The sequence below is a fragment of the Pseudoalteromonas sp. 0303 genome, assembly GCF_013349995.1.
Lineage (GTDB): Bacteria > Pseudomonadota > Gammaproteobacteria > Enterobacterales > Alteromonadaceae > Pseudoalteromonas.
This window is the reverse complement of record NZ_JABVXF010000011.1, coordinates 1-55,096: the sequence shown is the minus strand read 5'-3', so window position 1 is coordinate 55,096 and position 55,096 is coordinate 1. Positions and strand designations below refer to the sequence as shown.

At 38.2% G+C, this 55,096-nt stretch carries 65 protein-coding genes; 31 read left to right on the top strand and 34 right to left on the bottom strand.

The window, feature by feature from the left end; translation table 11 throughout:
- From HUS62_RS09510 to HUS62_RS09415, 20 genes are all read left to right on the top strand, one after another.
- Nucleotides 1-2,295, top strand: a 2,295-nt coding sequence (locus tag HUS62_RS09510) for a DotG/IcmE/VirB10 family protein (protein WP_175079320.1), incomplete at its 5' end; no start/stop codon positions are given.
- A gap of 78 nt (nt 2,296-2,373) precedes the next feature.
- On the top strand, nt 2,374-3,420 hold the full coding sequence (locus tag HUS62_RS09505; protein WP_175079319.1) for a hypothetical protein: 1,047 nt from the start codon (nt 2,374-2,376) through the stop codon (nt 3,418-3,420).
- Nucleotides 3,421-3,423: 3 nt separating this feature from the next.
- The gene (locus HUS62_RS09500) at nt 3,424-3,966 is read left to right on the top strand and encodes a hypothetical protein (RefSeq protein WP_175079318.1); all 543 of its coding nucleotides are present in this window, start codon (nt 3,424-3,426) and stop codon (nt 3,964-3,966) included.
- A 39-nt stretch (nt 3,967-4,005) separates the two neighbouring features.
- Nucleotides 4,006-4,380 (top strand): hypothetical protein, encoded by a 375-nt coding sequence (locus tag HUS62_RS09495; protein WP_175079317.1) that lies wholly within the window; start codon nt 4,006-4,008, stop codon nt 4,378-4,380.
- A gap of 77 nt (nt 4,381-4,457) precedes the next feature.
- Nucleotides 4,458-5,096 carry a hypothetical protein gene (locus tag HUS62_RS09490; RefSeq protein WP_175079316.1) on the top strand — a complete coding sequence of 213 codons (639 nt, stop codon included), beginning with the start codon at nt 4,458-4,460 and terminating at the stop codon, nt 5,094-5,096.
- 155 nt (nt 5,097-5,251) lie between these two features.
- Nucleotides 5,252-8,179 (top strand): hypothetical protein, encoded by a 2,928-nt coding sequence (locus HUS62_RS09485; protein ID WP_175079315.1) that lies wholly within the window; start codon nt 5,252-5,254, stop codon nt 8,177-8,179.
- Nucleotides 8,180-8,429: 250 nt separating this feature from the next.
- Complete coding sequence (locus HUS62_RS09480) at nt 8,430-8,966, top strand: hypothetical protein (protein ID WP_175079314.1); 537 nt, start codon at nt 8,430-8,432, stop codon at nt 8,964-8,966.
- Nucleotides 8,966-10,756: a hypothetical protein gene (locus HUS62_RS09475; protein WP_175079313.1), complete on the top strand. Its 1,791-nt coding sequence runs from the start codon at nt 8,966-8,968 to the stop codon at nt 10,754-10,756. The genes HUS62_RS09480 and HUS62_RS09475 overlap by 1 nt, the downstream gene beginning before the upstream one ends.
- Nucleotide 10,757: 1 nt before the next feature.
- Nucleotides 10,758-11,762 carry a prepilin-type N-terminal cleavage/methylation domain-containing protein gene (locus tag HUS62_RS09470; RefSeq protein WP_175079312.1) on the top strand — a complete coding sequence of 335 codons (1,005 nt, stop codon included), beginning with the start codon at nt 10,758-10,760 and terminating at the stop codon, nt 11,760-11,762.
- Between the two features lie 18 nt (nt 11,763-11,780).
- Entirely contained in the window at nt 11,781-12,395 is a 615-nt protein-coding gene (locus tag HUS62_RS09465) for a type II secretion system protein (RefSeq protein WP_175079311.1), read from the top strand.
- Nucleotides 12,396-12,413: 18 nt separating this feature from the next.
- Nucleotides 12,414-13,202: a hypothetical protein gene (locus HUS62_RS09460; protein WP_175079310.1), complete on the top strand. Its 789-nt coding sequence runs from the start codon at nt 12,414-12,416 to the stop codon at nt 13,200-13,202.
- A 3-nt stretch (nt 13,203-13,205) separates the two neighbouring features.
- Nucleotides 13,206-15,191 carry an ATPase, T2SS/T4P/T4SS family gene (locus HUS62_RS09455; protein WP_175079309.1) on the top strand — a complete coding sequence of 662 codons (1,986 nt, stop codon included), beginning with the start codon at nt 13,206-13,208 and terminating at the stop codon, nt 15,189-15,191.
- 4 nt (nt 15,192-15,195) lie between these two features.
- Nucleotides 15,196-16,227 carry a type II secretion system F family protein gene (locus HUS62_RS09450; RefSeq protein WP_175079308.1) on the top strand — a complete coding sequence of 344 codons (1,032 nt, stop codon included), beginning with the start codon at nt 15,196-15,198 and terminating at the stop codon, nt 16,225-16,227.
- Nucleotides 16,217-17,533: a hypothetical protein gene (locus HUS62_RS09445; protein ID WP_175079307.1), complete on the top strand. Its 1,317-nt coding sequence runs from the start codon at nt 16,217-16,219 to the stop codon at nt 17,531-17,533. The genes HUS62_RS09450 and HUS62_RS09445 overlap by 11 nt, the downstream gene beginning before the upstream one ends.
- Before the next feature lie 34 nt (nt 17,534-17,567).
- A complete protein-coding gene (locus HUS62_RS09440; protein WP_175079306.1) occupies nt 17,568-18,077 on the top strand; it encodes a hypothetical protein in 510 nt (169 codons plus the stop codon).
- The gene (locus HUS62_RS09435; protein WP_175079305.1) at nt 18,074-18,643 is read left to right on the top strand and encodes a hypothetical protein; all 570 of its coding nucleotides are present in this window, start codon (nt 18,074-18,076) and stop codon (nt 18,641-18,643) included. The genes HUS62_RS09440 and HUS62_RS09435 overlap by 4 nt, the downstream gene beginning before the upstream one ends.
- 98 nt (nt 18,644-18,741) lie before the next feature.
- Nucleotides 18,742-19,251 (top strand): hypothetical protein, encoded by a 510-nt coding sequence (locus tag HUS62_RS09430; RefSeq protein WP_175079304.1) that lies wholly within the window; start codon nt 18,742-18,744, stop codon nt 19,249-19,251.
- Entirely contained in the window at nt 19,238-20,359 is a 1,122-nt protein-coding gene (locus tag HUS62_RS09425; RefSeq protein WP_175079303.1) for a hypothetical protein, read from the top strand. Before HUS62_RS09430 ends, HUS62_RS09425 begins: the two co-directional genes overlap by 14 nt.
- Before the next feature lie 148 nt (nt 20,360-20,507).
- A complete protein-coding gene (locus HUS62_RS09420; protein ID WP_175079302.1) occupies nt 20,508-21,767 on the top strand; it encodes a hypothetical protein in 1,260 nt (419 codons plus the stop codon).
- Between the two features lie 197 nt (nt 21,768-21,964).
- Nucleotides 21,965-22,195 (top strand): hypothetical protein, encoded by a 231-nt coding sequence (locus HUS62_RS09415; RefSeq protein ID WP_175079301.1) that lies wholly within the window; start codon nt 21,965-21,967, stop codon nt 22,193-22,195.
- A gap of 226 nt (nt 22,196-22,421) precedes the next feature.
- Here HUS62_RS09415 and lepB read toward each other — a convergent pair whose 3' ends face one another.
- From lepB to HUS62_RS09395, 4 genes are all read right to left on the bottom strand, one after another.
- Nucleotides 22,422-23,024, bottom strand: coding sequence for a signal peptidase I (lepB, locus tag HUS62_RS09410; RefSeq protein ID WP_175079300.1), 603 nt, complete (start codon nt 23,022-23,024; stop codon nt 22,422-22,424).
- Complete coding sequence (locus HUS62_RS09405; RefSeq protein ID WP_175079299.1) at nt 23,011-23,670, bottom strand: hypothetical protein; 660 nt, start codon at nt 23,668-23,670, stop codon at nt 23,011-23,013. The genes lepB and HUS62_RS09405 overlap by 14 nt, the downstream gene beginning before the upstream one ends.
- 151 nt (nt 23,671-23,821) lie before the next feature.
- A complete protein-coding gene (locus tag HUS62_RS09400; RefSeq protein ID WP_175079298.1) occupies nt 23,822-24,349 on the bottom strand; it encodes a hypothetical protein in 528 nt (175 codons plus the stop codon).
- Nucleotides 24,350-24,354: 5 nt separating this feature from the next.
- Nucleotides 24,355-24,720: a hypothetical protein gene (locus HUS62_RS09395; protein WP_175079297.1), complete on the bottom strand. Its 366-nt coding sequence runs from the start codon at nt 24,718-24,720 to the stop codon at nt 24,355-24,357.
- Nucleotides 24,721-24,874: 154 nt separating this feature from the next.
- Between HUS62_RS09395 and HUS62_RS09390 the strand changes: the two genes are divergently transcribed.
- The 6 genes from HUS62_RS09390 (at nt 24,875) to HUS62_RS09365 (ending at nt 29,243) form a co-directional block, all read left to right on the top strand.
- Complete coding sequence (locus HUS62_RS09390) at nt 24,875-25,243, top strand: LexA family transcriptional regulator (RefSeq protein ID WP_282658470.1); 369 nt, start codon at nt 24,875-24,877, stop codon at nt 25,241-25,243.
- Nucleotides 25,244-25,549: 306 nt separating this feature from the next.
- Nucleotides 25,550-26,116, top strand: a complete 567-nt coding sequence (locus HUS62_RS09385; RefSeq protein WP_175079296.1) for a hypothetical protein — start codon at nt 25,550-25,552, stop codon at nt 26,114-26,116.
- A gap of 58 nt (nt 26,117-26,174) precedes the next feature.
- Entirely contained in the window at nt 26,175-26,669 is a 495-nt protein-coding gene (locus tag HUS62_RS09380; protein WP_175079295.1) for a hypothetical protein, read from the top strand.
- A gap of 10 nt (nt 26,670-26,679) precedes the next feature.
- A complete protein-coding gene (locus tag HUS62_RS09375; RefSeq protein WP_175079294.1) occupies nt 26,680-27,153 on the top strand; it encodes a hypothetical protein in 474 nt (157 codons plus the stop codon).
- A 470-nt stretch (nt 27,154-27,623) separates the two neighbouring features.
- Nucleotides 27,624-28,397 (top strand): hypothetical protein, encoded by a 774-nt coding sequence (locus HUS62_RS09370; protein ID WP_175079293.1) that lies wholly within the window; start codon nt 27,624-27,626, stop codon nt 28,395-28,397.
- 108 nt (nt 28,398-28,505) lie between these two features.
- Nucleotides 28,506-29,243: a DNA/RNA non-specific endonuclease gene (locus tag HUS62_RS09365; protein ID WP_175079292.1), complete on the top strand. Its 738-nt coding sequence runs from the start codon at nt 28,506-28,508 to the stop codon at nt 29,241-29,243.
- A 132-nt stretch (nt 29,244-29,375) separates the two neighbouring features.
- On the opposite strand, the gene HUS62_RS09360 is transcribed toward HUS62_RS09365, so the two are convergent.
- Nucleotides 29,376-30,392: a hypothetical protein gene (locus HUS62_RS09360; protein WP_175079291.1), complete on the bottom strand. Its 1,017-nt coding sequence runs from the start codon at nt 30,390-30,392 to the stop codon at nt 29,376-29,378.
- 153 nt (nt 30,393-30,545) lie between these two features.
- Here HUS62_RS09360 and HUS62_RS09355 point away from each other — a divergent pair, with 153 nt between their 5' ends.
- The gene (locus HUS62_RS09355) at nt 30,546-30,995 is read left to right on the top strand and encodes a hypothetical protein (RefSeq protein ID WP_175079290.1); all 450 of its coding nucleotides are present in this window, start codon (nt 30,546-30,548) and stop codon (nt 30,993-30,995) included.
- On the opposite strand, the gene HUS62_RS09350 is transcribed toward HUS62_RS09355, so the two are convergent.
- The 20 genes from HUS62_RS09350 to HUS62_RS09255 all read right to left on the bottom strand — a co-directional run bounded on the left by HUS62_RS09350 (nt 30,976) and on the right by HUS62_RS09255 (nt 48,387).
- The gene (locus HUS62_RS09350) at nt 30,976-31,353 is read right to left on the bottom strand and encodes a hypothetical protein (RefSeq protein WP_175079289.1); all 378 of its coding nucleotides are present in this window, start codon (nt 31,351-31,353) and stop codon (nt 30,976-30,978) included. The two genes, HUS62_RS09355 and HUS62_RS09350, sit on opposite strands and share 20 nt — an antisense overlap.
- A 402-nt stretch (nt 31,354-31,755) precedes the next feature.
- Nucleotides 31,756-33,330, bottom strand: coding sequence for a hypothetical protein (locus tag HUS62_RS09345; RefSeq protein ID WP_175079288.1), 1,575 nt, complete (start codon nt 33,328-33,330; stop codon nt 31,756-31,758).
- Nucleotides 33,331-33,507: 177 nt separating this feature from the next.
- Nucleotides 33,508-34,545, bottom strand: a complete 1,038-nt coding sequence (locus HUS62_RS09340; protein ID WP_175079287.1) for a tyrosine-type recombinase/integrase — start codon at nt 34,543-34,545, stop codon at nt 33,508-33,510.
- The gene (locus tag HUS62_RS09335; RefSeq protein WP_175079286.1) at nt 34,532-34,750 is read right to left on the bottom strand and encodes a hypothetical protein; all 219 of its coding nucleotides are present in this window, start codon (nt 34,748-34,750) and stop codon (nt 34,532-34,534) included. The genes HUS62_RS09340 and HUS62_RS09335 overlap by 14 nt, the downstream gene beginning before the upstream one ends.
- A 125-nt stretch (nt 34,751-34,875) precedes the next feature.
- The gene (locus HUS62_RS09330; RefSeq protein WP_175079285.1) at nt 34,876-35,331 is read right to left on the bottom strand and encodes a hypothetical protein; all 456 of its coding nucleotides are present in this window, start codon (nt 35,329-35,331) and stop codon (nt 34,876-34,878) included.
- A 1,371-nt stretch (nt 35,332-36,702) separates the two neighbouring features.
- A complete protein-coding gene (locus tag HUS62_RS09325; protein WP_175079284.1) occupies nt 36,703-37,752 on the bottom strand; it encodes a hypothetical protein in 1,050 nt (349 codons plus the stop codon).
- Between the two features lie 178 nt (nt 37,753-37,930).
- Nucleotides 37,931-38,389, bottom strand: a complete 459-nt coding sequence (locus HUS62_RS09320) for a hypothetical protein (RefSeq protein WP_175079283.1) — start codon at nt 38,387-38,389, stop codon at nt 37,931-37,933.
- On the bottom strand, nt 38,386-39,699 hold the full coding sequence (locus tag HUS62_RS09315; protein WP_175079282.1) for a hypothetical protein: 1,314 nt from the start codon (nt 39,697-39,699) through the stop codon (nt 38,386-38,388). Before HUS62_RS09315 ends, HUS62_RS09320 begins: the two co-directional genes overlap by 4 nt.
- Nucleotides 39,696-40,112, bottom strand: a complete 417-nt coding sequence (locus HUS62_RS09310; RefSeq protein ID WP_175079281.1) for a hypothetical protein — start codon at nt 40,110-40,112, stop codon at nt 39,696-39,698. Before HUS62_RS09310 ends, HUS62_RS09315 begins: the two co-directional genes overlap by 4 nt.
- Before the next feature lie 3 nt (nt 40,113-40,115).
- Nucleotides 40,116-40,397: a hypothetical protein gene (locus HUS62_RS09305; protein ID WP_175079280.1), complete on the bottom strand. Its 282-nt coding sequence runs from the start codon at nt 40,395-40,397 to the stop codon at nt 40,116-40,118.
- Nucleotides 40,398-40,418: 21 nt separating this feature from the next.
- Nucleotides 40,419-40,910, bottom strand: coding sequence for a thermonuclease family protein (locus HUS62_RS09300; RefSeq protein WP_175079279.1), 492 nt, complete (start codon nt 40,908-40,910; stop codon nt 40,419-40,421).
- The gene (locus HUS62_RS09295; RefSeq protein ID WP_175079278.1) at nt 40,901-41,632 is read right to left on the bottom strand and encodes a hypothetical protein; all 732 of its coding nucleotides are present in this window, start codon (nt 41,630-41,632) and stop codon (nt 40,901-40,903) included. The genes HUS62_RS09300 and HUS62_RS09295 overlap by 10 nt, the downstream gene beginning before the upstream one ends.
- A 43-nt stretch (nt 41,633-41,675) precedes the next feature.
- Entirely contained in the window at nt 41,676-42,068 is a 393-nt protein-coding gene (locus HUS62_RS09290; protein WP_175079277.1) for a hypothetical protein, read from the bottom strand.
- A 78-nt stretch (nt 42,069-42,146) separates the two neighbouring features.
- On the bottom strand, nt 42,147-42,566 hold the full coding sequence (locus HUS62_RS09285; protein ID WP_175079276.1) for a hypothetical protein: 420 nt from the start codon (nt 42,564-42,566) through the stop codon (nt 42,147-42,149).
- Between the two features lie 307 nt (nt 42,567-42,873).
- A complete protein-coding gene (locus HUS62_RS09280) occupies nt 42,874-43,065 on the bottom strand; it encodes a hypothetical protein (RefSeq protein ID WP_175079275.1) in 192 nt (63 codons plus the stop codon).
- A 95-nt stretch (nt 43,066-43,160) separates the two neighbouring features.
- Nucleotides 43,161-46,454 (bottom strand): exodeoxyribonuclease V subunit beta, encoded by a 3,294-nt coding sequence (locus HUS62_RS09275; protein WP_175079274.1) that lies wholly within the window; start codon nt 46,452-46,454, stop codon nt 43,161-43,163.
- 206 nt (nt 46,455-46,660) lie between these two features.
- The gene (locus HUS62_RS09270; RefSeq protein WP_175079273.1) at nt 46,661-47,281 is read right to left on the bottom strand and encodes a hypothetical protein; all 621 of its coding nucleotides are present in this window, start codon (nt 47,279-47,281) and stop codon (nt 46,661-46,663) included.
- A gap of 72 nt (nt 47,282-47,353) precedes the next feature.
- Nucleotides 47,354-47,560: a hypothetical protein gene (locus HUS62_RS09265; RefSeq protein WP_175079272.1), complete on the bottom strand. Its 207-nt coding sequence runs from the start codon at nt 47,558-47,560 to the stop codon at nt 47,354-47,356.
- A gap of 18 nt (nt 47,561-47,578) precedes the next feature.
- On the bottom strand, nt 47,579-47,815 hold the full coding sequence (locus HUS62_RS09260; RefSeq protein WP_175079271.1) for a hypothetical protein: 237 nt from the start codon (nt 47,813-47,815) through the stop codon (nt 47,579-47,581).
- A gap of 86 nt (nt 47,816-47,901) precedes the next feature.
- Entirely contained in the window at nt 47,902-48,387 is a 486-nt protein-coding gene (locus HUS62_RS09255; protein ID WP_175079270.1) for a hypothetical protein, read from the bottom strand.
- Nucleotides 48,388-48,462: 75 nt separating this feature from the next.
- Here HUS62_RS09255 and HUS62_RS09250 point away from each other — a divergent pair, with 75 nt between their 5' ends.
- From HUS62_RS09250 to HUS62_RS09235, 4 genes are all read left to right on the top strand, one after another.
- Nucleotides 48,463-50,565, top strand: coding sequence for an ATP-dependent helicase (locus tag HUS62_RS09250; RefSeq protein ID WP_175079269.1), 2,103 nt, complete (start codon nt 48,463-48,465; stop codon nt 50,563-50,565).
- A complete protein-coding gene (locus tag HUS62_RS09245; protein ID WP_175079268.1) occupies nt 50,562-50,897 on the top strand; it encodes a hypothetical protein in 336 nt (111 codons plus the stop codon). The genes HUS62_RS09250 and HUS62_RS09245 overlap by 4 nt, the downstream gene beginning before the upstream one ends.
- 13 nt (nt 50,898-50,910) lie before the next feature.
- Nucleotides 50,911-51,216, top strand: a complete 306-nt coding sequence (locus HUS62_RS09240) for a hypothetical protein (RefSeq protein WP_175079267.1) — start codon at nt 50,911-50,913, stop codon at nt 51,214-51,216.
- 328 nt (nt 51,217-51,544) lie between these two features.
- Entirely contained in the window at nt 51,545-51,874 is a 330-nt protein-coding gene (locus tag HUS62_RS09235; RefSeq protein WP_175079266.1) for a hypothetical protein, read from the top strand.
- Here the strand turns inward: HUS62_RS09235 and HUS62_RS09230 are convergent.
- The 9 genes from HUS62_RS09230 to HUS62_RS09195 all read right to left on the bottom strand — a co-directional run bounded on the left by HUS62_RS09230 (nt 51,864) and on the right by HUS62_RS09195 (nt 54,772).
- A complete protein-coding gene (locus HUS62_RS09230; RefSeq protein ID WP_175079265.1) occupies nt 51,864-52,271 on the bottom strand; it encodes a hypothetical protein in 408 nt (135 codons plus the stop codon). The genes HUS62_RS09235 and HUS62_RS09230 overlap by 11 nt on opposite strands.
- A 293-nt stretch (nt 52,272-52,564) precedes the next feature.
- The gene (locus tag HUS62_RS09225; RefSeq protein WP_175079264.1) at nt 52,565-52,750 is read right to left on the bottom strand and encodes a hypothetical protein; all 186 of its coding nucleotides are present in this window, start codon (nt 52,748-52,750) and stop codon (nt 52,565-52,567) included.
- A 212-nt stretch (nt 52,751-52,962) separates the two neighbouring features.
- Complete coding sequence (locus HUS62_RS09220) at nt 52,963-53,268, bottom strand: hypothetical protein (RefSeq protein WP_175079263.1); 306 nt, start codon at nt 53,266-53,268, stop codon at nt 52,963-52,965.
- Nucleotides 53,258-53,515 carry a hypothetical protein gene (locus HUS62_RS09215; RefSeq protein ID WP_175079262.1) on the bottom strand — a complete coding sequence of 86 codons (258 nt, stop codon included), beginning with the start codon at nt 53,513-53,515 and terminating at the stop codon, nt 53,258-53,260. Before HUS62_RS09215 ends, HUS62_RS09220 begins: the two co-directional genes overlap by 11 nt.
- A gap of 12 nt (nt 53,516-53,527) precedes the next feature.
- Nucleotides 53,528-53,773 carry a hypothetical protein gene (locus HUS62_RS09210; protein WP_175079261.1) on the bottom strand — a complete coding sequence of 82 codons (246 nt, stop codon included), beginning with the start codon at nt 53,771-53,773 and terminating at the stop codon, nt 53,528-53,530.
- Between the two features lie 41 nt (nt 53,774-53,814).
- On the bottom strand, nt 53,815-54,006 hold the full coding sequence (locus HUS62_RS09205) for a hypothetical protein (protein WP_175079260.1): 192 nt from the start codon (nt 54,004-54,006) through the stop codon (nt 53,815-53,817).
- A gap of 2 nt (nt 54,007-54,008) precedes the next feature.
- On the bottom strand, nt 54,009-54,137 hold the full coding sequence (locus HUS62_RS23095) for a hypothetical protein (RefSeq protein WP_258536746.1): 129 nt from the start codon (nt 54,135-54,137) through the stop codon (nt 54,009-54,011).
- 31 nt (nt 54,138-54,168) lie between these two features.
- Nucleotides 54,169-54,552, bottom strand: coding sequence for a hypothetical protein (locus HUS62_RS09200; RefSeq protein WP_175079259.1), 384 nt, complete (start codon nt 54,550-54,552; stop codon nt 54,169-54,171).
- A 43-nt stretch (nt 54,553-54,595) separates the two neighbouring features.
- The gene (locus HUS62_RS09195) at nt 54,596-54,772 is read right to left on the bottom strand and encodes a hypothetical protein (protein ID WP_175079258.1); all 177 of its coding nucleotides are present in this window, start codon (nt 54,770-54,772) and stop codon (nt 54,596-54,598) included.
- Nucleotides 54,773-55,096 lie beyond the last annotated feature (324 nt).

Genomic DNA, 55,096 nt, shown 5'->3' with positions numbered 1-55,096 from the left:
CTATTAACAGATCAAAACGGTCAGCCATTATCACTCAATAGCAAAGGTCAGATTGTAACACCAGATGGTCAGTTAGCTTCTTTGGATCGATTTGGCATTGAAGACATATCTAGTAAGAATGATCTTATAAATAGGGAACTGAAGAAAATCACTTCAAATAAAGGTTTCCGTGTTGGCCGTGATGGTGCATTACAAGATGAAAACGGCAATCAAGTTTATTACAAAGGCAAAAAGGTTGTTAGGGGTGTTGATGGCCGTTTGTACGATGAAAACGGCGAGCTATTAACAGATCAAAACGGTCAGCCATTATCACTCAATAGTAATGGTGAGATTGTTACACCTGACGGCAAGTTAGCTTCTTTGGATGGATTAGAGTTTGAATCTAAATTGGGTCGAGAATTACTTAAGGCAGGTTCGGATGATAAATTAATTAAGCTAGGTGATTCTGGCATCTTATCAACTAAAGACGGTTTATTAGTTGATAAGAACGGTAAATCCATTACATACAAAGGAAAACGCTTAAGGAGAGGTAAGAACGGTCAACTATTTGATGAGAATGGTAATGCAGTTTTAGATCAAAATGGTGACCCAATTTACATGAACGAGAAAGGGAATATTGTTGATGTAAATGGTGAGCCTGTTGAAGGTATTTTATTGCAAAATGGTGATGGTCAATACCTCCATGGTGGTGCTGATGGACCTGTAATGAGACGCGTAGGCAACAGTGATATTTACATGACCCGTGATGGATTATTAACTGATGATCAAGGTAAACCAATCACTTTTAATGGCAAGCCTGTAAAAGTAGGTGAAGGAGGACGTTTATTTACAACTGACGGTGTAGCTGTCACTGATGCCGAAGGTAACGTCGTGGCTTTAACAAACAATGGAGAGCTGAAAAATAGATCAGGAATGCCTGCTAAGGGTGCAGTATTACAAGATGGTGAAGGCGTTTCATTAGATCCCCAAGGGCTTAGAGTTACCAATGGGGGGAAATTAACATCTCTTGGTAATGGATTGTATAAAACCGCAGGAGGGCTATTAGTAGATAGGCTAGGTAAACCGGTCCTCATTGAAGGAAAGCAAGCGTTTGTTAACGACAACAATGAAATTGTAGATGCTAATGGCTACCCGCTTAGATACCAAGGTCGTAGACTAAACCTAACTAATACCGGTGCGCTCATCGATGCACAAGGCAATCCTATTCTTGAAGATAGTCAAGCAGTCATTCTAACGAGTAAAGGTTTCACGAAAGAAGACGGTACCCTGATTCAAATCCCAGAAGGTGAAGTGCCAGTTGAACGTGACGCCAACAGCAAGTTAAAAGAATTTATCTCGGAGCAAAAGCAGCAAGTAGAAGAACAAAACAATAGTGGTTTTAAAAATGATGTCCCTACTCAAGCAGATGAAGAGGTAATTAGCTCAGAAGGTGAACCTGAAGTTGAACTTGCAAAAATACTTGACGTAAGTACGTTAACGGATAAAGAGATCATTCGACTAAATAGACGATACGCTGCGATATATCAAAGTATGGAGCAGAAACTGTCAGAGTATGATGGTGATTTTAAGGCAAAACCATCATCGTCAGTTGCAACGTTTTCACAACAAGCAAACACAGACAATAAAGTTAATTCAGAGTCTAGTTCAACGACCCCTTCTCAAAATCACATAACTGGAAGTGCTACTAAAAGTGAGGCTTCATCGAGTTTTGGCGGGGATTTATTGAAACTACAATCTGGTACTGTTTTATATGGTGCAAACCAAATGACAGTAAATACAGACTTAGATAGCCGTGTTGTATTCAATCTCATGGGTTTACCTCACACACACCCTCTATACCGAGGCACTGCCCAAGGTGTCGTTGCCCTTAAATACGATCATATTGTTATCGCAGTTACGAGTCTTTGCCCTGAAAAAAGAGAATGTTACCCAGTTCAAGCGCTTGCAGTTGACCCAACTACCAGAAGTGCAAGTGTGAATGGTGATATTGACAAGCATTATTGGTATCGGTTTGGAGGCCTTACGTTCGCTTCACTTATTCAAGGTGCAGCAATAGCGGTTGGTGAATCAAGAGATAGAACTGATACATACGATGAAGAAGGTAAAGTTGTTTCTTACTCAGGTCTTGACGGTAAAGAATTAATGATTAGAGCTACAGAACCATTGGGTGAATCGTTAGCGAGTGTGTTTATGGAAAATGTGAATAGACCTTATACGGGTACGATCGCGTATGGCGAAGAGGTCGGTATTTTTCTATTTGAAGATGTTGTAATTAAAAAGGGCACAAAAAAGTGAATATTTTACAAAATATAACTTTAAATGGCATTTGCATATTAACAATAATATACACATTAAATATTTAGGCGCTGCAATATGTCAGAACATAATAAAAGTGAAGAACTCCCAGATGCACTCCAAGCAATTCAAGCTGAGCGTGGTGAGGGTGATGAAAATCATGATGAAATTTTAAGTTCTCTACCAGAGGAAGATGGCGAAGACGACGATGGTCATGATGAGCAGCCTGAAGCTAAAATGAATACAGGTAAAAAGGAAAAAAACAGAAAAAAAGCGACTCAGGTAAAGGTACCTAGCAGGGATAAAAAATCAAGAATTAAGATTGTACTTGCTGTCGCTTTTGCTGGGGCTATTGGGTATGGGCTGTTTAGTATATTGCAACCGGTAAAACCTGGTGCCACCAGTTCAATCCCTGCTTTTTTTGGGAAAACTTATAAGGATGATAATGGGGTTGAGCCAACTGTCACTGTTAGCCAGCTGGAATTGGCTGTTTCGCAATTGCGAAAGGAGATGCTAACCAAAATTGACTCACTGCCAACACATAATGATTTAAATGCTATCAAACGCTCCATGTTAGATGTTGAGCGTGTTCAGAATGAGCAAAGGACTAGCATCGCTATGTTAAATCAAATAGCCGATAGACCAATTCCGACAGCGTTAAATAATCAAGATTATGACCGCCAATTAAATGCTTTCAAGCAAGAGCTTGATGCGCTGAATGCCTATACAGGGAATGTCCTTTCTACAACGGAGACTTTGAAAGAACAAATTTCTTCACTTGATGAGGTAAAGAAAGAAGTACAAAAATTAGTAAATAGCAACTGGGCTACCTATTTAGAGGTTCAAAAGTTAAAAAAAGACAGCGAGAAGAAGGCTATACCTGCAGGTACAGATAGTAGCGAGCCGTCAAGTCAGAGCGCAGCAGAAAAAATCACTTGGAATAGCACTCACTCTTGGGTGTTAAAGATAGCAAGCGAACGCTTCACACAAATTTACAACACAAGTACAGGCAAGAACTTGCGAGTATTTGAAGGGATAGAAATTCCTAATTGTGGTGTTGTTATTAGCGTTGATGTAGCTGCAAGAAAGGTAAGCACACAACACTGCACAATTAGCCGGAAATAATTAATGGACTTTTACAGCGTCATAGAGGCATTTACAAGACAAATCCCAGGGATAATGGAGGGGTTTAAAGTTGTAATTATCGTTTTCGGTTTGTTTATCTTTACGATTTCAGGAACGACGCTTCTAAAAAGTACAAGCAACGAAAAGGGAGTTAAAGCAACTGCTTGGTTTGGCTTGGTTATATCGCCGGTTTTGATAAATATTCAACGGTGGATGGATATAACATCAGCCACATTTTATGGCAAAAAAATGGGCGCTGTTTTTGACACTGTAGGTAGAGATTTTACTGCTACTAATGATTCATTAATGCTCTTTAACTCAGCAGAAATAATCATTATGGCTTTTGGTTGGTTTGGTTTTATTGCAGGTTGGATGAAAATGTCAGAAGCACCTAAGTACAACCAGCCTGGTATTAAGAGAAAGGCAGCTGCGGCAATTTGTATCGGTATGACGTTAGCTAACTTTAAAGTGTCTGTGGATATTGTAGGAGGGACATTTGGAGTCAGTGATTCATACACAAAGATGAAAGAAAACTTAACACAATAAATTTTACTAAAGATCAACTTTTAACAAACAGAGGTAATTATGAAAAAACTATTATTAATAGCGCTAGTGGCACTCAGCTTTGTGTCATTCTATGCAGATGCGAGCGCAGGTGGTGGCGTAACAGATGCTGCATCTTTATTTAAACAAGCAGGTACTCAATCTGCTCAGGCTGTCGATGGTTGGGTGCAAGCTGCGGGTTTCATTGGTTTGATCCTATTTACTTTTGCAGGCGTCAAATTGTTCAACTCACGCGACAATCAACAAGAAAGCAAAGGTAAGTTGTGGATGTCTTTAGGTGCTGGGGTTTTCTTGATTGGATTGTGGACTTGGTTAGCGGTTGTATCTAATACAGCTACAGGCACAACGCAATCAGCTGACAGTCTGAAAGCAATCGTTCAAGGTTCTGGCAGCTAAAGTATTTTTGTTGCCATAAATACGCTGGTGGCAACTTAATGTTCGCCACTAGCCCTCACTCCTTATAGGCTTCCTTAATGACTTTCTATCCAAAAGCAGAAAAATTACATAACTCTGCAGCTTTCCTAACAGCAACTCCAACAAGGAATGAATACAAAGGCATGCGAGCTCTTGATTTTAAGTGCCAATGTTGTGGCTTCAAAGCGGTACCAACTAAAGAAGTGCCAACAGCGGGAATGGAATTTGTAACAGTAAATGGAAAACTATACTTACTATGTTTGCTATGCGCTCAAAGTCAAATGCTATCAAGGCCGGTGACATTAAAAAATGGAAAGCTTGAGTATAACCATGGTTGTCTTGTCTACTGTCCTGAAGTTTCGCAAGGTAAAATCATTGAAAAAGTACGGGACATATATGCACTTGCCTTACATGAAAGTAAACACCCAAATAGACCACTACTTGCCTACATAGATGAACTGAAACAGTCTTATATTGAGTTGCTGATAAAACGAGTCAGTAACATCCCAGCTTTAAAAATCGAAAATAACTACATGGGTGGCTATGTGTCGCTGTACAAGTTTGCACCGCCAGAGCTGCTTGAAAAAGGGAATAAAGTATTTGGTGGTATTCGCTATTTACCAAACGATCTAGTCTTTTCTCACATCATTCAATATTGGCTTGATACAAGCTACACCTCCTTGCCATATAAAATCTAAAGTGACTTATGAAACTAGCGTATAAAAAAAATATATTTGAAAGCATTGCCTCTAACTTTGATTTTTTGTTTCAAAGGGTTAATGATAGTTTCTTGCATGTTAATCCTCGAAGCTTTATTGATATTGTAACGACTGAGGGCAAAAACACACTTGTCATGCGTGACGGAACTTTACTAACAGCAATCAAGGTTCACGGCTCTACACGCGATATACGATATGAAGAATATGTTGATATTTTAGACTCACTAGAAAGTTCCTTTAAATCGCTAATATTAAGCGAAGATCACTTTTTTTCATGGACATTTAAATCGGACCCTGAAAACGTAGATGAGGCTTTAGCGAAAGCGTGGACAAATCAAGCTTTAGAAACAGCAAAAAAATTAGAGTTAGATTTAGAAGATATCATTAAAGAAATACATGATGTTCACGCAAAAAAATGCCAAGAGGAAAGTGTTTACTTGCTCGTGTGGACAAACGTTCATATGAGCACTCGTAATGAGAAAAAACTCCATGCAGAGCGCCGAAATGAGTTTATGGCAGGCACACCAAGGCATAATAAAGCCCAGCCAGTGACATTTGTTGCACCAGACTTTTACGAAAAGCACCTTGCTGCATGCGAGCAATTAGTAAGTGATTTGCTCAATGTCAGAATTTATTCAACCATATCAGACACTCATTCTTTCTTACGCGATATTAGAATTAATATTGACGAAACCTTCACGCCAGATAATTGGTCACCAAGGGTACCTGGCGATCCCATTTCAATGAAGGTACTTTCAGATAATGATGCCGATTTATCAGGTATGTTTCATCAGCCACTTGCTGATCAACTAATGCCGAGAGGGATGGTGGATCATGAGGAAGGCATTGTAAGAAGCGGGGATGTATATTATGCCCCCCTGAGTATGGAAACGCACCCTAAACAACCAGAGCCATTTGATGCCTTATTTGGCAGTGTTTATAAATCAAGATTACCGTTTAGAATGCATATGTTGATGAAACATAATGGCATGGGGGTTTTCGGTATGAAAGTGATGCTAGCGCAGTTTTTGTCATTTACTGGTTCAGAATCAAATAAGCGTTTACGTCAATGTTACTATGATCTAGAAGCGCTTTCGCTGGCTGGTGAGGAAATAGTTTCGTCGCAGATATCCTTTTGTACATGGAGTCGAAATATTGATGATTTTAATGAGATTCGTCAGCGTAAGCATAGTTTAGCCAGAAAGATTGCAAGCTGGGGGAGTTGTGATGTGGCCGCAGTTGAAGGAGATGAGGCCGAGAGCATGTTATCTAGCATAGGAGGAACAATGCTGGGTTCGGTAGCAGATGCCGCTGCAGCCCCACTATACGATTCTTTAAAAATGGCTCCAATTGCACGAATGGGCTCTGCTTGGGAAAAGGGTTCAAAACTATATCGCACTAATACAGGGCGAATAGTGTCTTATATGCCTTATTCAAAACAACAGCTGGCGTGGGTAAAATTCATCGTTGGGCCTATGGGTTCCGGTAAAACAGTTCATTTAAATGGCGAGCACTTTTCTCTGTTGCTGCATCCAGATAATGATGAATTACCATTCATACTCAATATAGATATCGGTCCAGGGATGAAAGGGTTTTGCTCTATGGTTAGGGATGCACTGCCAAAGCATAGAAAGCATGAGGTAGTGTATGAGAAACTTCAAAATCGTGCTGAGTCAGCCATCAACTCGTTTGATACACCGATAGGTTTACGATATCCCTTATCAAACCAAATTGCCTACTTAGAGACATTCTTAACAATGCTGTGTATAGGTGATGACACTGGCGTTGCCCCTGAAGGTGTTGCTGATGTCATTACACAGATAATTCAACTGGTGTATAAATACCGAGCCGAACGAAATACGGCCTATGAGTATAGACCTAATGTATCCCCAAGAGTTGATGAGCTGTTAAAGGCTTTAGATATTGAATCGGCTAATGTTGATAACCGCTCAATAAAGTGGTGGGATGTTGTAGATTTTCTTTCAAAGCATGGTGAGTTGCATGGTGCCGCCATTGCGCAAAGATATGCAGTGCCAGTGATGGAGGATGTTATATCCACCGTTTCAGATCCACGTATAGCAAACAGCTTTGAGGAGCTAACGGTCAATAATACTAGTGAGACAATGTGCCGGTATATTGAGCGTAAATTGACATCTGCACTGAATAAATACCCGATTCTTTCTGGCGTTACTCGATTCGATATTGGTTCATCACGCATAGTGAGTCTTGATTTGGATGAGGTTGGTAAAGGCGTTGGCGAAAGTGCTGTTAGGCGTTTGCGTCTTATGTATTTCCTTGCGTATTTTACGCTTACAAAACGGATCTTTACCGGTAAAGAACATTTATCTGAAATGACATCAGATAGCTCTGGGTTATTCCCATTCGATTATAAAGCTATTCATACTAAAATCATTGCCTCTATAGAGCGAACACCGAAACGTTTTAGCGGTGATGAAATGCATCGCTTCAAGGGCGATCCAATGGCAATGCAATTGCAGGAATTATCAATCCGTGAGGGAAGAAAGTGGAAAGTAGACGTTATACTTGCCTCACAAAGAGGTACCGACTTCCCTAAAGATATGATTGAACTTGCAACTGATGTTGTAATTCTTGGTCGCGGTAATGAGGCGAACATAGCGTCTTTAACGAATCATTTTAAACTACCATCAAATCTTGTTGAGCGCTTACGCAGTAGCATGCGAAGGCCAAATAAAGATGGCTCCACGGTTATTACACTTATTGAAACCGATAAAGCACGGTGGGAATTGTTTCTATACTCTATGTATGGCCCATCTTTTTTATGGGCTACGACATCGACCAGAGATGACACTATTGTGAAAGATGCGCTCATAGAAAAGCTCGGCTCTCAAACTGCGAGACAACTACTTGTCGAACTTTATCCAAGCGGTAACTTAGATGATGAAATAGATGATAGGCGCAGGAGAGAGCAAGTACTCAGTAATACATCAATAGCCGATGAACAAGAAGAAACCCCTACTCATATACTCGATGCGATAATCGATGATTCTATCCGGTATTATGAAAGGACATCATTACAATAATTTAAAGCTGCATTTATACGCAGCTTTTCCACACATAAAAATCACATCAAACAATAAAAATCCACATTTATTTACTGAAATATTCACATTTTTAAAGCCAAAAAAAACGCGTCAATAGGCGTTTTCAATTATTTATTAAAATAATCACTTTTATATTGAATGGTATTAAACCATTACGTAAATTTTCATTTATTCAGTATTTCATCGCATTTTCGCGTGGGTATAAATTTATGTGGGGGTTACTTTACCAATGTTCCGTTCTTTATTTTGTGTGACTTTGTTTACTGTGTCATGTAGTGCAATAGCACAGCCTGATAACGTGAAAGGGCGAGTCATTAAAGTTTACCCTCTATCTTCAAATGTTCTGCCAATTAAAGGCGAAACTCCAGCGAAAGACTCAAAGAGAGATGTTTACAAAATTCCATCTACTAGAGCCATTGAAGGTAGTGCTATGCCGAGTAGTTCAGAACCTGAAACTGTTAACGCGGGTGAAGTGTCGACGGGTGTTGAAATTCGAAAAGGCACAGTGAATGACAATATCATTCGCATTGCAAAAGAAGAACTTGGCATTCCTGCTAGCAATGTTGACTTTCTGTATATTCCTTGTGACTTAGTGGAAAGGTACTCATATGTTATTCCTGAGTCAAATTTTGAAGATAAATATGAACGTTTGACTTACTACGCTTCACAATACTCATTTTTCTCAACATTTAATCCAATGACTAACACAGTAACACTTGAATATCGTGGCCCTGATGTGTTTGAAAACTGTAGGAAATCAAAATAATGAATAAAACTTTATTAAACACTATTGTATTAAGCACTCTCGGTTTATCGCTTGCTGGTTGCATTGCTATAAAGCCAGACGAGAAATTTGATAAAGAAATGCAGGAACAGCAAGCGCAGATACAAAAAATTAAACAGACAAAGAACTATGCGGTTTTAAATACACCAAAAGTTTCATATGAGGCTTTTATTGGTTCACCTGCAAACAAAGATGTGTTTGATACAACACACATCAACATGGGCGGGATGAAGAATGGGGCAACGTTACGTGCTGTTATTCAGATGTTTCAGAAAAAAGGGTTAAACGTCATAGCTCAAAACGGTGTCAATTTAGATCAATCAGTACTCAATTACTCGATAAAGAATGCCAGTGCAAGACGCGCCCTTGATATGGTTACGTATGATTTAGGGATTGGCTATCACATGGTCGATGATGGAAAGGGAAGACCATACGCAGTACTTACCGGACTTCCATCATTCGAATATCGCTTGAATATTCCAAATGAAGTAAAAACGTTGAGCCAATTTGTCGTTAACAAGACAAAGGAAACTGAGGCTAATCTTGGCGGCGCTGGAGGTAACTCAAGCGGAGGCTCAAGTGGTAGTTCAGGTGGTAGCTCAGCGAACGGTTCTGGCAACAGTGATGTTAATACTTTATCGTCTTTGGCAGAGATTAAAACTGCATTTTGGGACGACACAGAAAGCTTTTTGAATGCTTTAGTTAAAGAGCTTGTTCTACCTTCCGGCAACCGTTCAGAACCTCGCGCTGATAATTTCCAGTTAGTAGATGGCCCTAATGGTCAAATGTACCAACCAAGAGTTACTTCAAATGCTACCGCCCATAATCAAACAAGTGCAGTAGAGCGCAAGGTAGGCGTTGTATCTATCAACCGCAGTACTGGTCATATATACGTGTCAGCGCCTAAGCATACTTTAGACCGCGTTCAAAAATATCTTAAAGAAATCGACCTGCTCATGAATTCAAAAATCGTGATCAAAGGCCGAATAATTGCTCAAACAGAAACGGAGCGCCAACAAAAGGGGTTGGATGTTGCTGCACTTGCTCCTTATTGTACACACTCCTACAGATGCATAGTGTCCAATGATATCTACAATAATGTGAGCATTACTGAACCTGGTGTAAACACATGGTTCTCTGCTGGTGTAGACAACATGATTGGGAGCTCGATGCTTGGTATTCAATCACTCGACCAGACTTGGCAAGTATTTAATGCGTACACAGAAGATAACGCAAATATTCGAACGATAGGTAATTTTGAAGGTGAGGCGTTCCATGGTGAAGATATCACATTGTCTGATGTGCAAAATCGCATTAATCAGCAGTTATCTACAAATGATTCGGTAACTTCTGACGGTGTGACCACTGGCGGAGGAACAAGTAGCGACTTAATCCCTTACAAAATAGGTAGTGTTATCACGGTACTCCCAATGCTGGATATGGTAAGCGGTACTGTGAAAACCAAAGTTGATGTCAAGCTTAGTGTTCTTGGTGAAAATAAAGAAATAACAAATGTTATTGGTGATGACGTACAAAAAGGCTATTACCAAAACGTTGACACAATGGAATTTAAAGTAAGCCCTAAGCTTAAACCTGGTGAACTGGTGATTGCAGCAGGGCGCACACAAACACGACTTTCAAATAGTATAGGCGGTACATCAGGATTAAAAGACTCATATTTAGGTGCTTTATTCGGTAATTCAGAACGTCTAAAAGAAAAAGTAACTTATTATATTTTGCTCCAAGCAAAAGTAGTGCCTGCGAGTGTTTGATATGAGTATCGCCAATAATCACGGTTTTACATTAGTTGAAATGTTGTTATCGCTGGCTATATTGGCGATAGCAGCCACCGCTTCTGCAGGTTTGAGTAATCAAATTGCGGGCTATTATAGAATTGAACGTGACTTGGAAAATGACAGTGAATTACGTGCTATTGCGGACGCACATATCAAATTTGCTGCAATTCATAATAACGGCCAGTTGCTGTCCTCATATACAGAGGACGATTGTTATTCTTGTGCAATTGATACAAGTAACGTTGAGCTTGTAAATTATGTTGAGAGCCACACGCAACGTACAGCGTCAGCATCTAACTATGATAGTTCGTCTATTAAAAATGTACGTGGCTTGATGTTAGATGCAACGACATACCAAGCAACCTTGAATTTACCATCTGCTATTAATCTAGTCCTTGAATTTAGGGCGGGTGTCGTTGTTCAAACAAATTGTCCTCAAGGCTCAACATGCAATACAGGTGAGTCATGGAAAACACCGGCATACACTCAAACAGGGTGGGCCCCAAACTCGGTAATTGATAAAGCAATTCCATTCAACAATCTCGAAGTCTTACAAGGGCTGGCATCAAGCTCTGTAGAACGTGTCACGTTGGTACAGCAAAAAATTAGAGAATATAAGCACGAACTTGTTCTAGCAAATAATGCTGATGTGGACACTAACTTTTTACCCGTCTCTACACACCCGTCGACCCCCGATTACTCTGGCAGTGATCCCACAGTTAATGGTGGATGCATTAATGGGTGGTATGACTTGAGTAGTGCCAATGTCAACGTGCTTTCAATTGTGGGATTAGAGGCAAGTTACGGATTAACGCTCTTTGGCGGAGCTGTTGAATATTGCGCTGACTTTGATTTAACCGCTGTTGATGCATCAACAGCCGATACTGCACCTCATGTTGGGGCGCTTCGCATTAATCGATTCATTAGTCGGGGCGCAAGTCCTGATATGAGTAACAACAACAATATTTTGTTTCCAATTTAAATTAACTAAGGATTTCCCATGAAGAAAATTAACCGAAATACAAGGCAACGAGGCTTCTCACTCTTAGAGTTGATGATTGTATTAGCTATTTTAGGAATTGTACTTTCACTTATGTTGCCGTCATCAATATCTGGCACAAGTAAAGCATCGGCGCTTCTGAAAATGAAAACAGCTGATGCATTAAAAACATGTGTTTTAAATGTACATTCCAACTTAGGTTGGGGATCTAATGTGTTAGCTAATCCAAATTACAACAGCGGCAATGATGCGCTGGATATGTGTGTTGGTGGTGATGTTGCCATTGTGGCGGCTCAACAAAACAACTTTAATCGAACGACCGTATCTGGTTTGTCAGATATGGTTCAAATTACGACTGCTCCAACAAATGGGGGTAAGGGGGCGTATAAAGTAGGTTCTTCGGTGATGAGCTTATCTACTAGCCAGCCATCGGGGAAAATATCGGTAGAATACTCGCAGACAGCTGATGCTGAAGTATGTGAATTATTAGCTAAATTTGAAGCGTATAGCGGCACTTGTGATTTATCGTCAGCAGACACATCCGGTACAATTCAGCATACAGCCTCGTCTGGTGGTGTGAGTACGCTTAAAATTATACGTAAAATGGGCGTGTAATATATGCCGGTGGCTATGATGTTCATTGTATTTTTTGGCTTCATTTCTACACTCGGAATGACAATTCAATATCGAGTTGAAACGCGAGTAAGTGATTTGTACGAACAATCATTTCAATCAGAATTGATTGAGGTGTCTCGTGCAGTTGAGCGATATATTAGCAATGAATACATAGCGCCGGTCACGCTTTTAGAATTGGCAGATTACACAGGTAATGCACCGTTAAAGTCATTAAACATTGATAGAATCGGTGTAGCTTCATCTAGACAAGATGATGTTGGGATAGTTTATTCTAAAGCGCTTGTTTGGCATAAACGCTTTGACAGTAATTATGCTGATGATGATGTGCTTGATAACAATCAAATTGGCACTAGTGCATTTTCAGAACAAGGTGATTACAAACCACCAAAAGATGTTTATTGGTACCAAACCACCTCTATTTCAACATTATCAAATTTACGAACGCGTATTTATAAATCGTTGGATGAAACAGTGCAGCGATTAGTTTACTCATCAAACTCGCTACCGTTGACTACGTCAGCTGGCCAAAACCTTGCGCCTGACGACACTATAAGTTTAGTGGATGCCGTTGGGTATGTGGGAAGTTTCCCAATGTGTTCCGGCGTGTTTGAATTTGATGGCGCTGCTTTAACTTGCAGTGATTTATACGCACTCGATGGAACACCCGTAATGTATCAAGTGTTGTCTGATTCACAGGCAGCTGTATACGTTGAGTCAGCTAACATAAAGGACTCTGCGGGTGATTCATTTCTTATCTTTTCACATATCATGACTAAAGCAGATTAATAAATGACAGATTTTTTTAATGAATGCGTGTTGAGGTGGGGCTTTCAAGAGTTTCATTTTTTGCCTGATTTTATGCAAGAGCAAATTAATTTTTTAGAACGCATTAACGCTGAAAATCTAAAAACTGGTGATGTATTTATTCAAAAAGGCCTGTTAAACGAACAAAGGCGCGATCAGTTTTTAGAAGACCATTTGAAGGTTGACAAAAACGCTCGACGCCCATTTGCCCGATGGATATTCGAGCAAACACCTAACGAAAAAGTAATTCAAGATGCAAAGAATAAAGTGCTTTCTGTCTTGTTAGAGCTTCCTTATTTAGCTTCTATGCCACAGATTAGACAGTTATCCCTCGAAGTGATTCCTGAATTAAGTGATCCAGACTTTGTTGATGAGTGTAAGTCGTCTGTTTGTATTCCATTCGTATGCAATATCAATGAGCGGAAAGCTTTGTATATTGGATTTGGCACTGAAGAAAAGCTTAAAGAGTTCATGCAACTAGGCCCGCAGGTCCGTTCACGTATTCGCAATGTTGCAGAGTCATTCGGTGAAGATAATACGTATTACTTTTTAACAGAAGAAGACACGATTATTTCTGAACTAGGAAGTTCATCAGGTAATTCCACTACCGAAAATGGCTCAAAAACGTTATACGAACAAGACTTGAACCAACACAGTACAGCTAAAAATTGGGCTGCATTATTTAACGAGGCAATTAAGTTAGGTGGTACAGATATACACTGTGATCCTTCTATTTTGCCTAATGATGATAGTGTTTCAATCAAGATCCGCGTCGATGGAAAATTATCCAACGTGGCAGAGCATAAATCAGCTGCGAAATTAAATATAAAGCATTCAACGTTTAGAGAAATGGTGAGCTATCTTCACTCTGCGAGTGAGGCTGGTGAAGTTGGTCGGACTATCACTAGACCCGTTTTAGGAATGGCGTTTGATTACGAAAACAAAACGGGTGTTATGCGGATAAAAATGCGCCCTGAATTCGCGCCGTTGGGGGTAAAGGATGCGTCAGGGAAGGAGTTGGTTCGGGTTGTTTTACGTATATGGGAAATCAAAGATTTTACCGCCTCACTTGCCGATTTAAATGTACCGAAAAACATCATCGAGCACATAGACCGCGTATTAAAAGCTGATCATGGATTGGTCCTTGCAGCTGGCCCAACAGGTTCAGGTAAAAGTACGTTAATGGGGGCGATACTTGATAAACAAACCAAGCTAAGTCGCGGGACTGAAAGCATCTTGTCTTTTGAAGATCCTATCGAGCAAGTATCCCAGGGTTTGGTTCAGATACAGTTAACAGATGCTGCAAGGATGAAGATTGAAAAAGGGGAGCTTGATGAATTAACTGTCAGGCAAGGCATATTGCGTTCTTTTCTACGTCAAGATCCAGATAAAGTTTTCATTGGTGAGGTTCGTGACACTATGACTGCTATTTTCGCTGGGGATATCGCGAGTTCAGGCCATAAAACATTTGCGACATTTCACTCAACATCAGCTGAAGATGGCCTTATTCGTTTAGCTGCGAAGTTAGAGTCCAGTCCTGCCAATTTAGTGCAATTCTTTTCTTCATTAACGTGTATTTTTAATACCAACTTGCTTGCATCTCCATGCAAAAAATGCAGTGCACTAAAAGGCGTTACCGAATCTCAAATTGCTGGTTTAAAAGAAAAATACACTTTAAGCAATAAGCAAGTTGACCGTCTATCTACGATGCAAGTAATGATATCTAGCGGTGTATCTACCAACAGCGAGGTTTGCTCAGAATGCAGCGGAAAATGCGTGAGTGGTCGAGTACCTGTTTTTGGTGTTTTTACATTAAACCGTGAACGAAAAATGCAGCTTCTTGACTTTAGAGACTCAACTCGTTTTTCGCGGGTTACAGAAAACCCGGATGTTGATATGCGCGATAGCATTCTAGATGGTTTAGAGCGTGGTGATGTGTCAATACAGTCACTGCTTAATGAGGTGGGGTAATTATATGATTAGTGTTGATGATCAACCGGACGTCTACGCGCTTCTAGCGGCAAACATCAAAGCGAATGGTGTTAAGCATGCCATTAATGCGATGGTTTTCAACGGTAAACAAAAGTACAGGGAAGAGTTCACAATCGTTAAAGAAGTTGTCGATAACGGAGGTACTTTATCCGCAGGGGTTGAGAGAACAAGTTTATTCGATATTAAAACAATATCAATAATTCGCGCTAACGAGGAAGCTGGACGATTAGAAGAGGCATTTAAGGAACTATCAAAAATTGCAAAATTTCAGCGACTGACCAAAAGACAGATGAAAAAGTCTTTGGGTATGCCAATGGTCAGTTTAGTCGTGCTGGTGGGGGTTGTGATGTTTCTTGCGCAAGGTATTTTTTCACAACTTGCGCAACGGGATCAAAATAATGATGTTTTTTTGCAGGCAATGGGCACTGTAGGGGCTTTTGTCAGAGAAAATGCGTGGTCGTACCCTGTAGTCATGCTCACCGTGGCGTTTATTTTGGTGAAGTTAATGGGCTCTAAATCTGTTGCTTCATTCGTTGGTCTGTTTGTTGGGAAAATACCGGTCTTTGGCTCACTAATGAATATGAGCCAAATAGGTACTTGGTGTCGCTTTACATCTCTAATGGCAAGATCAGGCATTCCAATACTCGAAATTAAAGAATCCCTTCAGTCAGTCTTAAATGACCATAACGCAGCGGCAATAGATAAAATCTTTGTTGATGTTGGTACAGGTAAAGATTGGTCAGTCGCGACTTCAGCAGAAGGGTGGGATAAGGATGATGAGCGCACTGATTTACCACCTTTATACCTTTCATATGTCAATGCAGCGGGTTCGTCTGGTGATTGGGATGAAAAAATGAGCGATGCAGCTGACACTTTCATTGAAGAATATGAGGCGGCAGTTGAGTCAACTAAGCCAATTGTAGAAGCGCTTTCTCTTATCCTCGTTGCGCTTCCAGTAGGTTTTATTGTCTTCAAGCTATTCAGTAATATATATGGAGGTAGCAATGCTCTCTAAATTATTTAGTTTTATTCCTTCAAAGAAAAAGCAGGCTGTTAAAGCAGGTGCAATGCTTGGTGGTGAAAGTGTTATTACAGAATTTTCAGCATCAAAAAAAGGGTTTCAAACGCATGAAGGGTTTATTGAGCAAGGGGCTCTACCTCTTAAGCAAAAACACATGCGTAATATTTTAGGTCAAAACCGAGATATTAGCGTACTTATGTATGCTTGGCAGGATTTAACTAGCATCTTCGACAAGAAGAAGACCGGCTCTACTTACGGTTACTATAAGCAATTTATCAGAAAGGATGAGTTTAAAGATAAAAAATCAGCAGTTATAGCATCGGTCGGGTTAGCTAAACGCATAGATGTTATTTCTAAAACGGAAAATAATTTTATCTTATGTCACGCAGTTCCTTCAAAGTCTCATCCAACAGTTAATGTTGAAGTATGGACAGTAACAAATAAAAAAGTGGCTGCCCTTCGCTCATACAAGGGGCTACCAAAACATCGAAATGCATTTCTTACAGAGTTCTATGATGCACTAGATAATTACAAACTTGCCATGTCCACTGTTAACCATAATGCATATATCTATAGTGATAGCGTACTTGGATTGGAAGACGTAGATGTTTGGCCGAGTTTGTTGCGCGAAAGACTTTTTCAACTTCCTGAATCCGATCTATTAAAAAGCGCTGTAGAGCTCCCTTTACTTGATACTAAAAATGCTAATACAAAAGCCTCGATAGGTGTTGTTGTTTTGACGATGCTTTCTGTTTTTATTGGGCCTGCGTTCGTATTGGCTGCTGATAAGCTTTATAGCAAACGGTTTGAAGCAGAGAGACAAAAATACATCACGTTGAGTGAGCAAGTGGATGGTTTGGACAATCAGGGGCGTAACAGCTCTCAAGTTGCAATCTGGGAAGCGAGAGATACACACCTAAGACAGCAAGCAGCTAAAAAACTTGATACAGACAATTTAGAGTTGCTTATTCGTGCTGTAGGTAGCGCTGCCTCACAATACCCTTCTAGGATAGTCGTGAAAACGATTGATTATAGTAGGGAAACAAAATCACGAAATAATCTACCAAATTATCATTTCAGTTTAGAGCTTCTTATCATGAAATCATCATTAATGGGGGAAGGTGAGTCTATTGATGTTGTTTATAGAGCGTTAGGTAGTGCTCTTGCAGATGTAACTGATGAATTTATCACGCCTGGTAATCCACGTGAATATACTTCAAAAGGCCGTGAATATTACAGAGTTGAGTTCGTAGGTCGCTTTAGTGATAGACGAATGAGTGATGAGGTTTCAAATGGTTAATATTCGGGTTTTTATTATTTTAGCAGGATTACTTGTGTCCATTTCGATTGTTGTAAACTACATCAAAAATATAAAGCCCATTTGGGAAGGGTTAATTAAGCAGCAAGCAGCAATCAATAGCGAATCTAAGCGTTATAGCGACAAGTTACATTCACTTGAGCAAACTGTAATGTCTCAGTGGGAAGGCGCATATGACAGTGTGGGTGACAGTGACAGAGTGTCTTTATCTAAACAACTAAATATCAAAAGTACATCACTTATCCCTACTCGCGATGTACCAAATATATCTAAGAATGAAAGTATTGTGAGCACGATCGGGGGGGAGCAAGTACCGCTTGGTTTGAGAAAGGTTTGCTTTGGGCAGGGTTATGCCGGTTACGAAGCAAAAGGGCAAAGTATAGGCCTCGTTGTATCAGCTATGCGTGAAATAGAGCAAAGAGCCGGTACTGACTTTGATCAATATACCGTTACAAGTATTGAAAACGGTATAAAAGTAAACTTCTATGATTTGTGCGTGTATCTAAAGGAAGGGAGTAAATCATGATTAAAAGCCTTTCACAACATTGGCGCACAATGAGTCCACCAATTCAGTTTTCAATTGTAATAGTATTGTTTGTTGGCTTGTTTAGGCTCTCTGAGCAGTGGATGATAAGTCGGGCGCTTGATGTACAGTCAACAACGGTAATAGGCAGTAACTCAATTTCAGGCTTCAGCTCAACGGTAGATGTATCTGAGAACACGTATTACTTAGATGCTAATTTTGATAAAAGTAGTGATCTAAATGATGACTTAGATGCCACTCTATTTGTTGAAAATGAGCCTGAAATAATTATTGAAAAGCCAAAGCCTGTAGAAGTTAAAAAAGTAGAGAAAAAAACACCACCAAAACCTCAAACCCCGCTTGATTATTATGTCAATCGCACTTTATACGCAACAGGAATAGAGGACGATGGGGCGTTCATTAACGGTGCGTATTACACCTGGAAAGAAACATTAGACACCCCCGTTGTTACAAGTAAAGGCACTTTTAAACCGGTACTAATAAAAGCACAAAACAATAAAGTTATAGTAAGCGTGAACGGTAAATGGTTCGCGTTAAAGGTGAATTAATGCGTGAATTAATGTATCGATTGCAGATAATCTTTCCTAAGTGGATGATATCGCTTTTTTGTATATCACTAGTTGTATTTTCAATTGCAGCTGTGGTTATGTCGTCACCGAGCCTACAAAATGCTTTAGTCCCAACCAAGCTAACAGCATTGAAAGAAGCAATACACTGGGATATACGCGCATTTCTTCATTCTGAAGATGGCTTTGTTGCGCTTTTAAGTGGAAGTTCAAGTTATCAACCGGTTGATGAGTCGGGTGGAATTGTTCTGGGTGTAACTAGAGTGGGTGGGGTACTGATTGATACCTATTCTGAAGATACTCACGTAGAGGCTGTTCTCGCAGATTTAATTATAGATGACCCAGTAGGTGTTGCTGAGTTCCTGAATGGTTATAAGTACCAACATGTTCTGATGGATTCATATTTAGTAGATGGAGACTATATGTATGTTGTTCGTTTGCGTGATGGCACACCGTTAAATTTATTGCTAATTGAAAGAAAATTAGCACATGCACACCCTAATCCACCGACTAGTATCGTTGACCGAATGATGGCTACTTACTGGTGGAATGTATTTAATGGAGAGGTCGAGAATTATGAGTTTAACTAATTATTGTTTTTATATTTTACTTGCATTTTCATTACCAGTTTTAGCCAATGAACCTATTTGGGTTAAAAATAGTAGTGCATATGTTAAAGATGGTCAGATTACATTAAAGCGAAATAGTGGTTCTGAGTATATTGTTAACTTAAATACGAAAAATACAAATAGGAGCTCACAGGGTCGAACAGCTAACATAATGGTCGTTAGCAACATTGAGGACTCTGCTGGGTGGAGTGAAGCTATTGAAATGAGCGACGGAACTTTTTATATCTTTTCTAACGAATTAGGGGGATATCTTTCTGTGACATCTGACAAGTTTAATGAAACGTTTGATATTACTAGTACCGAGGGGATACTTGATAAACCTGCGCCATTATCAACAATGAATGAATTTTACTTAAGGAGCGAAGTTAGTTTGGGCTGTGATGGGCCTGGGGTTAACTGTAGGGTTAATCATTGTTATTTAGATTATTTAGCTACTCGTTATTCTGGAACTCCAGCATATTACAATTATTCAACTTCTACGAAAGGTATATGCGAAACTGAAGTTCCACCTGATATTTTAACTGATACTTTTTTAACTTCGACCATATCCTACAACAAAAATGATGATTCAGTAATGCGCACAATGCGTGTGTATATGACACCTGAAGTATCTCTGTCAATTCCGCCTTCATTCAATGACGTATTTGGTAGCTCTGTAACATCCAGCTATCAGTTTCAACGCGCTAACTGGTTTGAATTTGAAACATGTAGTCAACCGGAGTGTATCTATAGTACTGGTGTTAGAACATCAGCAACAATTAACTATTACTTCTCCGATTCATGGCAAGGGACCGGTGTTAGAGTTGGGTATTATTATGGATCATTTACAACGAACACCTCGTCATTAGGTGCTGCTATGTCCAATGCAATCTCAAATTATGTTGTTGGGAATGTTGTTATGGATGGCCTCGAAAAAATAAGTGTAAATGCTTCTACAGCATATTATATAAATCAAGATAGTTGGATTGAAGTTAATATTTTATCTGGTGAGGAAAGATTTATTACTAATGACTTAACAGTTTCCCCTGTTAGTTTTTTAGATATAGAAAAAAAACCAACCCAACAATAGTTGTAACTTACTAAATCAACATAATAAATCTGTGCATAGCTCAATGTTTTGGAACGATGCATAAAAAACATATGTCATAAAGCAGTGCCTATAACGGTTATTACTATAGTTAACTGAAAAGAATGCAGAACAAGACCGAGAGGTAGATATGGAATTAAGGTTAAAAGGTAATGTCAGCGAAAAAGTTTTTGATCCAACCATAGCTATACCTACATTAAGAAATGCACGGTCTGACCTTCGTACATGCCAAGACACATTAAGGAAGATGCATAAAAAATACTGGGTAGCTTGTGATTGTTCAGATGGACAGCCACCCATAATGACGGTTAGGAGAAATGGCAGTCATTATTCACTAGTAAATCTAACCCGTTATGGAACGCACACTGAAAACTGCCCGTTTCACTACGTGCCTAGCAAAATAAGTACAAATACAAACGTTAAACGGACAAGAAGTAATCAGTTTGTATTTATTGACGAAAACACCTCCAATTCGTTTGATAATGACACGAAATCTAGCATGAACACCTTGAAAAAGTTGCTGCTTTACTTGGTAGATAAAAGCGATGTGAATAAGACATACACAGATAGGACTTTTTCATCGAATATAAAGGCAATTTTAGATAAAGGGACTAATGACGTATATGTTAATGGAAAAGGCATTACCAAAAAGCTATCTTTCGGATTAATTAACTTCCTGAAAGTTAAGGAAATGTTTCTGAGTGACGTCGAGTTGGAAGGGCACGCCGAACCCTATTTTATAATAGATATAGTTGATAGTTTAGAGTCACTTGAGACTCACTTGTTAGCTAAAAAAATAGCGAAGGGAAAAGATATCAGTTCGTTTAAGTTTTTTAAAAGCTTAAGCCAGATTTCAGAGCTAAATATTGAAAATGGCCCGTTCCTGATACTATCTTCTATCTCTTTTGTGAAGGCTAAATCAAAAAGGGTAGTCGCTCCAGCATTAACCTATTTTCAACCAATTGCAAACAAACGTTCTTGGCTACCAGTAAATAACACGTTAGAAAGAAAGGCAATTGAAAAAATCGCCTCGTCTTTCGAATGGTATAAGAAAACTCTTGGCTTGGAATTTACTTGTCACCGACTTTTAAAGCCAATACACAACGATTTAGGCCGTTGCTACCCACTTTTTAAGTTTGAACTAGGGAGTCATTTCGCTTATTTCGATATACAGTTAAAAAGTGACTCTGCTAAGAATACGCAGAAAACAATGGATTACATCGTTCTATCAAAGTCAGCTGGTGGTGCTTACTGTATTTTAGATGAAAATCAGACTGTCAAAGAAATACAGAATGTACTATTTAAGGCGATTAATGAAGTGCTTAAAGCTATCAAGAACGCCACTGACAATAATCCACCCTTCGATAAACGTATGAAGTGCATTTCATAGTAGCTGGGAATAATAAGGGACAATTTCAAAGATTTCTTCGCTAGATAATTCAGATGACGATATAAGTACGTTTAATGAAATTTACCTAGCCACAGATAGTTATGAAAAAAAGCATTGTACCCATGATAAACGATTTTTATGCGGTAATGTCGCACATTAGATCAAAAGATACGTACAAAGAAGGTGTCATTACGTGTATGGCCACTGTCAATGTTACGGGGAGTACCCTAACAGATAAAGCAGTCGTTGCAGTTCATTTCGATCGTGATAACCCAGACACTGGGTTGACTGTTTTTTGGGGGGATTATGCATTAGCTCGAAAAGGGTTGCTCGATATTTTAAACCCTGCAGGCTGTGATATTCGGCTTCAGGGAAATGATATAAATATTGCTATGAATAATGACATCAGTGTCGTTATATCACTTTGAATCTAGAGGTTTTATGAACAATTTATCAAATCAAGCTAATCTTAAATATCAGTCTGTTGTTTATGCAAGGGAGTTGTATGTGACGTGTCCGCATTGTGGGAATGAGAGTAATATTGATGCTATTTCTATTGGTGGCGATTTTAAGTCATGCGTTAGTTGCAATGAAACGTTTAAAATTCCGTATTATGCCAAAATACAAAAAGGTAAATGAATAATATTGCCGATGTTATTGTTCATAATGTGCATTTATTTGCTCTATCGGAATAAACCCAAAAAAGCGACTGTCATATGAGAAGTCACGATTGTCTCCCATCACAAATACATGGTCAGATGGAACATACCATTGGCCCACTGGCATACCTGGCTGTAGAAAGTAGTTTTCGGTATATTCTGGAACAATCCCTGTTAAAGCGATATTAAAGTGGCCGTTGTCTAGCTCACTAGAATAAACAGATAATGGGTAGCCATCTTGGTAAACTTCCCCATGAGAAACAAGGTGACGCTCTATTAATTCAAAATGTCCGATATTTTTTTTATTAATGTATGTTTCTTTTCCGCTTACCATCACCATATCACCTGCAATCGCTATTACTCGCTTTAGCACGTTTTCCTTACTTGGTGTGTCAAACTTGATGATTTGACCTCGTTCAAATGCATTCCTCGGAAAAACCACACGATGAAGCGTTATAAACTCGCCTTCTTTGAAGGTAGGTTGCATAGAATTTGATTCTATTTTCACTATTTCAAAAAATACAGTAACGTATAAAACACTCAGCAAAGCGAGACCTGTCACCAGCACTTTGGCGTGTTTAACCTTATTGAATTTCACGTTTAATTTTTTCCTTAAAAGATAGAATTATTGGTTCGATTACATCCATATAGTAATTAACAAGTCGTGAGTGATACCGGTTGGGGTTATAAGAGAGGGGAGGTAGCATTGCGCTTTTAAGGACAGGTACCACGCAGTTACCTCTCTTAACCTTGGGTTCGCGTGAAAAGTAATTTAAAGGCGCACTTAAACCTTCCGCACTGTAATCAAGTGTAAGGTTTTCCTTCAGGGCCCCTTCAAAAGTAAACTTCCCCTCATGGTGAGAGTGAAATAACTCCACAACAAATGAAAGCAGGTGTTCACCATTCACATTTCGGTAAGTAACGACACTTGGTGTTACCCATTGGCCTGAATTGAACTCATACTCTCCCAATGGACGTAAGCAATCAAATATACCCCCACTTTTAACCACTTGCTCCCAGTGCCGGTTAGCCTTTGTGTTTCTTTTTTTAAGCGCAAGGCCTAGCTCACTTTCAAGGGTTGCTTCATCGAGCAGTTGCACAGGGATACTAACATTGCTGTTAATGGTGATTGGGGTGGCTGCTTTGGATGATGATTGCTTTGAGTAGAGGTAACCACCAACCCCAATAGGCAAAACGAGCAATGCAGAGAGCAAAGCTCTGAACTTACTTACTCTCGTAATCATAATGTAACGCCGCTAAAAGTACATGGTAGCCGAAGTGAAAAGGGTATAATCATAATGTCGAATCCTGTAAATGGTTGGGGTTGCAAAAGGCAACCCCTTTTGTCCATACTATCAGGGCAAGGAAGTGTTTCAGAAAAAGACCCCTTTAAGGTTATTGCGCATGATATGTGTCGAGGAAGACGGTTTTTATATTTCCTAGTTGCTTGTCAATAAATGCCTCAGCATCTTTTTTAGTCATCTTAGGCGCCATGTTTTTAATGTACTGGTTAGTGTTTTTCAGTGTGCTTTGATAGAGATCCATATAGTACTGAATGCTTGCATCACCCGCACTGGCAAATGTTTCGGTTTGGTCCACAGTCCATTTACCCTCTACCGCTTTCACAGTAGTATAAAGCGGGAGTAAATGCTGGTTATTGATCACTAATTTTGTTTCAAAGTAGTATTTCCCGTCTTGTTGGATCGGCGTAGATACAAAATAATCAAAAGTGATTACCTTGTCAGTAAAAGGAAGGTTAGTCGTACCTTTTTCATCAAGAAGGTTTTTTTGGGTAAACCAAAACTGATTAGCTGCTTGCTGGTGATCATTCATCGAGAACCAAATATTCAATTGTTCTTTGTTATAAATGCCATAGCCAAGTAAAGCGACAATGATAACAATTAGAGCGATAAATTTTTTCATGTGATCTAAACCTTTTGTGTTAAAAGCCAATTGAATGCCTGCTCATCATCGGTGAAGAACCGGCAGTTTAAGTGTGAAGTTCCATATAAGAAGCGCTGCGGTGCAGATGTGATGTGGATAGCGCATGCAATACACCCATTATCAAAGCACCATTGGTTTATTTGCTTAGTCAAACTCACAACATCCGGCCCACCCAGTGCGCATGGAGAAAAAGACACATACCGCTTCCAATGCTTTGCAGCTCTCATTTCAATTTGACTCTCAATTACTGCATTGAATTTTATCAGCGCCTCTACATTAAGTGGCTCTTCGACATTAACTATCAAGGTTTGACCTACCCAGATAGTTTCCAATTTTCCATGTGGACTCATGCTCGCAACTTGTGTGTTTGTTGATATTGTTGTCACTTTACTTCAGAGCTAAAGTCACACAAGCGATAAGTGAATATTTCACAAATTAATTAGCTAACATAACATTGTATTTTTGCTACCCTACGTGCAGTTTATATTAATAAGGGCTAGCGCTGTGGATAGTAATGTAGGGCACGCAGTAAATTATAAACAGCTTACAAAGTCGCTTGATGATATGTTCGTCGATCCGACCACTACATTTATTGGTAGGGCATCAGGGCGAAGCATGGAAGGTGTTGGAATATTTGATGGTGATTTGCTGCTCATTGATAGGAAGTTAACGGTTCAGCACGGTGATGTCATTGTGGCCACGTATAATGGATTGTTTGTCTGTAAAATCGCTGACATGAAGAACAACCAATTGTTGTCAGCTAATCCTGACCATCCGCCGGTTAAAATAACAGAGCATGATGAGTACTGTGTAGAAGGTGTTGTTACAAGCACGGTCAGATTACATAGAGTGCCCAGTGAGTTTAACATTTAAGCAACCCTATGGAACAACATACAAGTGAATACCCAACTATATGTCTTCAAATCAACATCCGTGTTTGCTTTATGTTGGCTCTTATTTTCTCTCTTTCATTTTTTTCTTTTTTTCTGCGCCCCGCAGGGGCGCTGCGGCACTTCCAAAGCACAGCTGGGAAGGGGCAGAGGTATAACTCAAAGGGGCTAACAGCCAGAGAACTCTTGTATGTTGTTCCATGGAAGGTGCTCTTTTCCTGCCGCATGTATTTTATTGGCTATTATAGCTCTACGTTAATTGGTTACCTGTTTCACAGAAGAGAAGTGTATGCCTGATTTATTGTATGACCTGTTTTTAAGTGATGCTAAAGCTGCTGGATTTGAAGACCCAGAAACTGAAGCAAAACGAAAAATGAATGAATGCGAAATTGAAAGTGCTGAGCGTGAAGCTGTGTTTAATAACATAGCGCCTAAAAATTCTGACGCTCTTCGATGGAATGCATCTGCTTCGTTTGTTAATGAAGTCGCGAATAAATATGAAGTGTTAATTTGCACAGCCACGAAGGCAAAGCTTAACTCTATTATTCGCTGGTCAAGCTCTCGATTTAATCAGTGGAAGAAGCCCGATTTTATCGACAAAATCATCATGCTGACTAAGTCTAACGTTCCTCATTATGATTCTGGTGAGGTTGTTGCCGGTAGTTTTGGCGCAGGGGGCGTGGGCCATGGAGGCACATTTGGTACTAGCAACTACGCAACTAAAGGGGCAGGTGGTACTTACCGGTTGATTTGTTTGAATGGCTTTGTGTATGTGTTTTTGATTGATACTAACCAAGTCATCTTATTTGAAGGCGATTGTTATCCGCTTACACATGAACTGAAAGCGGTTGATTAGCCACATTGCTTGGTGGCCCATCGCCACCATGAATTGATAAATTAAAATTAGGAAAATTATGGGTACTGTACAATTTCTAAATCACGACTCTCGACTTAATCTATTTACAGACGGTCAAACATTCATTGTAACAACGGAACCCCAGCACCTGGGCACAGATGCAGAGGTCCCTTTCAACGATGTCATTATTAAGCCTGGCACGGTGTTTTCTTCGCTTGGTAAAAATGCATTACACCAAGGATTGCGTTTTATTGAAGCTACAGACGGGCATTACTATCAATTTAAAGGTGTAATTGATGAAGTGAGCTTGCCACGTTATAAAGGGCCTGTGTCGCTTTTTCTATTTACTGCGTTCTCTGTGGATGGCCCTCATAAAGGCCTTGTTGATTTTGCAAAAACGAACAAGGCAGGTAAGGCTTATTACGCGCTTGCAATAAACCCTATCAATAAAACGCTCGAATTTGTCGATGCCGAGCTGAAACACCATTCGTACACTTCCGATATTAATATTATGAACGATAATGGCAGCTTCTTGCTGGTGGATGATTTATAAAAGGCACGCTATGAGTAACGCTCAGTTTGGTAAAAAATTCACGTTCTTTAGACCGCAGTTCGCCATTAATTTTCAAGCTGTAACATCACAAAAAGGACTAAATACAATCAATATCGAAATAGCGCCAGTTGACAATAAAGAGGCACGATGGCGTGACAAAATATCACTTCAACTTAGTGATGTGGATCTGTTTAAATATTTTTACACGTTCTCACACGGTATTTATTACACATATGAGTCTAAGTATCATGGCAAAGATCGGAATAAATCTATTCGATTCAATGAGCATAATAAGGGTTGCAACATCTCGTTAAGTGATGCTGGTAGGGTGCTCCACTTTAATTGTTCCGTTGGAGAGTGGTTTTACGCCCAACTCTTACTACTTGAGCAAATGCTAGGGCACCCATTGTCGGTAACTGAGGCGCGAGAGTTAATTTTACTAGAAAAGCGCAAAAGTAAGGATGCCCGATCAAAAAGTTCCTAGCACGATTTCTATATAAGCTTTACGTAAGGTCTAGTTTTGACCTTACGCTTAATTTAACTACATCACACATTTATTTTTTCCACCCGAATTCCCCTTCTTAATTCACTATATACTTTATAAGCAAACTAAAAGCCTAATCATTATTTGTAGCCCTGCAATAAAGAGTTTCATACTGAACCTGAAATATTTACCATCTTATCGAAACAAAAGTGGTAAAAAACCAAACAAACTGCCACTTTTACGAAACAAAACAGTGAAAAACTGAAACAATTTACCAGTTTCGTAGAACAAGCAGCAAGAACTGGTAAAGTTTTACTGCTACAAGTTGCCACCTAGCAGTATGAAACTATATTGCTTAGGATGATACTTTATTGTTCGGGGTGAAAATATTGTTCACCCACATTATTTTTTGTTTGAGTAAATCACCAATAAAGTTATGCATAAAAATTAAACCACAAATGAGGTATTGCATGAATACAGAAATACAGACCCTTAACAATCAAACACCGGCCCCGTTCAGCCATGACAATCTTATCAATTACGGAGAGTATAAAAACTCAAACAACATTTGCCTCACTAGTGAGCAGCGTTACTTCAGGGGTGACATCCCGATGGATAAAATCGTCGGGATTGATCAAATGTATGGTGATGGTACCTGGGGTGAGTGTCTAGAAGGTAAGTGGTTAAAGCGTATAGCGTCGAATTTAGAAGAGTTACGTGCAAACCCTGAGTATTTCCTAAGTGATCAGCATCATAATCTTAGCTTTATTAAAGTGGGTGATAACTATTTCATTTCCGAGGGAAAACATAGAAGTGTAATCGCACGATTCCTGGCTCACTTTAATCCTGAACGATTTACAGGTGTTTCACCATTGCGAAACGTGTCAATAACAGAGTACTTCATAGATACGCAATACCTAGACATAAAACGAAAGGTAGATAACATTGCACAAAGGTACCCGCACCTGGTGTTTAAATTAAAGCATTACACTTCGCAATCTGAGGTCGGTTTTTTAAAAGTTTCATTTAAAAAGGGTGAATTACCAGTATCAAATATGTATGAGTTTTATAGTCGCGAAGAAGTGGACCATATCATCGGAGCATTGGACAACCCCACGTTTTCTGGTAAGCGCTTATCTGTGAAACCTTCAAGAAACAGATTAAGTATTTACGACTTCATTACATACAAGGAATGCTTAAAGTCTGAATATAAAAATTTAAAACAGCGACTATTTGGGAAGTAGTGCTCTACTGGGACTATCGCTGAAACTTTCTCTATTTCACATAAGCTTGTTTCAGCTGCTCTCCTAAAAAAGCAGCCTCATTTAAATATTAATAAAAGGAACATTCATATGAAGCTATTACTGGCATTAACAGCTTTTGCTTTACCATTTAGTGTATCGGCTAACCTTCCCACACACCAAGGTACACTAATCGAATTGGATAATAGTCATTACTCAATTCTCTACAATTGTGAAAAGAGGGGGTATGAGCATTATTATTATGTAACTCAAGCTGACACAGGAAATGCAAAACGTAAAAGTGGGTTTTTCCAAGATGTTCGGCTTCCAAAGAAATGCCAGCAATATGGTACTTTCACGTATAAGACCCCGCGTAAATCACCTAAGTTTGACCGTGGACACGGTGTGCCTGCAAATCATATGGATTTTGATAAAAAGGCGAGTGACAGCACAAATGCATTTTCAAACATAGTACCGCACAGCGCTCCTTTGAATCGTCAAGGTTTGTGGCGTCACACGGATAAGTTGATTGAGTGCGAGCGTGATATCGGCCCAGTAACAGTCTATGGAGGTGTGATTTGGGGAGATGATAAATCAAATGATTATTTTGTTGATTCTCACGGCGTTGAGACTCCAGACTTTCTATACAAAATCATCATCAAACCAACGGGCGAACGGAATGCCTGGGTAATGCCAAACAGCAATGTGGCCAAGAAAAATAATGCAGATGATTACTTGGTCTCTGTTAGTTACATCGAATCTCTAACCGGTGTGGTCTTTGACTTGCCTAATAAACACTTTGTTGCTCCAAAAACCTTCGCTTTGCCGAGTTCGTGTGATTTAAGCTAAATCTCTATTCATTCCATTAAACAGAATGGTTGTTTTTAAAATCTCGGAATTTTTCTAACAATCATTCTTCATAAACGAATGTATATTTAAATTTGCACTGTTTATTATGAACCGCCGTTAACCTCCCATATTTTAAATGTGCAATAAATTTCGATACAACCGTTCAAGTTGTGGCTCTAAACCAATGACTAACATATAGTGATTTTCCATTTCAGACCATTCAGTGTTATTAGGTAACCCCAAGCTAGTAAGTGCGTTGATGCACTCTGAAATTGTTATAATTTTACTTATATGAGACTTAATTTCCGAATCACTCAGTGATGTATATTGAACACTCGCATACACAGTTGTTTTCTTGATCCCGATGAGCGTAATGATACGTTTGCATATCAACTCTACAGCTTGACTCAATGTGTGTTTATCATTGACTATTAGCTTACTAATGTAATGGATCAGGTCAATATGATGGCATTCACCGAGTGCTTGGATAACAGGCCGTAGCTTAATTAACTTATCAAATAAGCGCTGTTCTTCATCTCGCGGAGTGCAAAGTTTAATTTCATTAACCGGTTTATCTTCCTCGGTATATAAATCGTATGGACAGCGGGAGAGGGCGCTTAAGCTTACAGTCTTGTCATCAACGTTTACACTCTCAATACAAAATACTTCATTCGATTCTGTATCATTTTTTAAAGTGCACAGGCTGTATCGCTCAATCAAGTTTTCGTTGCAATCAGTTAGACCATGTTTGTATGATTCAAACGTTCTTAGTCGTGTCCATGGCTCATATATAATAGGCTCAGAAATAGCTACATGGACCTGTCGTGATAGCGCTAATGTTGTGTGCCTCTTCACGTTGGCTTTAGTGTCTATGGCGTTTTGTATGGCCGGATCATTAGCGCACGTAAATGTATCACCAACCTTGATGCAGCTGAAGGTCGAATATTTAAAAGTATTAGCGTCTAGTTTATCAACATTAAAAAGGGGCTTGAGCTTAGCGTAAGGCCCGATTTGTAGGTCTGCGCAACTCATGGCTGCATCTATGCTGCCCTGTATTAGTTTAACGACACACTTATAAGGCATGTCAGGGCTAAGATCATCACTCAAATCATCTACTTCTATAACCTTAACCGTTGTACCTAAGCTCATCTAACTCTCTCTTAAATTCAGTATGGTGAACCAGCATTATAATTCTTTAGCATCATTACGAAGTCAAAAAAGTGAATATTTAGCAATTTAGGGTTAGGGTTATGCCACCAACTTTATATAAAATTCTGAAAACTTCAAATTTTGGCTAATTTAATGGCTTACAGCTTTATAGACCTACCGAATCTTGAAGCTAAGTTTCATAATATTATTAATGGTGTCTGTGTGGATGTACTTGAGAACATAATGAAAGAATCAACTTTTCTAGGTGTTACGTGGTTGCACATTAATACGGGTCACAGAACCCTTGAGGCTGATACTAGAATAATTTGCGAAATGGAATTTAGTATAAAGCATGAGGGTAAAATTTTTTACGTTCAGCTGTCAGATCAGCTTCGTGATGTATATAAATTTTATGAAACAGTAAAACAGTCGCTTATTTTAAGTGCTAAAAACATACCTGGTTTACGTGGTGCTTATGAAAATGGGGTGCAATTATTAGAGCAATGGTTGGGAGGATTCGATGAATCAAAGAGAGAAGTAAGCCCCGTCTATGCATTCGATAGCAGGGCGAATACTGATAAGCTTATGAAGCTAGATTTATAAATTGACTTTCTAAATCAAGCAACGCTTTGTGTAGTGCTTGTGCGCAATTAGCTTTGTGCTCACCCTGCATCACTAGTTCATGGCCGTTTATATCGAGCTCAAAACCATCATTTCCATTTGTTAGCTCAATTCTTATGGACTTACCATTTAATTCTTCACTAACTATTGAGGTGGATGGTTCCATGTTCAAAACAGGAATAGATTCATAGTGGGATAGCATGAACTCTACAAGAATGCGTTGTTCATCTTGAGAAAAGTCAGTTAAATTATTTTGAACAGTTAGAACCACTGATATCTCGTTGCCTGAACATGAAAACATGGCATCAATGGAGAATAAAGTTTTTGAATTCGTTGTCATAAGTCATGCCCATATATGTTGGTGGTATATATATTACACCAAGTTAACAAAAAAAGATAAAATTAATTTTTTATATGTATATAAATATTATGTCAGAAATATGAGTAATACTTTATAAGTGTCATGATGAAGCCAACTACAAGTCGTATTCAGTCAATTCACCTAAGTTAGACCTCAATAATGGAGTTTCATACTCAATTGATTTCACAACTGAAAAATCGATTTCACCTATAGCTAATGGTGTTCTGTTACCAGTAGAGCATTGGAAAGGGTTCATAAGAAAGTGTAGCCCTGCAATAAAGGGGTGAAACGATCACCCCAAGGTTGGATACTTTATAGTGAGGGTGAATCTTGTTTATTCACCCGTAGAAAAGTATCCTGAATTAGTCACGCAGAACAAACTTATTTAGGTCTCACTGATTCAAGCAATGAGCCGATTCTCACATAACCGTTAGAATCTCTATTTACCTTCATTTCAGACTCAAATATATCCAGCACCGATGATATAACGGCACTTCTTATTATCAAAGATGAAGAGCTAACCTTTAAAAAACGGGGTGAAACCTCTTTTTCGAAGGTCATGAATTCGTTCCGTAGCCCAAAGTACATAGCAGTTTGTTTAAAAATATCAGAGGTAACAATTCTGGTATGTAATGGAATATTATCTACAATTTCAGCGATTACACTAATAACAAGTACATACCATTCATCGAACATCCACAAGTTTGGGTGTATTTTATAGTATTTAAGTATGTGGGGGTAGCTCGGGTTTTTCTTGTCCTTTTGGGGAGTAAACAAGCCTTTTTTAATTAACCACTGCTTCCAATTGCCATAGCCTGTTTTGAAGTATGAGTCTTGACCATGAGCGTATTCTTTAGACAGTGAAATTATATAAGGTTCGGCCAACTCAGTAGACTTTTGCCTCTTTGAGTTTTCATTACATCTCTCTTTGAACAATTCTAATGCCGCTCTCCTCTTTTCTTCTAATTGTGGAGACTTGTGCCAGTACCAAGTGGCTCGTTTTCCTTTCGCGATAGATGGTTGTCTTACTATAACGCTACCACTTATGGATTTAATAGGCTCAGGCAGTGATACGGTGTAAGGGTACGCTATGTAAAGGGTGTGACTAGCATTTAATGTAGATTGTTTAATGCATTTGAGTATTAGGTGGTCATCGCTTTCACTAAAAATAGTTATTTCATCAACTACGATGTTCTTTTGAGTAAAAACTTGTACTTCCTCTTCATAATCTATTTCACCTATTGAGTATTTCATTATTTCGTTAATTGTAGGCAGCAATACAGATTTGCTGCTGATGTATTTCCGTGCAGATTTTTTTGCGCTTTCTCTTCTGCGTTTGAGTTCAGCTAATTCTTCTAATCGCTTGTTTTCAATGTGGTCATGTATTAATTGCTTTTCACACCAAGCGTAATGCCACTTGGAAGGGGCTTGATTTTTACTCAACAAGTCAACGACTGATTTAACTTCGAGTGATTTTAGTCTAGCTAAGTCGTATTCCAATGACGGAATTTCATTCTCTTTGTAATACTTGATTTTGGGCTTTTCTGACTCATGAGTCACAGAAATTTCTATGACAATCTGCCCAATATCTGTTTCAAGTAATACATCCGCCCGAAACTTACCAAATGGTGCCTCTAACTTTGAACTCGTGATGTTAATTGTTTTACTGGGGGCGGTTAGGACTCTTCCATCGTAAGTCAATAACACTTTTGGAAGATTAAATTTAGCAATATTTAAAAAGTAGTTTTGAGCTGCAAGATGAAGCTGTGTCATTAAACAAGCTCGACCTTCAACTAAATTCACATGTGCGAAATGGTTACTTTTATCTTTACAATTATTTTTGGCGATTAAGTCATCTTCGCACTCTGGGCAAATGCACCCACATTTTATTCCGTTGGGAACCGAGTTTACATGTACGAATTTATCTGTGCTTTTTTTAATACCGAATTCTAGCAATGTTTATCCTTAAGCTATTAAACTTGTTCTAGCGTTAACTTGCTATATTAATCAATTGTATATTGTCATACCTTTAGTAATGTATCCAAAAGTCTCGTTGCCATATAAATTAGAAGGTTGGGGTGTACTCCATTTGAAACAAATATCAAAAGAGAACCTTCCCATCGGTGCATGGGATTACCGTCCTCTTTTTCGCGCTAACACTGACATCCCATTTTCTATTCGCGCTTGTTCAATATAACGGGCTGGTTGTGTATCAGATTTCCAGCCACCGGCATTTTTGATATCTACAAGACTTTGACCATCTTCGGCTAACGAAACTGCTCCCCCAACCCTCATACTGTGGCCGCTAATATCAAAATCAAGCTCAGCCTTTTGAGCTATTCTTTTAATAGCTCTATATATAGTAGTGTAGTTAAGCTTTGTCATTAAACCAGTCCGTGTGACACTCTCATCGTAATCTCTTAATGAAGTGCCTTTCGGAGAGGTTGCGCGAAACAAAATACCTTTTCTTATCGAACGTGGATCACCTTCCAACTTTCCTTCATTGGCTTCAGTTAAGTAGTCAGATATGTAAGACAAGCTAATATCTGAGATATACCGATATGAGCCAGCACCGGCCTGGTCATTTTTTGATTTTTCAACAAGTAGGCGATTTTGCTTAAAATCAATATGCTTAATTTGCACCCTTGCGGCATCATCAGCTCGCAATAATCCATCGAACATTACATTTACTAATGCTAAATCACGAATATCTAATAAGTTTTCAGGTATAACGGTACTATTGATTTTTTCTAGATCTTCAAGTCTTAGCGCAGGAGCTTGCTTTGCTCGGTTATAAATATCGAACTCTTGAAGTTCTAAACGTATGAAATCCTTTAAATACTCAGACTCTTTGATTGGGTTTTTCAGTTCTGCCAGTGCGATTAGTTTGGATAATATCGATATTCGTGTTTTTACAGTTTTAAAGGACAACTGTGACTCACACATTGATGTGACGTACTTTTTAACGCTTTCTTCTGTGACTGACATCGCTTCAGAAAAGCTAACTAAATTGTTCACATTACAGAAAAATGCATAACTTCTAAACGTCGAATTGAATGCTCTTTGTGTATTTTTAGGTAGTCGTTTAAAAATATCATTGAAATACTTTTCTAAGCTTTCAGTTTTACCGGTGCGGAGAAGTAACTCATTTGATTGACTAGTCACTATCATTTTTGTTGCCTTCGCGATTTTGCTGTACGTAATTATATTCGCTGACTATTTCATCAATAGTCTCATCAATTGAAGCAAAGCCAAGTTCAGCTTGTATTCTTTTGATTTTATCTTTGTTATCAGTATTAATTTGAATCGTCGTTTTTTTATTTCGAAGTCGGGATTGTCGTTTTTGCTCTTGTCTCAGTTTTGAATTATCCGCCACAATTAGACCTACAGTTAAACTTTATGAAAATGTCTTATAAGACACTTTAAACAAAAATCACATAAATGTCTATTACGCAAGATAAGTGAAATTATCATGCGTAATAGATTTAAATAAAATATAAACTAGTTTTCTGGCTTTGCAAGGGCCTTTTCCAGCTCTGTTAGTCTTAAATTTATTTTGGCCTGCTGTTCCAGAAGTCGACGATCTTTTATAGTTTGTGCTACTTGAGCTTGTTTTGTATTTTCAAGCAACACTTGGTTCTTGCCTGACGTATATAGGTTGTGAGTAATAGTGATACTGAGGTAAAGAACGCCAAGCCAAATTAAACCATACACTTTGTATCTTTCCGGCTTCTTACCCGAAAAATATAATGCTCTGTCAATCTCATTAGCAGGGTACATGTATGCGGCATGTTTATATAAATAAAAAATGGAAAAATAACTCGTTGTGGCTAACAAGAGCCCAATTAGTTTTATCGTGTGCTCATATTGCAATGCATCTACCGCAAAAGAGCCTGAAGATTGGTGCAATGTTAGTGTAGGGATTATAAGTACTAAAAAGTCTAAAATACGTTCCATATCAACTCTCCATGTGATGAAATTTCCTTTTACACACTTATTATATCATTTTTCGATATTTTCAACGCGATTTAAGTTTTTTATTTTATCTGATCAGTGGGTGCAAGTTTTTTGTTTTGGGTGTAATACTAAAAAAGCCGCCCCTGAAGGGGCGGCAATACTTTAGGAGGAACAATTTGCAATTTGTAGCTAGAAATCGCTACAAAAATAAGAATAAAGCTAGAAAAAATTAAAATACACAAAAAGGTGCATATTTTTGAAAATATACGTAACCAATTCATTTTAAGTATATGTTTTATGGAAAAAAAGGGTAATGAGATTACCCTTTTGGTCTTAAAGGTTTAACTTATGTTCTGCAGTTCAAACTCTGCAATACAATTTTACTTAGAAGATATGCACTTTAATACTGAAAAGTGAATATTTTGAAATTTAAATAGCGATAATAGTCACAGATACAAAGCGGGTAGATCAGTATTTTACTAACAACAAAAAGCGTTCAAAATACAATCAAAAAACACGGAACATTACTGCATTTTTGCTCAATAATTGTTGTTATACGTGGGTTGAAGAGCACTATTTTACTAACTCAACTCTAATAAGTCCGATACTGGTTAGTATCGGACTTATTCTTTAGTTACAGCAAAGTTAAAAGTACCCAATCATTCCGTGACAACAGTGGGAACTGCAATTTCATACATGATACAAGCTGCTCTAGCTTTCGTTAAAGCTCCGCTTCTAATCTCAAAACTATTGTCACTATTCGCTGCGATTTCAATTTGCTTCGTTACATTTTCTACAATTTTATTTCTAGTTGAAGCAACAGAAGCGCCGATTAGCCCTGGTTTTTTTTAGTTTTGACTAGCAAAATTAGTTGCGCCAGCCCATACACCCAAACCTGCTATCCAAGCGGAGTTCGATGCTGCAGAAGCGGCTATTAGGATTGGAACAGCTATGGAACCTGCGATTAACCCCGGCATCGACAACCAGTAAGCTCGTCTCGCTTGCCTTTTGTGGGAGAGTATTACTCTACTACACCTTTCCGATTTTTCCTCGTACCCCGAAAGTCTCGGTAAGTAAAAAATTAAGAACTTTTGACATCGAAGCTTCTAAAGTTTGCTGGTTTTTCATATCGGCCTGTTCCTGAGTTAATACTGTACTAGCCACAGCTTTGTTAATTGTAAATGACTTTGATGAATCAGCACCAATTTGCTAATTAGAGGGTGAATGACAACCTACCAAGGTTAAGAAAAGAATTGATGGTATAATTTTGAGTTCCACTGCTTCAACTCCATTTTGTAGCATTTAATTAACAATGCTAGTTTAATATTTCAAATTAGCAATAAGATGCATATAGAGGGCAACTTGTTAAATTTATTGGATAGCTCTGTATTTATTATACTGCTCTTTTAATGTTGCAAGTTTCTGGTTAAATTTATAGTCATCATACCCCATCTCAACCAACTCATCTAACTGGGCTATTTTCTGCTCAACATATTCCACCGGCTGCTTAGTATGCATTAATATTAGCGGGACACTAACAAGTATGTCACTAAACAAAAGCTCCTCTTTAATTTCATTGATTGTAGCGAGCTCTTTAGCAGTGCAGCTCGATGGCTTAGTCAGGCCATCCCCTTTACACAACCCTTCCCTTAAATAAAACTCCCACGAAGTGGCCCATGGTAAAGTTTCCAAGTGTGTTTTTAATGAAATTAATAGTTGCTCATAGATATTTATATCAGCAATCACCATGCTTTGATAATCCACTTCAATATTAGAGCTGGCAATATAAGGTAGCGTGAAGATAAAACCCTCTTTTCTTGTGGCCGGATCAAAACCATAGTCCATCATGGTGGTGCTGAGTGCCATCTGCATCGCCAAATTAATAAGATCCCCCTCACCTTGTGCTATACCTTCAATTGGAGGGATATAAGCTTTTGAATATGGCACTTGTTTTCGAATTACTTTCTTTATTAGGCAAAAATCATTTGCATAAATGCCAAGCGTATAGCGCATTAATATGGAATCAGACTTGTTAATGCCGTAGTGGTTGTAAAGTGGCTTTTTTACTCCACTCTTACTAAATTGTGCTTTATAAATACATCCCATTGCTGAATCAGGTGTTGGAGTCATATGCGCTTGTTGATACAGAACAGCATGAGGGAAACCTTTATCAGCAAGCTCTCTTACTATTTCTTCACCTTCTAATTTTCCAAATTCAGTGTTTCTTAATTTATCTGCTTTAACTAAAAGCGCCTGCTCTTGACTCGCCATCAATTCATCAGCATAAGGATATGCATAGTTGAGTAAAGGACTTCTCTCCATGCCTTTAGATGCTTCAAGCTGACTTTGTGTCGACTGACAACCTGCTAACAGTGCAAAACCTATAGCAAGAAAAATAGTATTGTTTTTAATTTTAATCATTTTCTGTCCCTGTATCTAACTTCTGCAATTCAGTATCAGCCAGTATGTTAATTTAACCTCGACAAAAACATTAAATTTTTTTTGATCAAGGTTTCAACACTTAGTTATCCACAATTTCTGTGAGTAATACACCTTAAAACCTGTTTTTAAGTGTGTTTTTAATGTCAAGTTTAATATTCTAGTTGCTTGTTACTTTTGTAAACCTTACTCTTTGCGTATTGAGTATTTTTGTGTCGTTTATGATATGTTGCTCATGAACTTCCTGCTTTTCGATTGACCACCCTTCCCGCTTCATGAACTCTAATGTTGCATAAAGCTTTTTAATGTCTTTGTCATCAGCAATATTGAGTTTATAGACGCAGTCCTTTCTTTCTACATTAGGGTCTTTTAACGGCCAAGGGAATAAACCCGATGCACAATGTAATGTTTCATTTCCGAAGCTCATATAATCATGCTTAGCTTTTTGATTTAAAGGAACTTGAACTTTGAGACTTTTAAATTGATTACCTAATCGCTTTAGTTCCAGTTCTCTCTGCATCATCACCATCTTGGCATCATCTGCAGCTTTTTGTAATTCATCAGCTTCTATTGCGAACGAGCAGACTAAAAGAAAAAGGATTATGATAATTGATTTCATGATAAATCAGGCCCTTTCTGGCTGTGTTCATCAGATTGTTCGTTGTTTATTAACTTCTTTGCGTATGCAGCAAGTCCGGTATTATCTAAATGCCTTTTAAGTGGAGTGATTTCTGTTACAGTCATACCAGAACTAATAGCATTTTCATGAATATGCTGAAACGTTTCGCTTATATCTACAATTACTTTTTTAATTTCGACCTCTGGCAATTTAAACTTATGTGCAGCCATACTCACAAAATCGTCATTAAATTTAATATCAGTATATGCTGAAAGAGTATCTGAAACTGGCATGTTATATGGCCTGTTAGGGTTTAAGTCGATATTGTAAACCTCTTGAGGCGCTATCACCCAATCGCCACTACCAAGTTCTTTGATTTTCAGTGTTCTATCTGTCAGATCCTTTTGCCCCATAAGGTGAGTAAATAAAGCTCGCTTGAAAACAGAAATACCCTGTCCTTTTAATGATTTTGTGTACATTCTATTTACTTCAGCAAAACTGTTTTCCTCAATTCGAGTAAGCACTCCTTCTTCTGCCATAATTGATGAAATTGGTATTGTGTTAAATAAAAGTGCAGTGCCTTCTTTTTTATTAATTACCTGCTCACCTGTTAATTGACCCACATAACAGCGGCTACCCTCTTTCATAATTTTTATAACGACATTGGGTTCTATACCCGTTGCTTTCATCATTTTTTGAACAAATAGCATCTCATTTATTTTTTGTTCAGACTCGCAACTTCTTATAGTGCAGTGAACATAATTATCCCCCACTTCTAAGAATGTGCTTACAGCATGAGCTCCTGAATTAGGGTGATACATAGCGTTTAAATCATGACTATTTAAATTTGAGTATTCACCAGATTCAATTTTGTCTAATAGATCTATTGCGGTATCAATATTTGGTAACTTATTAGCCTGAGTTTCGCTATCATAATTTAACTGAACCGCACCAAATGAACCTTTATAATTCGTAAGGTGTTGTAGTTGTTGAAACTGGTCATAATTATTAAAGTTTGCGTCTAGTGCATTGATCACGCTTTTATTTCTTTCACTGCACAAAAACTGTTTAAAATAATTCGGTATCGAGTAATGTTCTGATGTACGTCCTAAAAGCACTGTTTTGATTTTATCCTGCTCTAAACTACCAGGCATCAATGGCGGGTATCGTTCTAAATAATCGTCATTATACTTAAACCCAACGAGTGGTTTACTATTGGTTCTTGAGTCATCCCTAAACAATTTCCCAACATCAACAAATTGCTGCTCTTTGTTTACCCACCTGGTTACGTTGATTAATTCTGTACTCATATACCAATCTCGTTAAAAAATGCTTTATGTAATTTAGCTAACCTTTCCTTTTTATCCTCTACTTCTTTTTCTTTTAAACTCTCTATGACCAATGTTATATACCGAGCATCTATATAGCGACCTGAACTCAAGGTTTTAAGCAATTCAGGCCATAGTCCCATATCATCTATAATAGCTGCATGAATCCCTATTGCTACTGAGGCACTTCCAGATTCAGCTTTAGCTAATGTTTTTCTACTTATGGATTTACCAAAATAAGGAGTAAGCTTTTTGTCTATGTAGTACTCCATACCTATATGCTTATCAGACTCGCTCAATCGATTATTTTTTATAATTGCGCCTAATAACTCTAAATAGTTCTTTACATGCTTATCTGTCGGCTCTGGCGATTCAAAGAAGTACCCATCACTCATAAATCACCCAATTAAACCATCTAACAGAGTGGTATCTAAGTGCTCAATAAAGGTTTTGAATTGGTTACGCAACTCACTTAAGGAAGCTTTAGCCCCTCTAGTTAATGTAATTCTTGTTGCTAACCCCATAAGCATAAAATCACTATCAGCTTTTATTTGCTCGATGTAACTCATGACAAGCTTTTCATTTACTCTATTATCACCACTGAGTAGGTATATTTGATTCTGGTACTGCTCATTTTTAACTAGTAAAAATGCAACAAATAACGCTTTAAGGTTATCCATCATTTCCTCATCTATTATTTATTAATTGCACATCTCATCTATTTTTTGTGATGAAATAGCCCAAATACCTAAGCCTTTGCACATCGCTTCTTTTTGCATAAGGACCAAGTGCTTACTCCTAGATTGTTTGTAGTCAAATTTATACCAGCCATTTTTAATCATGTAATAGCTTAAGTTCTGACCATCGACAAAAATATCACCATGGTATACTTCGTCTTTGTAGTTATAGCTATGAAGGTTAATTTTTACTGAGCTGTTACTTAATAACGTATTTAACCGGCTACAGTCTTTTGTACTTGAATTAATGCAGTCTGCATTTTTAGAAAGGCCGAAATCTACGTCATCAATACGAACGGTTAGTACACCATTCCTAATTTCATTTCGTTCAGTAATCGTTACTCGAAGAGAAGATGGTGTTAGAACCTCAACATCATTTGCATCAAATGTATTAAAAAAGAGGTTTGCATTACTTGATGCACTCAAAAATAACAACACGAGTAGTATTATTCGCATGTTACGACTTCCCTATTACCATCCTTACGCGCCCATACATCAACGCTGTAAGCTTTTTTATTTTCTATATCAGCTTGAGTTTCTTCATCTAAAAAAGACAGCAAATTCACATTAGCCAAGGACTCTATGCAATCAATTGAAGTGATAAGGCTATGAGGGCTTGTTTGTATACTCGTTGAGAGTGGCAGTAAAAATGCAATAGACAACTGGTATTGCGGTTGAAAATACACTCTATATACATGACTAAGACTATCACCACCTTGGTGGGATATAAGCCCGTACATTGCGACGACTTCCCCTTTTTTTGAAAACATTTCACGTTCAACTTTATCTAAATTGAACGAAGCATTGCTGTAATCTCCTCGCCAGATTGCCTGGTCAATTGGAAACGAGTTTGCTAAGGAAAATGCTGACAATGCTTGGTTTTTGCTCTTAAGCAATAAGTATGGCGCTACCAAATAACCGATATCTAGTTCGCGACTCAAATACGTTCTAGGATCTGTCTGTTGCGATATAGCTAAGTCAGGTATAGCGGAATAGACGCCTTGGCTTTTTATGTATTCACTATAGGGGGTCTTTAAAACATTGTAGACGGCTGACATTGCCCGTTGTTCGCGAATGTCATAGCCAAAGTATGCACCCGTTTCATTTTGACAAGTAAAATGTACACTTTTGTGAGTAGTAATGTATTCATTTAGTTCATCACATACTCCACCAGCCATCGTGCGCATTGATGTGAGCATTATGGCTAGTGCTGATATGTGCTTAAAGTATCTCGTCATCATAAAACGGTTTGCCGTGTAACACTTTATTTTCACTTGCGTAAATTGCAGCTTGCTCACTAATGCCGCCTGTTTTGTCCATTTGCATATGGCTTAACTCGATTAACGGCCAGCCTAAATCATGTGAAACCAGCATAAGGTCAACATTTTCATGGCTACTTAATTCCTCTCTTATTGCAGCAAAGTAACGTGGCAGCGTTTTACACTGTTCGATTGCGTCCACTCTTACATTATTTACTGAAAGCTCTGCCTTTAAGTAATCAATCACTTGCTTGCTATCACTATTCACATTAATTGCAAAATATGCCGCGCTTGATTCAGCAATGTGTTTCAAAATCTCTGTTTTTACCGCTACTTTTTCTAAATTAGTATCCATCAAAATCCCCAACTACCTTTATTGTAAAATTATCACACTGTCTAAGAGTGCTCTTTAAAAAAGTGAATATTTAGCAATTTAACCTCTAGCAGCTACTCTTGCAGCTGCAAAGTCCTTATAAATAGGACCAAATCGCCAATCATACTTGATAAAAAAATGCTCATAGAACTCTGCGGAAAATATCTCTTGCGCATTTTCAATGATTGGTTCAGAAATATGATGCATTCGCCTGGTTGTAGATGAGCGAAGCGTACCAATAGCACCTTGCTCTATTGGATTTAGCGTGATTAATTTACCATCAAGCATTACCATTTCATTATTCGCATTACTGTCATAAATAACAAAAGCAGGGCTCGCCACAACATCAGTATGTGTAATAGAACGAGCAAATAATTTTTCTAAGCTTGTTATAACGGATAAAGAAAAGCTTGCCTGTTGTTTCAAGTCACCTAAAATCCCGTACGCCTTATTACCTTTTACATATTCTTTTTGTTTCATGTAATTAATCTCTCAACAATATAAATACAAATAAATGCACTATTACAGCCAGCAAAGGAAGTCCTAGCACAACTTTTAGCGCCGTGTGCTTTTTTGTCCAAAACCCTATTAGCAATATTAGAATTAAGGACAACAAAAGTAATATCATTACCATGTTTCACCTGCTTTCTATTCAAGCGCCCTCATTTAACGTTAAAATTAAATCTACTCGTTCACCCATTATCTTTCCCACATCACAACCAACCTCTTACCCAGCTTTAATGATTAGGCCAAATAGCATGCATAGCCTATGACCACGTTTCGCCAGTTATTGTGAAAGCTGAATGATTTTGTAATTATTCAGTGCACCCCAAGTAAACGAAACATCACTGCCTTTATCAGGAGCCACGTTTACCCCAATGTCATTAACTTTATCAACAGTCCCTTTCACCAGTGCTGTATTTACATCCATAGAATTAAGTTCAACGATTGCGATACGCTTACCAATTAACCATTTCATACATTACCTCTCCGTTCTATATTCTCACCACCTGCAACTTACATCACTTTGCGCGGAACTATTTATTTAATGAATAGAGCACTGAGCATTGCGCTCTACCCACATAGCTCAAGGTGCTTCCGTTTAGTGAAATAGACATATCCGGATGCCTGATTTACCCCACAAAGCTCTCGATATGCTTTACCATAAAGCTCTAATTTCAACTTATGCTTTGCTTTCTGAGAGTTGATGTAAGTTTCATATTCCTGTCCGGCTGGCTTTTTTGAGCTTTCCCAATCAACAACGTGAGCGATGCCATTTTTGTTAATAAATGCTTTATCTATAACGATACTTTTAAGCTCTCGATTTTTTCGAATTGTGATAGCAACTTCGTTATGATCAAGTTCGTGATTGCTATTTAATGAGCGGAAAATATCACATGTAAGCAACTCTTTTATCTCATTCTTTACGTTAATTACAGAACGAATGAGATCGCAATTAGGTACCGAGTACTGCTTTAGTGATGCCATAATTGCCATGGCGTATTCATCGACTCTTTTATTATTCCAATTATCAATTCCATCTTTACCAATTTGCTCTATTACTTGTTGAATAACAGCTTGCTCATAGTTTAAAAGCTTACTTTCAAATTCAATGCCATTTGGTAGTAATTGTGTTCTTTGTTGCCCTCTATATGCTGCCAATGTATTTCTTTGAGGTAGGTGCATACTGTGTTGAGCATCAATGACTTTTCTCACTGGGTGTATAGCTGTGCTGCTACTTTTACTCATTCCAGCATCGTGTAAGTTCACTTCTGAATAGAATGTAGATCCGATGGTGAAAAACAACGAATTTTTCGGCGGAGCGCTAATTTCATCATCTTTACATGAAACTTTTCCAGTTAGAAACGCTTGTTTAACAGCCCTAGTAACTGCTACATACATCAGCCTAACAAGTTCGTGTTGTTCCTTAATAGCATTTAACTTATTTAAGTAGTTGTGGTAAGTGATATCGACACCTTTGATACCGATAGCTTCACTGCAGGCCATTACGCCTAAATCTCTATCTTCTACTTTGCCCCATGAAAATAGGCGACTAGGCGTATTTGGCCCGCGCTTATGCATACCTGGGATAAACACATAATCAAACTCCAAGCCTTTTGATCCATGAATCGTCATTAGTTCTACCGGCCTGCTATTATTCGCTAGCGGTTTCGGCTTCGCATAGAGGTTGTCTAATTGTCTATCTAACCAACTTAAATTTAGATCACAACTTTGTGTTCCTTTAAATACGTCGAAAAAAATGGATACGTTATCTGTATCAGTGGAAGTCTCAGCAAGTGATGGACCGTTTAATTTTAGCCAAAGGCCTTCTAATACAAGTTCAAAATCTTTGTTTCTTTTGGCATCCAAGGCAGCATTTATTTCCTTCATGCTGTTGCAGTAACTAGTTAAGGTTGCACCGGTCAAAATATCATGCACTTTATCATCATTAACTGCTAGGTACGGATCTTCATCAATTTTAAAAATAGCTTCAATATCATTTAATGATAGGCCCACCAGCCCACTATTAAGAACAGTTAACCAAGCAAGCTTATCGAGGTCATCAATCAAGATTCGTGCTAGTGCTATTGCTGTAATACACAGTGGCTCTTTGTTTATTTTGCTAACATTTACAGCCTTTGCATGGAGGTTTTGATTTTCAAGTTCAGCAAGGACGGGTTTAAGGACCGAGCGCGTACGACCAAGGACAGCAATAGTTGCATTAGGCTCTTTGCTATGAATATTCTTAACTTGCTCTGCTATAAATGCTGCTTCTTCCTTTGCATCGTCATCGTCTAAAAACCCATGTACTTCCACTGAATTTTGTTCACTGGTACCAAGCTTAATCGCTTCGCTTTTAGTGTATTTACATGCTGCATTTAGCAAGTCATTGTCCTGTGGAAACGCTGTTTCAAAAACCCCATTCACCCAATCAACAACGCCATTAAAAGAACGGAAGTTTGTTTCAAGCTGTAGGTTATTTAGCGCTACATTACCAATACCGTATTGCGCTTTCATAAATATATTTACATTGGCATTACGAAACCCATAAAGCGATTGCATAGGGTCACCAACGATGAATAATGTATTGCCATCGTTTTCTGACCAGCTTTCAGTTAATAGTTCAAGCATCACAAGCTGAGTATCGTTAGAGTCTTGAAACTCATCTACTAAAATGTGTTTTATTGTTTGGCTTTTATTGATAGCAGACTCTGTACTTACCCCGCTTTCCGAATTTAAGGCGCGTACTGCCCCCATAGCTACTTCTGTAAAATCAACCTCCCCTGCTTGTTTAAAAGTTAAGGCAAGCTTAGCTAAAGCTAAGGGCATTACATTGAATGTTGCTTCTAGTAATGTCCATTCAGTTTCCTTAAACTCAGGTCGTGGCAATGCCGATAGTTTAGCTATTTCAGCGCCACACATTTCGGTAACAGCCTTAAGTTCAGATGTTAATGCGTCCTTCTCTGTTTTTGATAGGTCAGCGGGGATACCATCATTTTTTGTGAAGCGTTTTTTCGGTGCACCAGTTGCTGTCAACAATACCTTTGAAATGGCTTTAAAGGTGTCTATGTTCTGGATTAGATCACAATCAAACCCATTTTCACAAAAAGCAGATAAGTTAGAGCCTAAATTATTGAGCAACCTAAATACTGAGCGCAATCTGAGCTCATTACCTTTAACTGTATTAAAAGTCTCTTGTGATGTGTTGACAATGAAGCTTGCACGCTTTGACTCTAATGCTTCCCTAACCTGAGTTTTTTGCATGAACAACACTGGAATCCAGCGTTCTCTTGTTTCAAGCATTTCTATAAGCAGTTTTTCAACGCGATTGACTTTATTACCAAAGTGAGCAATAAGATTACGGATTTGAGGCCCGTATTTACTGTCAGTATGGAGGTAGAGTAATTCTGTGATCGCTTTTTTATATAAAAGATGCGGATCATTACTTACATTGCGAGTGGCCAGTGTTCCTTCATGCTCACCTGCAGTGTGCATTAAGAGTTTCTTACAGAAGCTGTCTATTGTGCTTATTTGAAGCATGTTGATGTTTTCTTCAATGCACCATCCTCTTTTGGCAGAGTTTTTTAATGCTGCATGCGCAAGTTCGATATTTTCCTTTTCAAAGTCATTGTTTGGTTTGAAGCCCGACTTAGCGCGATTTAATGACAGCAGTATACGCTCTGCCATTTCTCTAGCCGCTTTATTGGTGAATGTCATCGCTTGGATTTCTCGCGGGTGAGAAACAACGCTTAAAAGTTTAAGATAGTAATTTGTAAGCAACCCCGTCTTACCAGAGCCTGCCGGTGCTTTAATGATTTTACTTTCTAAATTGAGTGCGTCTTTACGCGCCTGACTGTCAACTAACATTGGAACCCCTTAAAGCAATCGAAACTGTATATGGGTTCAAGGTACCATTAGAATAAATCACTTCAGAAAAAGACCCAGAAGCTTTAATTGATTGTTTTGTAATTGCTTTGTAATTGTTTTATCAGTAGATTTTCTGCATTTGTGAAATTAGAAAATGGAGAATGTCGTTAGTCGAACATTCTCTTAATTGAAGTAACTGTGAGGCTCTATCGACCTAGTACGTTTAAAAGCTTATTTATTACGCCACGGTTTTCTGGGCGGTCTGTTATTTTATTTTGATTGTTTTCCGCTTTGTCTACGTTTAGTGGTTTATACTCTAATTTGGCATTCTGAGATAGCCTAGTATGCATTTTTAGTGTTTTATCTACAAAAGCAATTTTGTCCTCACCAACTATGCTTTCCGGTACAAGAAAAATAGAAACAAGCCCTTTACCTGCTAATTTAGGTGTGTAGAAATCCCAATATTTATTAGCATCGTTATCAAATGGGTAATTTGGCGAATAGACGATGATTGGGACAACGTTTTTCCCTTCTTTCAATGGTAAGTTGTTAGCACTTAATGTGACCTTAGATTTATCATCACTCCAATCAATAGAGAATGATTCGACTTTATCCATATCGCTTTGTGTTAACACGACTTCATTAATCCCCTGTTTTAACATAAAAGCGGCAATGTATTTATCCATACCAAAAAATACAGTTGATTCACCTTTTGATACTACGCGAGACTTTTCACCGTCTATTACTGACACTGATGAATCACTACTTAATATGTCTTCGCCATCAAAAATAAAATCACTTGTTTCAAGGCGGGTGTGGTTTGACATTAATTTATCCTAAAAATATAAGTTTCTAATTTAATCTTGGCTTAAGTTTGCCAAGTAAATTCATTGAGGTTGCTATTTGGATCTGAGTTCAATTTCCTTCAGATTTTTTTGCTTCATTAGTTGTTCCCGCTCTGCACCTTGTGCATGTACAATGCGTGACTCTAACTGGGTTATCTCTTGCTTCAAGCTCTTCATGCCTGGATTTTTTTCCTCTTTAGCTTTGATAGCTTTATTAAGCGATGCAACTCTTGCGCAGTGTTCTTTTTGATGGCTATTCATTCAAGACCTTCTAATATATTATTGACAAACCTGTGCGATGTAGTCTTTTATTAGCCGGTTAAAATCGCTACCGGCCTTAACATTTTCGCCGCTTACAACTTGATTAAAACTTAATTCTAGATACGCGGTTAGTTCTTTGTCCATTCCATCAATTACTGTACGGGCAAAACATATAAATTGCTCAGCATTGGGCTCAATACCGCGCATTTTTGCAGCAGCTAAGTGTAAATTTGTAAAATCAACATCTAATTCCATACTATTTCTCCAATGGCCGTGTAATCAATATTGCTTTAGTGGCAACTTGTCAGCGCCAAATAGTTTAGTGTTACCCCTTAAACTTCTTAAGGCTCATTGTTGACGTTAAAAATCACCTCTTTATCAATATCAATGACGCCGACTCCATTGACAAGAAATCTTCCCTCATCGCAAGTTATAACGTCATAACTCCGAGTGTCCCTTTCAGAAAGTGCCTTAAACACCACATTTTTAAGTTTCTTCATAAACCAATACCCATTGATAGAATTGGTGCGTGTAATAACTTCGAAAACGTTATTCGCTTTTAGATCTGCTACATAAATATAGCCGTCCTTATCTAATAGTGTTCTCGCTATATGGCACTTTTCCTTTAGGAAATCATGTTTATCAACTTCAGAAAAGTTATCTCTTATATGTAATTCATGCTGACGAGAATTTGAGTACGTTTTGACGATACTTTCATCAAGCGGCCGATTACTACTAAGCAAACGTTTTTTTAATTCTACATGCGTAATGTCGCTATGATTTAGGTGGTAAAGCTGAAATGTTTGCATTTTTTTATAAATATTCACTTATTTATTGATTGGATGAGCATAACAATATTAACTCCAAGCAAGATATTTAAATTTTAAGAAATAATCACATAAATGGCCTTTCAACTTGCTGAAGAACAAAATTCTATAGTGCTTGCACCGGTAAAATGGAATATAAAAGTGATCGCGGTACCTGGTTCGGGCAAATCAACTGTGCTCGTTTACCGTGTGGGTCATTTACTTCAGTCAGGTATAGACGCCGACAAAATCTTGGTCGTAATGTTTAACGACTCAGCAGCTGTAAATTTCAAAAACGATTTAGAGCAGCTTGAATACATGCATCTACCTGAAGTTAGAACTTATCACTCTTATGCAAAGAAGATTGGGTTTTTACTCGCAAAGTCAGGGGTGATCCCACCTCAAAAATTCGCACCAGAAAGTTATAAGTACAAACAATTCTATAAAGAGTGTTTAGCGCTATTTATACCCGTTCATTTACACAAAAAAATGCAAGTAAATAGTTCTACTACTGTTGCATCGTTCACTAAATTTAATGAGCTGTGTAAATCTTCTCTACTTGAGCCAGCAGTTGTATTTAGCCAATTTAACTACCCTGAACACCTATTCCCATTTGTCGAAGCGTACCGTCAAAGTGAAAACAAAAGAAAGGCGGAGCAAATTCAATTTTTCCCAGACCTTATTTATGACATTATTATGCTTCATAAATCACAACCCGACCTATTGCGTAGGTTTATTAATAAATATGACGTTGTGATGGTTGATGAGTATCAAGATGCTAACGCGGCATCTCATGCCCTCGTAAAATTAATAGCTGGTTCAAGAGCCAGTGTTAATGTAGTAGGGGATGATGACCAAACTATTTATGATTTCACCGGAGCAAGCCCCCGCTTCTTAAAAAATGAAATTGACCGTGACTTTAATGATGTAAAACTGTTTAAACTAACTAAAACATTTCGGTATGGCCATACAGCTGCGCTTGTTGCTAACAATATTATTTACAACAACACCGACCGTATTGAGAAAATTTGTATCTCTGGTCGCAACGACCTGAACACTCACTTTTCAATAGCTCATTATGATGACTTGGATGCAGATATTGAGCAAAGCGACCTAATTAATAATATAAAGCAGTTTCTCCTTGATGGGGGTACTTACAGCGACATCGCAATACTCATTCGCGGTTATAGCAGCACCTTTACCCTTGAGCTTGCGCTTTTGCGATCGGGTTTCCCTTATTTTATAAGTAAGGAAAGTAAAACCATTCTTGACTCACCAAACACGCAGTTTCTTACCGATATGCTCGTGCTTTTGTCACAAAGATCTTCCAAGGCTGAAAAAACTCACGCGCTACAAAGGTTCTTGGTTTCATTTTTATGGGGTGTAGATGGTTCAAAACTGTCTCATGTAATTGAAATGATTTTCTTAGGAGATACGGATAAATCTGTATCGGCGTTTACTGAGTCATATTCAGGTGTGCTATCGCAATATGAGTTCGACACAATAACAAGGCGTATTAAAGCCGTAAATATCGTTTTAAAGTCTAGAAAAAATGAAACCGGCTATTTGTTGCAGCGTTTATTCAAAGAAGCGCGTTTCGAGTCTTTTTTTAACAAAAAAAGAAAAGGTCATATAGAACTGAAAAAGCTTGGTTTATTGTTAGAGTTCTACGCCACATTGGATGACAACATTGATGTTGTCCTTGGCATTATCAATGAATTAAAAGAGTTAACAACACAATCAACTGATACTAATGCGATTCAGTTTTGTACTTTGCATAAAAGTAAGGGGCTCGCATGGCCTTATGTGATTATGGCTCACTGCGAAGAAGGTGTGTGCCCTTCCGCCGATTGCGGCACTGATCCATATCAGATTGAAGTTGAGCGGCGTTTATTTTATGTGGGCATGACTCGCGTTCGTAAGAAGCTCACTCTTCACCTGCCAAGGGATAAAAAGCTCTCGAAAAGCTTAAATGCATATTCTGGCACCATGGAAAAGGTCGACTATTTCCGCCCAGGTTTAGCATCCCGCTTTGTCTATGAGAGTAACCTACTATCAGCAGTGCAAATAGGCTTTGAGCTCTATAAGCAAGTGAATCGCTCCAACATTTTTTCAAGTGACAATCGGCGTCTTTATAACTGTTACTTGGAAGCTGTAGGGGTTGATTATCGTATAAGTGGTCTGGGAGGTGAAGCATGAAGAATGAGCAGATTAAAGAGTTATTTATAGACTCAGGAATACACAAGCGCTGGCACTTTACAAAGTATGGCTATTATAAATTATTAGGTTCTGAGCGCTTTCTCTTTGCTCACATATTGCAACTTGTAGCAACGATTGCTGTTGTCTTATCAGTTATAACGTTAGGTGTTGGCGTTTACTCTGAAATGGCTGGGTTTCAGTCTCGCGTTCTTATTGGCTTTACTGTCGCGTCATTATGTCAATCAATTTCAGAATTGCTAGCCGGTGAATTTATGGTATTTGGAAAGCTGTTCTTAGCTTTCCTTGTTTTTATTTATATTTTATATCTTTAAAACGGAGAACGTTATGTTAAAAAATCTAGATAGTACAGTTGTGTCATTTGAATATGGCGATATGAAAAAATCAATTTCACTCAAAGGCATATTCATACTATTGCTGGGTTTCGGCCTTGCATCTGCATTAGTATCTGCAATTTTTGGCGTGATTTTAACGGGCATTCTAAACATTATTGCAATTGTGGTTAGTCCACTCGCAGTTGCCTTTTTGATAGTCGAGTTTAAAGGCCCTGTCTTGGAGTTTGTGCTCGATAAAGTCTGTGTTTCTGATGCCTGTGATGCTGAAAAAATTAAAGGTGAGAGCGAAAATCAATAATTAACACAGTTTTGTGGCTTTTTTTAAGAATTGCTCTCACTTTAAGCGTTTAACGCTCAAAAAAGAGGCTGAAAACAATTCTTTTGTATTAAAAAAGCACAAAACTGTAGAAAATACTCTTAATTCTTTTTACTTTTAATTTATCTCATGTAAAATCAATCTTGTTCATGCTTTATTCAGTTATTAAGTTGTTTATCTGAATAATGTTGTCGCTTATTATTTTGTTCGAAACTAGGACTCGCTATGTATATAGACTTCATTTTTATCAAAAATCTTACTCTGCCAATTGGCGGCATTTTACGTTCAAACACTGCTAGTGAGGTTTAAAATGGATTCAGGAAAGGGAAAGCGATATGTTTGCATCGACGGCGTTAATTATGCAGTACATGAACACATTAAATACACAATGATTTGTAAGCGCGGCTTTCTCTTCGGTAAAAATAGAAAACCCGAGCCAGTGCTCGAAGGTAAACATCGCGACTGGACATCAGAAAAAGAGACTATTCAAGCGCTTTCTGATAAGTTTAAAACCCCTTGGCCACTAAAGCTTCGAGATGGGTGCACGGATTGGGATAAAATGGTCTTTGAAACATCAGATACGCTAAAAAACCCAGACCTACCACTTGTTGACTGTACGCTAACATCTCCTAGCAAGTAGCTAAATCAATCTTGAAGCGTGCCACCGGCACGCCTTCGAAATCAAGGTATTTATATTCTATTGTTACATTGTTCTCGCTGAAGTACGTATGCGATTCATTTTTGCATAGATTGCTTGTTATGACTTGCTTTGCTCGCTCTTTAAATAACTCTCTGTTTTCAACCTTCCCGTTCAATTGCATTATGTAAGTCAATTTAGCACCGTCCTGCTCCACCAGCATCAACGTTGTGTTTTCATCGACATCTTTCGGGTTGCTTCTATTTATCTCTTCTACAACTTGCTTTAGTTCACTTTCAATAGTGTTTGGTAACTCTGTATCCGCCGAGCTGAATGACGAATATAGTGCCAGTGTAATTAATGCATTTCGAGCTATGCATGCTTTTTTCATAATCAGCATTTATGACCTCTTTTTAATCATCCGCATTTATAAGAACATAATTAATATTATTTCTTAGTAAATGATCTAGAAACGATGTAACTGAATTAGTCTTACGATAGCTTCTCGCATCTAAAATTTCCGTCGTTCCAGCAAAGCTTTTGTTTCCCCTTTTGATGCTTTTAACATACCAAAATTTTATGCTGTCATCCGGTGTAAGTACTTTAATCTTGAACATGCAAACTTAGACCATTTTTATATTTAAGTGACTTTAGTATGTATGAAAACTCAGGTGTAATCACGAACTCCCGTTCTTATTTCCACCCTCGACACATGCCAATTAGCGCAAATGAACCGATGAATAGAAGCGGAGACAGCATGATAAGCACAAACCAATGTTTATGAAGTTCAAAATCTGACGCACTACTAACAAATAACAGCGTCAAAATTGAGACAAATGCAGCTAGTGCTGTTGTTTTATTTTCTGACAGAATTCGCATTGAGCCCCTGCTTTATTTATGATTATCTAAACGTTTTGCACTTTTGGTATGGCGATTATAAAGGCGCTTACCCACCCCCAAACAAAGTGCTATTAATATTTTCGAGTAATTTATTTAGCGCTTCTGCAATTTATTTTCCGTTTGCTGACCACCATTATTGTAAATTGCTGTAGCCCTGGCCATGATTCAGTTATTCTCCTGTTTTCAAATATTTAGTAACCGCGATTATTAAACTCTAAGACTATCTCGCCTTGCTTATTTTTATAGGCTGTTTTCAAAAAACCATTGTCGCATCGAGTAGCCTTTTGATATGTCATATTCTTTGCGTCAAATATGACAAATTCACTCTCTTCACAATCGTTGTGCATTTCTATAATGCCATCTACTAATAGATACAATTTGGAGTTGACGCCCCAACCAACACCAGCAAGCGTTCTCAACGCTAGTAATTGATGAAAGTATTCGTCTTTCATCAATTGAGGTATCAAGTCAATGATATGAGACTGATTAATTGCCATGCTCTGTTTCCAATATTAAAATTAACTTTTTTAAAAGGTTATGTTTATCAAAGTTACTAATTGCTGCATCCAACCTTTCATTAACGAATTTATCTTCATCAATGCAATCATTAAGAGAAAAAGCATGGCTTGTAAACCCTTTTGGGTAATTGCCTTTGGAATATCGAATGAGCATCCTATCTACATCAAACTGAGTAAACCCCAATTCAGTCTTTACTTTAAAATAAGGGCTATCAGGTATAGTCATAATTTTTCCAACTCAGTTAAAAAGTTCGATTTCTGGATCATCAGAAAGATTGCCAAAGTCATCTAAGCCGTCCACATAAACACAATTAAATGAGTTTGACATGCAAGCCAGATTATTAAATCTCTCTTTTATATCATCAGGGAATTCAATATTGTTTTTTGACAATTCATGCTCAATATCGCGCTTAAGTTCTTTAAGCTCCCTCGCCAGATTACGCCTAAATCCATCAATACTGTATGTAACTTTAATTTCAGTCATGGCCAGCAGCCTCCGTTATTCCAGCACTTCAATTAATACAATTAAACACTTTTTAAATGCGGTGATTTTTTCTTTTCAGAGACAACTACATGGCCAAATGTGGTCATAAACGGTATACCTGCATCTTTCAAAACAGTTGCCGTAATATATTTCCCATTCTTCATGATTGGAAGCTCAAAATACCCATTATCTTCTGACCAAAACACTCCAGAAACAGGGTGCAGTAAATCCATATTCACTTCACCGTCAGGGTAAGCAATAAACTCCAGTTGCCACCATTTGGTATCTCAGGCCATTCGAAGCTTTCACTAACAACACCAGCTAGCTTTTGTTTAACTTCTCTTAAAACCAATGGAACTGTCATATTATCCCTTTTCTATATCGTTAAGCATGACTCATTTAACATCTTTTCTCGATAAGCCGATTGAACCCAAGATATCATCCAGTGGTAAACTAGCCTTTATCTGACGCTCTGGCTTCACACCTAAGTTTTTAGCTATCAACACATGGATTAACTTATCGTCCTCAAAAACACCAATCCCCAATTGACACGAATCTGGCCATGCTTTTTTTGCTTCGTACTTCCGTACCTTCATAGCTAATGAACCTTTACTGGCTCTGTAGCCTCTCAGTTGATGCGAATCTTCTATCTGCCACTGATTTGATTGATAGCTTATAACAGTATGTAGTGTTGGCTTAGGGTTTAATTTTGGATTAGTTAGCTCATAAAGCTTAGTTAAATCGTCTTCATCCAATAATTTACGTTCATATCCCGCCATAAATATCCCCCTGTTAATAAATTTTAAAAGCCTGATTTCAAATTTACGCGCATCGTGCAAGGAACTCTTTGTCGCAATCCGTACACTCTTGGTTGAATGAGGTACCAGAAATACCATCATCATCTGCCACACGAACAGCTACTTCACAGTACGGACACTCACATTCAAAACACTTTACTTCGTATGCTGTTACTTCTTCGATTTCTTTATCCAATGCCATACAACTACCCCAATGGTTTAAATAAGCTCAAATTGAGCTTTGGTAACCCATCCCATAGAACCATCAGGGTAAGTAATGTGCCAACATTTTAATGAGTCGAAATACCGTTGTAATGTTCCGACCCCGAACTCTGTTTTTGCCTGTTTCCCGATCAAATTATCCATGATTAATCATTCCAATGGTTTTAAAATTGCTGGTCTATATGTTGGCAACTAACGGCACTGTTCTGTCCGTTACATAAAATGAAGTGAACTACTCGGAGCTAAAGCTCGCGAGCTTCCAAGATAGCAGCCTAAGCCGCTAACTTTTCTTTTTTGACGCTTC

Excerpts from the sequence above, each read along its gene's own strand:
- HUS62_RS09505 (WP_175079319.1), top strand. The coding sequence starts at position 2,374 with ATGTCAGAACATAATAAAAGTGAAGAACTCCCAGATGCACTCCAAGCA.
- HUS62_RS09500 (WP_175079318.1), top strand. The coding sequence starts at position 3,424 with ATGGACTTTTACAGCGTCATAGAGGCATTTACAAGACAAATCCCAGGG.
- HUS62_RS09495 (WP_175079317.1), top strand. The coding sequence starts at position 4,006 with ATGAAAAAACTATTATTAATAGCGCTAGTGGCACTCAGCTTTGTGTCA.
- HUS62_RS09490 (WP_175079316.1), top strand. The coding sequence starts at position 4,458 with ATGACTTTCTATCCAAAAGCAGAAAAATTACATAACTCTGCAGCTTTC.
- HUS62_RS09485 (WP_175079315.1), top strand. The coding sequence starts at position 5,252 with ATGCGTGACGGAACTTTACTAACAGCAATCAAGGTTCACGGCTCTACA.
- HUS62_RS09480 (WP_175079314.1), top strand. The coding sequence starts at position 8,430 with ATGTTCCGTTCTTTATTTTGTGTGACTTTGTTTACTGTGTCATGTAGT.
- HUS62_RS09475 (WP_175079313.1), top strand. The coding sequence starts at position 8,966 with ATGAATAAAACTTTATTAAACACTATTGTATTAAGCACTCTCGGTTTA.
- HUS62_RS09470 (WP_175079312.1), top strand. The coding sequence starts at position 10,758 with ATGAGTATCGCCAATAATCACGGTTTTACATTAGTTGAAATGTTGTTA.
- HUS62_RS09465 (WP_175079311.1), top strand. The coding sequence starts at position 11,781 with ATGAAGAAAATTAACCGAAATACAAGGCAACGAGGCTTCTCACTCTTA.
- HUS62_RS09460 (WP_175079310.1), top strand. The coding sequence starts at position 12,414 with ATGTTCATTGTATTTTTTGGCTTCATTTCTACACTCGGAATGACAATT.
- HUS62_RS09455 (WP_175079309.1), top strand. The coding sequence starts at position 13,206 with ATGACAGATTTTTTTAATGAATGCGTGTTGAGGTGGGGCTTTCAAGAG.
- HUS62_RS09450 (WP_175079308.1), top strand. The coding sequence starts at position 15,196 with ATGATTAGTGTTGATGATCAACCGGACGTCTACGCGCTTCTAGCGGCA.
- HUS62_RS09445 (WP_175079307.1), top strand. The coding sequence starts at position 16,217 with ATGCTCTCTAAATTATTTAGTTTTATTCCTTCAAAGAAAAAGCAGGCT.
- HUS62_RS09435 (WP_175079305.1), top strand. The coding sequence starts at position 18,074 with ATGATTAAAAGCCTTTCACAACATTGGCGCACAATGAGTCCACCAATT.
- HUS62_RS09430 (WP_175079304.1), top strand. The coding sequence starts at position 18,742 with ATGTCGTCACCGAGCCTACAAAATGCTTTAGTCCCAACCAAGCTAACA.
- HUS62_RS09425 (WP_175079303.1), top strand. The coding sequence starts at position 19,238 with ATGAGTTTAACTAATTATTGTTTTTATATTTTACTTGCATTTTCATTA.
- HUS62_RS09420 (WP_175079302.1), top strand. The coding sequence starts at position 20,508 with ATGGAATTAAGGTTAAAAGGTAATGTCAGCGAAAAAGTTTTTGATCCA.
- HUS62_RS09415 (WP_175079301.1), top strand. The coding sequence starts at position 21,965 with ATGGCCACTGTCAATGTTACGGGGAGTACCCTAACAGATAAAGCAGTC.
- HUS62_RS09405 (WP_175079299.1), bottom strand. The coding sequence starts at position 23,670 with ATGATTACGAGAGTAAGTAAGTTCAGAGCTTTGCTCTCTGCATTGCTC.
- HUS62_RS09400 (WP_175079298.1), bottom strand. The coding sequence starts at position 24,349 with ATGAAAAAATTTATCGCTCTAATTGTTATCATTGTCGCTTTACTTGGC.
- HUS62_RS09395 (WP_175079297.1), bottom strand. The coding sequence starts at position 24,720 with ATGAGTCCACATGGAAAATTGGAAACTATCTGGGTAGGTCAAACCTTG.
- HUS62_RS09385 (WP_175079296.1), top strand. The coding sequence starts at position 25,550 with ATGCCTGATTTATTGTATGACCTGTTTTTAAGTGATGCTAAAGCTGCT.
- HUS62_RS09380 (WP_175079295.1), top strand. The coding sequence starts at position 26,175 with ATGGGTACTGTACAATTTCTAAATCACGACTCTCGACTTAATCTATTT.
- HUS62_RS09375 (WP_175079294.1), top strand. The coding sequence starts at position 26,680 with ATGAGTAACGCTCAGTTTGGTAAAAAATTCACGTTCTTTAGACCGCAG.
- HUS62_RS09370 (WP_175079293.1), top strand. The coding sequence starts at position 27,624 with ATGAATACAGAAATACAGACCCTTAACAATCAAACACCGGCCCCGTTC.
- HUS62_RS09365 (WP_175079292.1), top strand. The coding sequence starts at position 28,506 with ATGAAGCTATTACTGGCATTAACAGCTTTTGCTTTACCATTTAGTGTA.
- HUS62_RS09360 (WP_175079291.1), bottom strand. The coding sequence starts at position 30,392 with ATGAGCTTAGGTACAACGGTTAAGGTTATAGAAGTAGATGATTTGAGT.
- HUS62_RS09355 (WP_175079290.1), top strand. The coding sequence starts at position 30,546 with ATGGCTTACAGCTTTATAGACCTACCGAATCTTGAAGCTAAGTTTCAT.
- HUS62_RS09350 (WP_175079289.1), bottom strand. The coding sequence starts at position 31,353 with ATGACAACGAATTCAAAAACTTTATTCTCCATTGATGCCATGTTTTCA.
- HUS62_RS09340 (WP_175079287.1), bottom strand. The coding sequence starts at position 34,545 with ATGATAGTGACTAGTCAATCAAATGAGTTACTTCTCCGCACCGGTAAA.
- HUS62_RS09330 (WP_175079285.1), bottom strand. The coding sequence starts at position 35,331 with ATGGAACGTATTTTAGACTTTTTAGTACTTATAATCCCTACACTAACA.
- HUS62_RS09325 (WP_175079284.1), bottom strand. The coding sequence starts at position 37,752 with ATGATTAAAATTAAAAACAATACTATTTTTCTTGCTATAGGTTTTGCA.
- HUS62_RS09320 (WP_175079283.1), bottom strand. The coding sequence starts at position 38,389 with ATGAAATCAATTATCATAATCCTTTTTCTTTTAGTCTGCTCGTTCGCA.
- HUS62_RS09315 (WP_175079282.1), bottom strand. The coding sequence starts at position 39,699 with ATGAGTACAGAATTAATCAACGTAACCAGGTGGGTAAACAAAGAGCAG.
- HUS62_RS09310 (WP_175079281.1), bottom strand. The coding sequence starts at position 40,112 with ATGAGTGATGGGTACTTCTTTGAATCGCCAGAGCCGACAGATAAGCAT.
- HUS62_RS09305 (WP_175079280.1), bottom strand. The coding sequence starts at position 40,397 with ATGGATAACCTTAAAGCGTTATTTGTTGCATTTTTACTAGTTAAAAAT.
- HUS62_RS09300 (WP_175079279.1), bottom strand. The coding sequence starts at position 40,910 with ATGCGAATAATACTACTCGTGTTGTTATTTTTGAGTGCATCAAGTAAT.
- HUS62_RS09295 (WP_175079278.1), bottom strand. The coding sequence starts at position 41,632 with ATGGCTGGTGGAGTATGTGATGAACTAAATGAATACATTACTACTCAC.
- HUS62_RS09290 (WP_175079277.1), bottom strand. The coding sequence starts at position 42,068 with ATGGATACTAATTTAGAAAAAGTAGCGGTAAAAACAGAGATTTTGAAA.
- HUS62_RS09285 (WP_175079276.1), bottom strand. The coding sequence starts at position 42,566 with ATGAAACAAAAAGAATATGTAAAAGGTAATAAGGCGTACGGGATTTTA.
- HUS62_RS09280 (WP_175079275.1), bottom strand. The coding sequence starts at position 43,065 with ATGAAATGGTTAATTGGTAAGCGTATCGCAATCGTTGAACTTAATTCT.
- HUS62_RS09275 (WP_175079274.1), bottom strand. The coding sequence starts at position 46,454 with ATGTTAGTTGACAGTCAGGCGCGTAAAGACGCACTCAATTTAGAAAGT.
- HUS62_RS09270 (WP_175079273.1), bottom strand. The coding sequence starts at position 47,281 with ATGTCAAACCACACCCGCCTTGAAACAAGTGATTTTATTTTTGATGGC.
- HUS62_RS09265 (WP_175079272.1), bottom strand. The coding sequence starts at position 47,560 with ATGAATAGCCATCAAAAAGAACACTGCGCAAGAGTTGCATCGCTTAAT.
- HUS62_RS09260 (WP_175079271.1), bottom strand. The coding sequence starts at position 47,815 with ATGGAATTAGATGTTGATTTTACAAATTTACACTTAGCTGCTGCAAAA.
- HUS62_RS09250 (WP_175079269.1), top strand. The coding sequence starts at position 48,463 with ATGGCCTTTCAACTTGCTGAAGAACAAAATTCTATAGTGCTTGCACCG.
- HUS62_RS09245 (WP_175079268.1), top strand. The coding sequence starts at position 50,562 with ATGAAGAATGAGCAGATTAAAGAGTTATTTATAGACTCAGGAATACAC.
- HUS62_RS09240 (WP_175079267.1), top strand. The coding sequence starts at position 50,911 with ATGTTAAAAAATCTAGATAGTACAGTTGTGTCATTTGAATATGGCGAT.
- HUS62_RS09235 (WP_175079266.1), top strand. The coding sequence starts at position 51,545 with ATGGATTCAGGAAAGGGAAAGCGATATGTTTGCATCGACGGCGTTAAT.
- HUS62_RS09230 (WP_175079265.1), bottom strand. The coding sequence starts at position 52,271 with ATGCTGATTATGAAAAAAGCATGCATAGCTCGAAATGCATTAATTACA.
- HUS62_RS09225 (WP_175079264.1), bottom strand. The coding sequence starts at position 52,750 with ATGCGAATTCTGTCAGAAAATAAAACAACAGCACTAGCTGCATTTGTC.
- HUS62_RS09220 (WP_175079263.1), bottom strand. The coding sequence starts at position 53,268 with ATGGCAATTAATCAGTCTCATATCATTGACTTGATACCTCAATTGATG.
- HUS62_RS09215 (WP_175079262.1), bottom strand. The coding sequence starts at position 53,515 with ATGACTATACCTGATAGCCCTTATTTTAAAGTAAAGACTGAATTGGGG.
- HUS62_RS09210 (WP_175079261.1), bottom strand. The coding sequence starts at position 53,773 with ATGACTGAAATTAAAGTTACATACAGTATTGATGGATTTAGGCGTAAT.
- HUS62_RS09205 (WP_175079260.1), bottom strand. The coding sequence starts at position 54,006 with ATGGATTTACTGCACCCTGTTTCTGGAGTGTTTTGGTCAGAAGATAAT.
- HUS62_RS23095 (WP_258536746.1), bottom strand. The coding sequence starts at position 54,137 with ATGACAGTTCCATTGGTTTTAAGAGAAGTTAAACAAAAGCTAGCTGGT.
- HUS62_RS09200 (WP_175079259.1), bottom strand. The coding sequence starts at position 54,552 with ATGGCGGGATATGAACGTAAATTATTGGATGAAGACGATTTAACTAAG.
- HUS62_RS09195 (WP_175079258.1), bottom strand. The coding sequence starts at position 54,772 with ATGGCATTGGATAAAGAAATCGAAGAAGTAACAGCATACGAAGTAAAG.